Annotated in this window: 48 protein-coding genes and 3 rRNA genes (1 of these 51 running past the window's edge); 21 read left to right on the top strand and 30 right to left on the bottom strand. The window is 44.8% G+C overall.

The genetic code is table 11. The features are described from left to right. A protein-coding gene (gene hutC / locus JF50_RS00255) for a histidine utilization repressor (protein WP_039607544.1) crosses the window boundary here: on the top strand, positions 1 to 481 show its 3' portion. It extends 230 nt beyond the left edge of the window; the window shows 481 of its 711 coding nt (coding positions 231-711); its start codon lies beyond the left edge, outside the window; its stop codon occupies positions 479 to 481. An 11-nt stretch (positions 482 to 492) separates the two neighbouring features. Here the strand turns inward: hutC and JF50_RS00250 are convergent, their stop codons facing one another. Further along, positions 493 to 1,257 carry an NAD-dependent epimerase/dehydratase family protein gene (locus tag JF50_RS00250; protein WP_039607543.1) on the bottom strand — a complete coding sequence of 255 codons (765 nt, stop codon included), beginning with the start codon at positions 1,255 to 1,257 and terminating at the stop codon, positions 493 to 495. Positions 1,258 to 1,511: 254 nt separating this feature from the next. On the opposite strand from JF50_RS00250, the gene JF50_RS00245 reads away from it, so the two are divergent. The 3 genes from JF50_RS00245 (at position 1,512) to hemN (ending at position 7,291) form a co-directional block, all read left to right on the top strand. Then, the gene (locus JF50_RS00245) at positions 1,512 to 3,542 is read left to right on the top strand and encodes a methyl-accepting chemotaxis protein (protein ID WP_039607542.1); all 2,031 of its coding nucleotides are present in this window, start codon (positions 1,512 to 1,514) and stop codon (positions 3,540 to 3,542) included. A 325-nt stretch (positions 3,543 to 3,867) separates the two neighbouring features. Continuing rightward, positions 3,868 to 5,799: a HAMP domain-containing methyl-accepting chemotaxis protein gene (locus tag JF50_RS00240; RefSeq protein ID WP_039607541.1), complete on the top strand. Its 1,932-nt coding sequence runs from the start codon at positions 3,868 to 3,870 to the stop codon at positions 5,797 to 5,799. Between the two features lie 121 nt (positions 5,800 to 5,920). Next, entirely contained in the window at positions 5,921 to 7,291 is a 1,371-nt protein-coding gene (gene hemN, locus JF50_RS00235; RefSeq protein ID WP_039607723.1) for an oxygen-independent coproporphyrinogen III oxidase, read from the top strand. 402 nt (positions 7,292 to 7,693) lie between these two features. Here hemN and JF50_RS00230 read toward each other — a convergent pair whose 3' ends face one another. From JF50_RS00230 to rpsJ, 12 genes are all read right to left on the bottom strand, one after another. Then, positions 7,694 to 8,383: a hypothetical protein gene (locus tag JF50_RS00230; RefSeq protein WP_039607540.1), complete on the bottom strand. Its 690-nt coding sequence runs from the start codon at positions 8,381 to 8,383 to the stop codon at positions 7,694 to 7,696. Positions 8,384 to 8,543: 160 nt separating this feature from the next. Then, a complete protein-coding gene (rpsQ, locus tag JF50_RS00225; protein ID WP_039607539.1) occupies positions 8,544 to 8,801 on the bottom strand; it encodes a 30S ribosomal protein S17 in 258 nt (85 codons plus the stop codon). After that, complete coding sequence (gene rpmC, locus JF50_RS00220) at positions 8,801 to 8,992, bottom strand: 50S ribosomal protein L29 (protein ID WP_039607538.1); 192 nt, start codon at positions 8,990 to 8,992, stop codon at positions 8,801 to 8,803. Before rpmC ends, rpsQ begins: the two co-directional genes overlap by 1 nt. Further along, the gene (gene rplP, locus JF50_RS00215; RefSeq protein WP_023398454.1) at positions 8,992 to 9,405 is read right to left on the bottom strand and encodes a 50S ribosomal protein L16; all 414 of its coding nucleotides are present in this window, start codon (positions 9,403 to 9,405) and stop codon (positions 8,992 to 8,994) included. The genes rpmC and rplP overlap by 1 nt, the downstream gene beginning before the upstream one ends. A gap of 13 nt (positions 9,406 to 9,418) precedes the next feature. Beyond that, a complete protein-coding gene (gene rpsC, locus JF50_RS00210) occupies positions 9,419 to 10,120 on the bottom strand; it encodes a 30S ribosomal protein S3 (protein ID WP_023398455.1) in 702 nt (233 codons plus the stop codon). A 12-nt stretch (positions 10,121 to 10,132) separates the two neighbouring features. After that, positions 10,133 to 10,465 carry a 50S ribosomal protein L22 gene (rplV, locus tag JF50_RS00205; protein WP_010386167.1) on the bottom strand — a complete coding sequence of 111 codons (333 nt, stop codon included), beginning with the start codon at positions 10,463 to 10,465 and terminating at the stop codon, positions 10,133 to 10,135. A 12-nt stretch (positions 10,466 to 10,477) separates the two neighbouring features. After that, complete coding sequence (gene rpsS / locus JF50_RS00200; protein ID WP_010367084.1) at positions 10,478 to 10,756, bottom strand: 30S ribosomal protein S19; 279 nt, start codon at positions 10,754 to 10,756, stop codon at positions 10,478 to 10,480. Between the two features lie 16 nt (positions 10,757 to 10,772). Beyond that, a complete protein-coding gene (rplB, locus tag JF50_RS00195) occupies positions 10,773 to 11,597 on the bottom strand; it encodes a 50S ribosomal protein L2 (protein ID WP_023398456.1) in 825 nt (274 codons plus the stop codon). A gap of 17 nt (positions 11,598 to 11,614) precedes the next feature. Continuing rightward, on the bottom strand, positions 11,615 to 11,917 hold the full coding sequence (rplW, locus tag JF50_RS00190; protein WP_023398457.1) for a 50S ribosomal protein L23: 303 nt from the start codon (positions 11,915 to 11,917) through the stop codon (positions 11,615 to 11,617). Further along, on the bottom strand, positions 11,914 to 12,516 hold the full coding sequence (rplD, locus tag JF50_RS00185) for a 50S ribosomal protein L4 (protein WP_039607537.1): 603 nt from the start codon (positions 12,514 to 12,516) through the stop codon (positions 11,914 to 11,916). Before rplD ends, rplW begins: the two co-directional genes overlap by 4 nt. Before the next feature lie 17 nt (positions 12,517 to 12,533). Beyond that, positions 12,534 to 13,169, bottom strand: coding sequence for a 50S ribosomal protein L3 (gene rplC, locus JF50_RS00180; protein WP_010376387.1), 636 nt, complete (start codon positions 13,167 to 13,169; stop codon positions 12,534 to 12,536). Between the two features lie 27 nt (positions 13,170 to 13,196). After that, positions 13,197 to 13,508: a 30S ribosomal protein S10 gene (gene rpsJ / locus JF50_RS00175; protein ID WP_005495349.1), complete on the bottom strand. Its 312-nt coding sequence runs from the start codon at positions 13,506 to 13,508 to the stop codon at positions 13,197 to 13,199. A gap of 524 nt (positions 13,509 to 14,032) precedes the next feature. Here rpsJ and plsB point away from each other — a divergent pair. Then, positions 14,033 to 16,459 (top strand): glycerol-3-phosphate 1-O-acyltransferase PlsB, encoded by a 2,427-nt coding sequence (gene plsB, locus JF50_RS00170; protein ID WP_039607536.1) that lies wholly within the window; start codon positions 14,033 to 14,035, stop codon positions 16,457 to 16,459. 20 nt (positions 16,460 to 16,479) lie between these two features. Here plsB and tesB read toward each other — a convergent pair whose 3' ends face one another. Next, a complete protein-coding gene (gene tesB, locus JF50_RS00165; protein ID WP_039607535.1) occupies positions 16,480 to 17,337 on the bottom strand; it encodes an acyl-CoA thioesterase II in 858 nt (285 codons plus the stop codon). Between the two features lie 74 nt (positions 17,338 to 17,411). On the opposite strand from tesB, the gene JF50_RS00160 reads away from it, so the two are divergent. Then, positions 17,412 to 17,873: an EVE domain-containing protein gene (locus JF50_RS00160; RefSeq protein ID WP_039607534.1), complete on the top strand. Its 462-nt coding sequence runs from the start codon at positions 17,412 to 17,414 to the stop codon at positions 17,871 to 17,873. A 1-nt stretch (position 17,874) separates the two neighbouring features. Here the strand turns inward: JF50_RS00160 and JF50_RS00155 are convergent, their stop codons facing one another. Together JF50_RS00155 and JF50_RS00150 are read right to left on the bottom strand one after the other, a co-directional pair. Next, positions 17,875 to 18,081 (bottom strand): hypothetical protein, encoded by a 207-nt coding sequence (locus JF50_RS00155; RefSeq protein ID WP_235423377.1) that lies wholly within the window; start codon positions 18,079 to 18,081, stop codon positions 17,875 to 17,877. Further along, positions 18,078 to 19,139 (bottom strand): potassium channel family protein, encoded by a 1,062-nt coding sequence (locus JF50_RS00150; protein ID WP_039607533.1) that lies wholly within the window; start codon positions 19,137 to 19,139, stop codon positions 18,078 to 18,080. The genes JF50_RS00155 and JF50_RS00150 overlap by 4 nt, the downstream gene beginning before the upstream one ends. A 202-nt stretch (positions 19,140 to 19,341) precedes the next feature. Here JF50_RS00150 and JF50_RS00145 point away from each other — a divergent pair, with 202 nt between their 5' ends. The 5 genes from JF50_RS00145 (at position 19,342) to JF50_RS00125 (ending at position 26,613) form a co-directional block, all read left to right on the top strand. Beyond that, complete coding sequence (locus tag JF50_RS00145) at positions 19,342 to 20,283, top strand: chemotaxis protein CheV (RefSeq protein WP_039607532.1); 942 nt, start codon at positions 19,342 to 19,344, stop codon at positions 20,281 to 20,283. Between the two features lie 149 nt (positions 20,284 to 20,432). Next, positions 20,433 to 22,598 carry a DNA helicase II gene (gene uvrD, locus JF50_RS00140; protein WP_039607531.1) on the top strand — a complete coding sequence of 722 codons (2,166 nt, stop codon included), beginning with the start codon at positions 20,433 to 20,435 and terminating at the stop codon, positions 22,596 to 22,598. Continuing rightward, a complete protein-coding gene (locus JF50_RS00135) occupies positions 22,513 to 24,654 on the top strand; it encodes a GNAT family N-acetyltransferase (RefSeq protein WP_152614431.1) in 2,142 nt (713 codons plus the stop codon). Before uvrD ends, JF50_RS00135 begins: the two co-directional genes overlap by 86 nt. Further along, a complete protein-coding gene (locus JF50_RS00130) occupies positions 24,620 to 25,726 on the top strand; it encodes an ABC transporter substrate-binding protein (protein WP_039607529.1) in 1,107 nt (368 codons plus the stop codon). The genes JF50_RS00135 and JF50_RS00130 overlap by 35 nt, the downstream gene beginning before the upstream one ends. Positions 25,727 to 25,764: 38 nt before the next feature. Beyond that, positions 25,765 to 26,613: a chemotaxis protein CheW gene (locus JF50_RS00125; protein WP_039607528.1), complete on the top strand. Its 849-nt coding sequence runs from the start codon at positions 25,765 to 25,767 to the stop codon at positions 26,611 to 26,613. Between the two features lie 62 nt (positions 26,614 to 26,675). On the opposite strand, the gene typA is transcribed toward JF50_RS00125, so the two are convergent. Continuing rightward, complete coding sequence (gene typA / locus JF50_RS00120) at positions 26,676 to 28,496, bottom strand: translational GTPase TypA (protein ID WP_039607527.1); 1,821 nt, start codon at positions 28,494 to 28,496, stop codon at positions 26,676 to 26,678. A gap of 270 nt (positions 28,497 to 28,766) precedes the next feature. Here typA and JF50_RS00115 point away from each other — a divergent pair, with 270 nt between their 5' ends. The 10 genes from JF50_RS00115 to JF50_RS00065 all read left to right on the top strand — a co-directional run bounded on the left by JF50_RS00115 (position 28,767) and on the right by JF50_RS00065 (position 41,681). Beyond that, positions 28,767 to 30,125, top strand: a complete 1,359-nt coding sequence (locus JF50_RS00115) for a sigma-54-dependent transcriptional regulator (protein WP_039607526.1) — start codon at positions 28,767 to 28,769, stop codon at positions 30,123 to 30,125. A gap of 184 nt (positions 30,126 to 30,309) precedes the next feature. Then, positions 30,310 to 31,407: a sensor histidine kinase gene (locus JF50_RS00110; protein ID WP_160290440.1), complete on the top strand. Its 1,098-nt coding sequence runs from the start codon at positions 30,310 to 30,312 to the stop codon at positions 31,405 to 31,407. A gap of 153 nt (positions 31,408 to 31,560) precedes the next feature. Beyond that, entirely contained in the window at positions 31,561 to 32,808 is a 1,248-nt protein-coding gene (locus JF50_RS00105) for an HlyD family secretion protein (protein ID WP_039607525.1), read from the top strand. Between the two features lie 35 nt (positions 32,809 to 32,843). After that, positions 32,844 to 33,575 (top strand): ABC transporter ATP-binding protein, encoded by a 732-nt coding sequence (locus JF50_RS00100; protein ID WP_039607524.1) that lies wholly within the window; start codon positions 32,844 to 32,846, stop codon positions 33,573 to 33,575. A gap of 12 nt (positions 33,576 to 33,587) precedes the next feature. After that, positions 33,588 to 36,026, top strand: coding sequence for an ABC transporter permease (locus JF50_RS00095; protein WP_052262065.1), 2,439 nt, complete (start codon positions 33,588 to 33,590; stop codon positions 36,024 to 36,026). Positions 36,027 to 36,457: 431 nt separating this feature from the next. After that, on the top strand, positions 36,458 to 37,864 hold the full coding sequence (gene glnA, locus JF50_RS00085; protein ID WP_039607522.1) for a glutamate--ammonia ligase: 1,407 nt from the start codon (positions 36,458 to 36,460) through the stop codon (positions 37,862 to 37,864). A 246-nt stretch (positions 37,865 to 38,110) separates the two neighbouring features. Further along, entirely contained in the window at positions 38,111 to 38,623 is a 513-nt protein-coding gene (locus JF50_RS00080) for a DUF4124 domain-containing protein (protein WP_039607521.1), read from the top strand. Positions 38,624 to 38,726: 103 nt separating this feature from the next. Further along, positions 38,727 to 39,791: a nitrogen regulation protein NR(II) gene (gene glnL / locus JF50_RS00075; RefSeq protein ID WP_039607520.1), complete on the top strand. Its 1,065-nt coding sequence runs from the start codon at positions 38,727 to 38,729 to the stop codon at positions 39,789 to 39,791. A gap of 10 nt (positions 39,792 to 39,801) precedes the next feature. Then, the gene (gene ntrC, locus JF50_RS00070; RefSeq protein ID WP_039607519.1) at positions 39,802 to 41,208 is read left to right on the top strand and encodes a nitrogen regulation protein NR(I); all 1,407 of its coding nucleotides are present in this window, start codon (positions 39,802 to 39,804) and stop codon (positions 41,206 to 41,208) included. 14 nt (positions 41,209 to 41,222) lie between these two features. Then, complete coding sequence (locus JF50_RS00065) at positions 41,223 to 41,681, top strand: Crp/Fnr family transcriptional regulator (RefSeq protein WP_039607518.1); 459 nt, start codon at positions 41,223 to 41,225, stop codon at positions 41,679 to 41,681. A gap of 51 nt (positions 41,682 to 41,732) precedes the next feature. On the opposite strand, the gene JF50_RS27070 is transcribed toward JF50_RS00065, so the two are convergent. The 13 genes from JF50_RS27070 to JF50_RS00005 all read right to left on the bottom strand — a co-directional run. Next, on the bottom strand, positions 41,733 to 41,906 hold the full coding sequence (locus JF50_RS27070) for a hypothetical protein (RefSeq protein WP_155735595.1): 174 nt from the start codon (positions 41,904 to 41,906) through the stop codon (positions 41,733 to 41,735). 210 nt (positions 41,907 to 42,116) lie between these two features. After that, on the bottom strand, positions 42,117 to 43,352 hold the full coding sequence (locus JF50_RS00060; protein WP_039607517.1) for a cysteine desulfurase-like protein: 1,236 nt from the start codon (positions 43,350 to 43,352) through the stop codon (positions 42,117 to 42,119). Positions 43,353 to 43,362: 10 nt separating this feature from the next. Beyond that, a complete protein-coding gene (locus tag JF50_RS00055) occupies positions 43,363 to 43,995 on the bottom strand; it encodes a 2OG-Fe dioxygenase family protein (RefSeq protein ID WP_039607516.1) in 633 nt (210 codons plus the stop codon). Positions 43,996 to 44,284: 289 nt separating this feature from the next. After that, positions 44,285 to 45,262, bottom strand: coding sequence for a hypothetical protein (locus JF50_RS00050; RefSeq protein ID WP_039607515.1), 978 nt, complete (start codon positions 45,260 to 45,262; stop codon positions 44,285 to 44,287). Next, complete coding sequence (locus JF50_RS00045) at positions 45,262 to 46,209, bottom strand: hypothetical protein (protein ID WP_039607514.1); 948 nt, start codon at positions 46,207 to 46,209, stop codon at positions 45,262 to 45,264. Before JF50_RS00045 ends, JF50_RS00050 begins: the two co-directional genes overlap by 1 nt. 236 nt (positions 46,210 to 46,445) lie before the next feature. Next, positions 46,446 to 49,043: a bifunctional aconitate hydratase 2/2-methylisocitrate dehydratase gene (gene acnB, locus JF50_RS00040; RefSeq protein ID WP_039607719.1), complete on the bottom strand. Its 2,598-nt coding sequence runs from the start codon at positions 49,041 to 49,043 to the stop codon at positions 46,446 to 46,448. A 251-nt stretch (positions 49,044 to 49,294) separates the two neighbouring features. Continuing rightward, positions 49,295 to 50,353 carry an OmpA family protein gene (locus JF50_RS00035; RefSeq protein WP_039607513.1) on the bottom strand — a complete coding sequence of 353 codons (1,059 nt, stop codon included), beginning with the start codon at positions 50,351 to 50,353 and terminating at the stop codon, positions 49,295 to 49,297. Between the two features lie 117 nt (positions 50,354 to 50,470). After that, positions 50,471 to 52,273 carry an ABC transporter ATP-binding protein gene (locus tag JF50_RS00030; protein WP_039607512.1) on the bottom strand — a complete coding sequence of 601 codons (1,803 nt, stop codon included), beginning with the start codon at positions 52,271 to 52,273 and terminating at the stop codon, positions 50,471 to 50,473. Further along, on the bottom strand, positions 52,274 to 53,704 hold the full coding sequence (locus tag JF50_RS00025) for a protein adenylyltransferase SelO (RefSeq protein WP_039607511.1): 1,431 nt from the start codon (positions 53,702 to 53,704) through the stop codon (positions 52,274 to 52,276). It lies immediately after the preceding gene. A gap of 3 nt (positions 53,705 to 53,707) precedes the next feature. Then, complete coding sequence (locus JF50_RS00020; protein WP_039607510.1) at positions 53,708 to 54,397, bottom strand: DNA-3-methyladenine glycosylase I; 690 nt, start codon at positions 54,395 to 54,397, stop codon at positions 53,708 to 53,710. A gap of 375 nt (positions 54,398 to 54,772) precedes the next feature. Further along, positions 54,773 to 54,887 (bottom strand): 5S ribosomal RNA (gene rrf, locus JF50_RS00015). A gap of 43 nt (positions 54,888 to 54,930) precedes the next feature. Next, a 5S ribosomal RNA gene (rrf, locus tag JF50_RS00010) occupies positions 54,931 to 55,045 on the bottom strand. Between the two features lie 118 nt (positions 55,046 to 55,163). Then, a 23S ribosomal RNA gene (locus tag JF50_RS00005) occupies positions 55,164 to 57,671 on the bottom strand; the annotation flags it as partial.

Raw genomic sequence — 57,671 nt, 5'->3', positions numbered from 1 at the left:
TTTACTTGAGATTCGCAATATCGCCGATGAAGTCGCTGAGCGCGGTGGTGACTACACTTGCGTGGTTTTATCGCTGGAGTCTATCTCAGCTATCGCCCCCATCGCCATAGCACTCGGTGTCGAAATTGATAGCCATGTCTATCGCAGTGTAATTGTCCACCATGAAAACGATGAACCTCTGCAAGTTGAAGAACGCTTTGTTAATCCGGCTTTAGCACCCGCGTATTTACAGCAGGACTTCACTTTACTCACGCCACACGAATATTTGACGCAAGTCGCCCCACTCACTGAAGCGAGACATACGGTCGAAGCAATCATGCCCAATGAGGAAGTGTGCCAGTGGCTCAATATGTTTAATGAGGAACCGTGTCTGCAGTTAATCCGAAGAACCTGGTCTTCTCACGGTATTGTGAGCTTTGCGCGACTGATATCTCCAGGCAGCAAATACCGCCTCGGAGGTCACCTGACCTTCAAAAAGTAAGGTCAATGCACTTAAATCATCTGACGATATTCAAATCCAAGCTCAGTCATTGCTGATCCATCTATCACTCTGGAAATCACTTCATCACTGGCAAAGCTTGGCTGTTCACTGCCATATTGCTCGCAGTGCAATTGGTAGTACTGCTGCTTTGTAGGGTGAGATGGATGACATAAATTATAAACTGGTTTGGCATCGTCCCAGCAAGACAATATGCGTAGTAGTCCATCAACCACATCTTGCTGGTGTACCATATTCACTCGTGCTTGCGAAGAGCTCGATAACTGTTTACCGGCAATGAATCGGCCAGGCTCTCTATCTGGGCCGACTAAACCAGCCAAGCGTACCACTTTACCGCCTTGCTCAAAGACCATTTGCTCCGCCGTTTGTAAGATTTGCTGACGCTTCGTTTCTTTTGGCGCTAATGGCGCTTGCTCATCAAAATGACCTGACTCAGTGCCATAGACCGCGGTTGACGAGCACAATAAAAAACCACGACACTGCATCAATTTGGCCGTTTCGAGCGCAAACGTAAGCGTCTCTAAATACACACTCTCACTTTGGCGCATGCGAGGTGGGATCGCACATACCCAATAGGCATCATTAAGCGTCAATGTATGATGAAGCACAGAATCAGTCACACAAAACGCTTTAATGTCTTCACTTCGTTCCTCTGTTCTGCGCGTTGCTTGTACGTGCCAACCGTTCGTTTTTGCTTCACGAAGTAACGCACTCCCAAGCCAACCAGCACCTAAAATGACTAACTTATTATTCATCATATTTTCTTATTTTTACCCAAATCAGGTCATAATGTTAGTACAGCATAATAAAAAACACCATCAACAATTACTCAGCTTTAGGTTATAAATTTGCAACTGCAATATGATGATTCTTTACTATTTTTTTATTTTTTTAGGAACGATATGATGAAACCACTTATCTCATCTTGCACGTACCTCGCCCAAATTAGCTAGATATATCAAATGAGATATGGTTTATTACGTTAGCGCTGTCCCAATAAAAAGAATACGTCATGTTTGAAAACTTATCTCTTCGTAAAAAAATTCTCATACTGATCGGTGGCACAATTTCGGTGTTATTGATGCTGGCTTCTACTTATTTTGTTAATCATATCGCAACAATCTCACGTCAGGGTATTGAACGTGAAGCACAGAGTTATATTTACTCTGAAAAACTATCTATGGAGTCATTTTTTGCTCAATACGGCAGGGTGGTAGAAACCTTTGTCACCAACCCCCATAACGTTAACTGGTTTGACAGCTACTCAGTCAGAGAGCAGAGTTTAGCGGGGGACAAAGGGTATGACGAAGTCAACGAGGACTTTCAACGTATCAGCAAAAGCGACGAAAATATCTTATCTGCGTTTATGGCCTCTGCCAGAACAGGTGAATATTTTAAAGAAAATGAGCGTACTTCAAACTTCTCTGATGGAAGACCCTATTACGCATATAAACGTCCTTGGTGGCAAGATGCACTTAACCATGGCAAGCTTTATGTCGGTGCGCTCTCAGTTGATATTAATACAGGCGATGTATCTGCCGTTGTTCAGCAGCCCGTTTATAACAAACAGGGTGAGCTAGTTGCTGTAGGCGGCGTTGATTTACAGATCAATAAAATCAATGAAATGGTCGAAGATATTCAGTTTGATGGCGAAGGATATGGCTTTTTGCTAGATAACGAATTAAAAGTCGTTCATCTATCTAAGCGTACAGGACATAATCTCTCGACAACAGACTCAGGACCTCGCGGCAAAGAAGGATTAGCCGGGCTTGAACAGCAATTTTCAGAGACGCAGGGGTTTACTGAGCTAACACGCCTAATCGATCGCCAAGACGCCGGTAACGCCACAGTTACTCTGCAAGGCCAAGAGTACTATGTTGTCTTCAACAGCGTAAAACTCGATTCGCCAGTACTTGATTGGCATGTCGGTATTCTGATCCCAGTCAGCCTCATTGACGAACCCGTGAATGAAGCCGTGATGAGTACCGTGACAGCTGTCATCGTGATCCTGTCTATTATTGTGGCCATGATTTTACTTGCCACACAAATGATCACACGTCCAATTATTACTTTAACAGACACCATGCGTGACATTGCGTCAGGTGAAGGTGATCTAACACGTCGCATTAATATTGAAAGTAAAGATGAAGTCGGTCAATTGGCCTTACACATGAATACCTTTATCGACAAATTACGTGCCATGATGCTCGACACAGCAGCACAAGCAGAACAACTCAGTGGTGCATCAGCACAACTGCGTGACGTATCGAATAACACCAACGACGAAATACAGCAAGAGAAAGAGCAGGTCGACAGTGTGTCTGCAGCAGTCACTGAAATGGCGGCTACCGTCACTGAAATTTCTCGCAATGCCCATGAAACAAATCGTGCTTCCGACTTAGTACAAAGCATGACTAACGACGGTGCAGAGCGCTCTAGCCAAGCTCAAGAAGTCATGACAGAACTGGCTAGTCACATTGGTGAAGCTGCAAAAGTAGTCGCGGGCTTAGAGCAAGAAACCAGTAATATCGGCGCGGTCATTGATGTGATCAATGGCATTGCCGAGCAAACTAATTTGTTGGCATTAAATGCCGCGATTGAAGCTGCTCGTGCAGGTGAACAAGGCCGAGGGTTTGCCGTTGTAGCTGATGAAGTAAGAAGTCTGGCGAGCCGCACACAGGAATCGACAGATGATATTCGCAACATGATCTCCCGTTTACAACAAATCGCACAGCAAGCTTCAACGATGATGCAGCAAGGTCAAGAGCGAGCACAAAGTTCGGTAGAGCAAACTCAAGAAGTATTAGATGCATTGCGTAATATCACTGAGTCGGTTAACACCGTACAAGACCAAAGCCATCAAATTGCGACTTCTACAGAAGAGCAAACCGTGGTAGCAGAAGACATTAACAATAGCCTCAACTCGATTAATGACTTAGTCAATAGCACCGCAAACCATGCACACCTATTAGCAGACGAAGCAAGAGACCTGAACGACCTTGCCAAAGCACTCAATGCCACTGTTAATCAGTTTAAACTATAACCAAACCAGGTACGGTGCATAAACTGCACCGTACTTACTAAACTTAAATTTTTTTCATGTTCCTCCTCACCTATTACGTTTAAATAACGCACAAAATTGGGAAATTATCCCGACAAAAACAATAAAACCCACTATTTTTCAGTGGGTAATGAATCTATTGAAATTATTGATCACAATCAAACAATTTCACTTTAAGTGCTTTGCTTGGGTATTTTTTTTCGTAAAATTAATAATAAAATCCTAGAAAACCAAGTATATTAATAACAAGCACGAATAGATTTTGTGCAATTTAACTCATAGCTCACTGTAGCTTGTAGGGTGTCATATGATAAAAGACTGGCGGCTGAGCCAACAATTAAACAGCGCATTTGGCGTTATGATATTGATGATAATCGTATTATCCATCACCGCGTTCTGGAGTTTAAGTAATGGCTACAACAACTTCGTTGACTATCGAACCAAAGCCAGAGACAGTAACTTGGCAGGACGAATTCAGGCAAACTTATTAGAGGTAAGATTACAAGCGATAAAATATCTAAAACATCAAAGTGATGCCAATATAGCTCAGTTCGACCAGCGCTTAGAACTCCTTGAAACCCTGCTCGATAAAGCAAAAGCACAGTATACCAACTCCTCCCAACTAAACATCATCACCAATAGTCAAAAACAAATAGAACGATATGAAGGCAGTTTTAGGCAAGTGATTAGCTTGTACGAGCGCCGACACCAAATTGTCAATGACACACTCAATAAGTATGGGCCCGAGCTTGACGGTAAACTACGCAGTATGATGGACAACGCCCAATCTGTTGAGGAAATCAATAAGATCAGTGCACTGAGAAGCCTTTTACAGCAGGGGCGCTTATCCACAAACCAATTTTTAGTCGCCAATGCTGAGCGTGATTATCGATTGGCCAAAGATACTTTGAGCACTTTAAATAGCCAAGCGACACAGTTTTTACGGGCATCTCGAACCAGCCAACTCCAAGGGTTTATCACTCCACTTGAGGCATACCAAACAGGTTTAGAAGAAGTCTATCAAGTCATCATAAAGCGTAATACAGAAATCACCCAAGTACTTGATAAAATAGGCCCTGATGTTGCAGCCCAAGTTGAGAATATCAAACTCGATATCAAAGCGTCTCAAGATGAGCTTGGACCAATTGTGCAGGCAGCCAGTGCCAATGCCAAATTTACTGTGATCACACTTGCCATACTCATCATCGTCTGTGGTGTCTTTTTTAGTTGGTTCATTAGCAGAATCATCAAACAACCGATAGGTGGCGAACCACGTGAAATTGAGGCAATGGCGAGAAAAATTGCAGCAGGGGATCTTACCGTTCGGTTTGAGCAGCATCAAAACAATAGCGGGATTTATCAAGCGATGTCAGAAATGGTCTCAAACCTCAGAGCCTTTATCGAGCAAATTCACCAATCTACTGACACACTCACCGCCACTGCACACAACATGAGTGCCATCACCACACAGGCCATGCAAGGTGCAGAACAGCAAATGGCACAATTAGAAAATACCGATAGAGCAATGGATGAGATGGCACAAACAGTCGCCGACATTACTCAAAGCACTCAATCTGCAGCGGATACCGCCACGACCGCTGAGGAGTCCTCACAACACGGGCTAAATGCGGTTGCGCAAACCACCACGTCTATCACAACATTGAAAGCCGATATTGACAACGTCAGTCAAACGATTTCGAAACTGGCTGAAGAAACGCAGTCCGTTGGTTCTATTTTAGACGTCATCCGCGGTATTGCCGATCAAACCAACTTACTTGCACTCAATGCAGCCATTGAAGCGGCGAGAGCTGGTGAGCAGGGTCGAGGCTTTGCTGTTGTTGCTGATGAAGTACGCAGCCTAGCCAGTCGTACACAACAGAGCACCGAAGAGATCCAAGCGATGATTTCACGCTTGCAACAAGAAGCGCAGCGCTCGGTCGATCTGATGGGCAGTAATGTTGAAAATGCAGAAACCACCGCAACTCAAATTCACCAAGCAGGAGAAACGTTGCAACAGGTATCTGACTCCGTTATTGCGATCCGAGATATGAGTATCCAAATAGCCAGTGCGACAGAACAGCAAAATGCGGTGACACAGCAGGTGTCTCAAGGCGTTCGTGATGTCACTGGTACAGCCAAAGAAACCGCCCAAGGCGCGGAAAAAGCCTCAAATGACGCTGCATTATTGGCCTCTTTAGCAGACGACCTGGCCACCACAGCCAAACGCTATCAACTCTAGTAAACAAGCAGGCAGTGCCGTGTAATTGCACTGCCTAATAAACACCCCATTGCGTCAGATCAAACTCTGCTTTTTAGCTAACACCTATACTTGTGTGGTGTAATTTTATGTGAGTGCGATCGTGATTAAACTACCTCATTGGGAAGATTCCCTGATCCAGAAATACAATATTTCTGGTCCAAGATATACCTCTTACCCCACCGCTTTGTCATTAACCTCTGGGTATTCGCAAAGTGACTTGACCCGTGCCATTGCCAGTTCAGCTAATCGTGCACTGTCGCTGTATATTCATATCCCATTTTGCCATCAACTTTGTTATTACTGCGGCTGCAATAAAATCATAACGCGCCACCAGTCTAAAGCAGACGTTTACCTTGATCATCTGCTTCAAGAAATTGCCGCACAAGCCCCTTTGTTCAAAGGTTACCAAGTTGAACAATTGCACTTAGGAGGCGGCACACCAACGTTTTTAACCGCGGAGCAAATGACGCGACTCATCGACGCCCTTGAGCAACATTTTGACTTTACTCACACTGCACAACGCGGCATTGAAATTGACCCTCGCTCTTTGGCTAATGGTATGTTGGAGTCTCTCAAAGCACTTGGCTTCAATCGTGTGTCTTTTGGCGTTCAAGACTTTAATGACCAAGTACAAGCTGCGGTGAATCGCCCACAGCAAATAGATGAAGTCCTCACGGTATTACAACAGGCAAGAGCCCTCGGGTTCAAGTCCATCAATATGGACATGATATACGGCTTGCCATACCAAACTCCCGAGACTTACCAAGCAACCATTGAGCAACTTATCAAGTTGGCACCAGATCGTGTTTCGCTCTTCAATTACGCCCATTTACCAGACAGATTTGCCGCCCAGCGCAAACTAAAAGAGCATGATATGCCTACGCCAGAGCAAAAGCTGGCCATCTTCAAAGCGACGCTTGAACGTATGACACAGGCAGGATACCAGTATATTGGTATGGATCACTTTGCCAAACAGGATGATGAACTTGCAATTGCACAGCGCGAAGGTCAACTACATAGAAATTTTCAAGGCTATACCACCCATGGCAACTGCGATTTATTAGGGTTAGGCGTGTCATCCATCTCTCAGATAGGCGATGCCATATTACAAAATGAGAAGGATTTGAAACCATACTATCAAGCAGTATTGGAGCGAAAAAATGCCATCAGCAAAGGCATCGCTTTACATCAAGATGACCTCATACGTGCCGCCGTGATAAAGCAGCTCATTTGCCATTTCGACTTAGATAAAACAGCTATCAATGCGCAGTTTAATATCAATTTTGATGATTACTTTGCACAGGCACTGCATGCACTGAGCCCGTTGGAAACAGATGGCTTGGTGATCAATGACCAAAACGCCATCACGGTCACAGCCAAAGGCACCTTGTTCATTCGAATCATTTGTATGTGTTTTGACGCCTATTTACAGCAACAAATCAAAAACACGCGCTTTTCACGAGTGATATAAAAGGACTCGGCCTACAGTCACTGTGGGCCCCTACTCCACATCATAGCCTCGCGTTAAACCGAAAATGCTTGCACTCACAGTAACACTGTTTCACACTGGCAAAAAAGCAGTACAAGGAAAAAGTATGCTCAAACCCAAGCGCTATTTAGTGCTGTCTGTGGTCTTTGATTGCGCCTATTCTCTGTGTGCTCTTTGCACAACTTTTATCCAGCTCACTGACGTGCGTCGTCAATGAACGGGGCGATACACCTTGCATACTTTTTAATTATGATATCACTATGATATTGGTGAGTTTTTATGTCAGTGGCTGGGCAGCACTGCTCACACTCCCTATTGCTGGCGGGATGTCAGGTTGGTTTTACCGACGTTACCTCAAGTTAAGTTTAATTCGCTAACACTATCTCATTTAAGGTATTTATCCAGTGCTCGCTTTAACATCACTTCATTGTTAGAAAGTTCACCCGGACAAGGTTGACCCGAAGAGGAAGGCATATCTGCTTGTGCCATCTCCGACGAATCATCAAAAAAGTAACAATTACCTTTCCATTTCACCACACGTTTACCTTGACCGCGATAAATCACCTCGGTTTCACCGGATAAATACTGTGTATGCGCTTTTGGCGTGCGCATTCTTAGTGCTGGCGCACCCACCTGTTTATCAAACTGGCGAGAGCCAAAAAAAGCCGCTTGCTCTTTTTGCTGTAGCTGTTCAATGCCTTTATAGGGATTAACCTTAATCACTTTTACTTTATTAGGTGTAGCAGTATTTTGCTCATGAGCAGGCTCAAATTCGGATTGTTCTTCCACACTCACCGGCTGTGCGGGTGTTTGCTCAGCAGTGACCTCTTCAACTTGCTCAGGCTCGTTTATTTCCTCTTCAATAGGTGGTTTATCTATTACTTCAAGCACATCAGCGTCAACAACCTCTTCTTCTATAGCTGATTGGTCCGGTTCATCTATTGTCACCACATACACTTTAAGCGATTTATCATTTTTTACGACAGGTATTGTCGGGGCGACTAAAAATAACAACCCCCCAATCACACCATGCATGGTCAAAGAGCCCAACACAGCCACTCGCGTAGAGTGCATTACATAATCCTTTAATTTTCTATCGTTGTTTATGCTTGGAGGTTTATTTTCTAAAAAAGTTCAGCGCCTTAGAATGAAACTAAGTGGATATCAACGCAAGTGTTAAAACGAAAAAACCCCGACCAAGGCCGGGGTTTTTATAAGTCAACTTAATTAAAAATTAAGCTTTCTTAGGACGTTCAATCACGTCAACTAGCGTCCAAGATTTGTTCTTAGAGATTGGCGCACATTCGCGAATAGTCACGACGTCACCTGCTAGTGCTGTGTTGTTTTCATCATGTGCGTGCAACTTAGTTGTACGCTTGATGAATTTACCGTAGATCGGGTGTTTAACCTGACGCTCGATAGCAACAACGATTGACTTATCCATTTTGTCGCTAACTACACGACCTTGAAGAGTACGGATTTTATCGCTCATTATGCACCTGCCTTCTGGTTGATAACCGTTTTAACACGCGCAATATTGCGACGTACTTTTTTCAGCTCGTGAGTTTGAGCTAGCTGACCAGTGCTCGCTTGCATGCGCAGGTTGAACTGCTCACGAAGAAGCTCTAGAAGTTCAGCTTTAAGCTCTTCTACGCTTTTGTCTTTCAATTCGCTAGCTTTCATTACATTACCGTCCGAGTTACAAATGTTGTTTTGAAAGGTAATTTACGAGCAGCTAGGTCGAATGCTTCACGAGCAAGCTCTTCTGAAACACCTTCCATCTCGTAAAGTACTTTACCAGGCTGAATTTCAGCAACCCAGTATTCAACAGAACCTTTACCTTTACCCATACGAACTTCAAGCGGTTTTTCTGTAATCGGCTTATCTGGGAACACACGGATCCAGATTTTACCTTGACGCTTGATATGACGCGTCATAGCACGACGAGCTGCTTCGATTTGACGAGCAGTCATACGGCCACGGCCAGTCGCTTTCAAGCCGAAAGAACCGAAGCTAACTTTGTTACCGCTAGTAGCAAGACCACGGTTGCGGCCTTTGTGTACCTTGCGGAATTTTGTACGTTTTGGCTGTAACATTAGTCGCTACCTCTTACTTAGCACTTTTTTTAGCTTTCTTCGGTGCGCGTTTAGCTGGCTTCTCTTGCTCTTGTTTCAGTGGAAGACCACCGATAACTTCGCCTTTGAAGATCCAAACTTTAACACCGATGATGCCGTAAGTAGTCAAAGCTTCTGAAGTTGCGTAATCGATATCAGCACGTAGAGTGTGTAGAGGTACACGACCTTCACGGTACCACTCAGAACGTGCGATTTCAGCGCCGCCTAGACGACCGCTAACTTCAACTTTGATACCTTTAGCACCTAGACGCATTGCATTTTGTACTGCGCGCTTCATAGCGCGGCGGAACATAACACGACGTTCTAGCTGTGAAGAGATACCGTCAGCAACTAATTGAGCATCTAGCTCAGGCTTACGTACTTCTGCAATGTTGATTTGTGCAGGTACACCAGCAAGCTTAGTTACAGCTTGGCGAAGCTTTTCAACGTCTTCACCTTTTTTACCGATAACAACACCAGGACGAGCTGTGTGAATTGTTACACGGATAGATTTAGCTGGACGCTCGATAACGATTTTAGACACAGAAGCGTTTTTCAATTCCTTAGTAAGGTATTGACGCACTTTGTGATCGCCAAAAAGCTGCTCAGAGAAATCTTTTGTATTCGCGTACCAAGTAGATACCCAAGGTTTTGAGATACCTAGGCGAATACCAGTAGGATGAACTTTTTGTCCCATTACTTATATCTCCTAGCTATCTGAAACCACAACAGTGATGTGGCTTGAACGCTTAAGGATGCGGTCTGCGCGTCCTTTAGCACGTGGCATAATACGCTTCATTGTAGGACCTTCGTCTACAAATACTTTAGCCACTTTAAGCTCATCAATGTCAGCACCTTCGTTGTGCTCCGCGTTAGCGATAGCAGACTCAAGTACTTTTTTAACCAATACAGCCGCTTTCTTTGGGCTATACGCTAGGATTTCTAGCGCGCGATCAACCGGAAGTCCGCGGATCTGATCAGCAACTAGACGTGCTTTTTGCGCCGAACCAGAGGCGAATTTGTGTTTAGCTAATGCTTCCATCATATCCTCCGATTAACGCTTTTTAGCTTTCTTATCCGCAGCGTGACCGCGGTAAGTACGTGTAGGTGCAAATTCACCTAGTTTGTGACCGATCATTTCGTCTGTAACGAATACAGGTACGTGCTGACGACCATTATGGACAGCGATGGTCAATCCGATCATGTTAGGGATGATCATTGAACGACGGCTCCAAGTCTTGATAGGCTTCTTGTCACCGCTTTCCAACGCCTTCTCTACCTTCTTCAGCAAGTGTAGGTCAATGAATGGACCCTTCTTGAGAGAACGTGGCATGGCAATTCCTCAACTATTACTTAGTACGACGACGTACGATAAATTTATCAGTACGCTTGTTCTTACGTGTCTTAGCACCCTTAGTAGGCTTACCCCATGGAGACACAGGGTGACGACCACCAGATGTACGACCTTCACCACCACCGTGTGGGTGGTCAATCGGGTTCATGGCAACACCACGAACTGTAGGACGGATACCACGCCAACGGTTAGCACCAGCTTTACCTAGTGAACGTAGCATGTGTTCAGCGTTACCTACTTCACCGATAGTTGCGCGGCAATCCGCTTCAACTTTACGCATTTCACCTGAACGTAGACGTAGAGTCACGTACTGGCCTTCACGCGCTAGGATCTGTACATATGCACCAGCAGAACGTGCAATCTGAGCGCCTTTACCAGGCTTAAGCTCAACATTGTGTACTGTAGTACCTACTGGGATGTTACGCATTGGTAATGTGTTACCAGCTTTGATTGGTGCATCAACACCAGACTGGATAGCATCACCTGCTTTAACACCTTTAGGTGCGATGATGTAACGACGCTCACCGTCTGCATATAATACAAGAGCGATGTTTGCGCTACGGTTTGGATCATACTCTAGACGCTCAACAACAGCTGGAATGCCGTCTTTAGTGCGTTTAAAGTCGATTACACGATAGTGATGCTTGTGACCACCACCGATGTGACGAACCGTGATACGACCGTTGTTGTTACGACCACCTGATTTAGAGTTTTTCTCTAGTAGCGGAGCGTATGGCTTACCCTTGTGTAGATCAGGGTTAACCACTTTAACGACGTGACGACGACCCGCAGAAGTTGGTTTACACTTTTGAAGTGCCATAATTCTAACTCCCCTTATTACTCGGCGCCGCCGACAAAGTCTAGCTCGCTGCCTTCTTTAAGAGTAACGTAGGCTTTCTTCCAGTCTGAACGACGGCCGAAACGCATGCCTGTACGCTTTGTTTTACCCTTAACGTTTAGAGTGCGAACACCAGTTACTTCTACTTCAAAAAGCTTTTCAACAGCTGCTTTAACTTCAGCTTTGTTTGCATCTTTTGCTACTTTGAACACAATAGTGTTGTTCGCTTCAGCAGAGATAGTGCTTTTCTCAGAGATGTGTGGAGCAAGAATTACTTTTAAAAGACGTTCTTCACTGATCATGCTAATGACTCCTCAAGTTGCTTCACAGCACCAGCAGTAATTAGAACCTTATCGAAAGCGATTAGGCTTACTGGGTCGATGCCAGCTACGTCACGAGTATCAACCTTGTACAGGTTACGAGATGAAAGGAATAGATTCTCATCTACTTCTTCAGTCACGATTAATACGTCTTTTAGCTCAAGCTCTTTAAGCTTAGCTACTAGTTCTTTAGTCTTAGGTGCTTCTAAACCGAAGTTTTCAACAACAATAAGACGCTCTTGACGAACTAGTTCAGATAAGATGCTCTTGATCGCACCGCGATACATCTTACGGTTAACTTTTTGGCTGTGATCTTGCGGCTTAGCTGCAAAGCTCACACCACCGCTGCGCCAGATTGGGCTGCGGATTGTACCAGCACGTGCACGGCCAGTACCTTTTTGGCGGAATGGTTTCTTACCACCACCACGTACTTCAGAACGCGTCTTCTGAGCTTTAGTACCTTGACGAGCACCTGCTGCGTAAGCAACAACTACTTGGTGTACTAATGCTTCGTTAAACTCACGTCCAAAAGTAGCTTCGGAAACTTCAAGCGCACCAGCGCCTTTAATTGCTAATTCCATCACTAAATCTCCAGGACTTATGCTTTAACAGCAGGTTTAACGATAACGTCGCCGCCGATAGCGCCAGGTACTGCACCTTTAACTAAAAGCAGGTTACGCTCAGCGTCAACACGAACTAGTTCAAGGTTCTGTGTCGTAGAACGAACATTACCCATTTGACCGGCCATTTTCTTACCTTTGAAAACTTTACCAGGAGACTGGTTTTGACCGATTGAACCAGGAGCACGGTGAGATAGAGAGTTACCGTGTGTAGCGTCTTGCATGCTGAAGTTCCAGCGCTTAACACCACCTTGGAAACCTTTACCTTTTGAAGTACCAGTAACGTCTACTTTTTTCACTTCAGTGAAAAGTTCAACAGTTAGTTCTGAACCTACTTCAAACTCACCTTCTCCGCCGTTAAGACGGAATTCCCACAGGCCACGACCCGCTTCAACGCCAGCTTTTGCGAAGTGACCCGCTGCTGGTTTGTTTACACGGCTTGCTTTTTTCTCGCCTGCAGTAACTTGAAGCGCGTTATAACCGTCTGTAGCGTCAGATTTGATCTGAGTTACACGGTTAGGCGTCGCTTCGATAACTGTCACAGGGATAGATACACCATCTTCAGTGAAGATACGTGTCATACCCACTTTACGACCGACTAGACCTAATGCCATTTTCCTAAAACCTCTCTAATCTTTCGATTAACCCAGGCTGATTTGAACATCAACACCAGCAGCAAGGTCTAGGCGCATTAGAGCGTCTACAGTCTTGTCAGTTGGTTCTACGATGTCGATCAGACGTTTATGGGTGCGGATTTCATACTGATCACGCGCGTCTTTGTTTACGTGCGGAGAGATCAATACAGTGAAACGCTCAAAACGTGTAGGTAGTGGGATTGGACCACGTACCTGAGCACCAGTGCGCTTCGCAGTTTCCACGATTTCCGCCGTTGATTGGTCAATCAAACGGTGGTCAAAAGCTTTTAGGCGAATACGAATGCGTTGATTTGACATTCTTAAACCTCAATTAAAAGAGCATTTAAAAAGAGCATAAAAAAACCGCCGAAACTATCTTAAAATACCTAAGAAGTCGGTTGTTCTTTTATTTCTACCATCGAACTCCAAATCGGAGTTCCTGTTTAATAGTCTGAAATCCAGACTTTCATTTATACTTTCAACGGCCAGAAGCCGAGAAAGTTCGCACATTATAATGATACTGGTGATAAATGCAACAATTAAATGCAATAAATTTGTCGCACTGCGATATCCTGTTTTTTCACCAAACTCAGCGCCCTAGCCACTCTTTAATCACGTGCCAAATTAAAGTTCATTGGCAGGCTAACGTCCTAATAAATAACTGTGTTTAAACCTGCCTTGGCTATACTAATACAACCTGTAGCGTGCTTTGGTTTCATATTGGTGGCACCTCAAACATCATAACTTGGCTGTAGGTGACACCACGCAAGGACTCACTGGACCATGGTCAGTCCAGTGAATCCTTGATATTCTATTACAAAAATTATTATTTGGTACTGTATATGCGCTTTATATCCCAAAGTCTCAACGTGCTCGCGCGCTGGACTAATTGGCTTTTAGTTAAAAGTAAACTGTTGCCAGAAAACCCAATCGAGCAATTTAGCCTCGACCCAAACCTGCCAACTTTTTATGTGACGAGATTAAACTCCCATTCCGATCTCGCAGCCATTGATCGCATGTGCCAGCAGCTTGGTTTACCAAGCCCAATGCAATCACAAAAGATTGGCAGTACTGAGGTACCGCGTTTTATTGCGATGCAAAATCCAACGCCGCTATTCTCCAAATCGGCTAAGCCCAGTAATGCATTAGCGCTCAGCAAAGACATATTCTACGCGCTCAAAGCCAACCCAGAGGTCAAAGCACAAATTTTACCTGTCTCGGTTTTTTGGGGCAGAGATCCTGGTAAAGAGAAGCCAGGTTTAGGCACTTTACTGAGCCACTCCCTGACACCAAGTTGGCTTCGAAAAAGCTTAGTCGTCTTGTTTTCAGGTCGTGATAATCTAGTGCGCTTTTCAGCCCCCATTGCCGTAGAGCAATTAATGAATGATAAAGCCGATGTCGAAGAGCTTCCACAAAAGCTACTTCGGGTCGCCCGTGTTCACTTCCGCCGTCAACAACTTGCTGCAACAGGGCCTAAGCTCCCATCCAGAGAAGCCTTATTTAACTCTATTCTCGCCGCACCCAATATCAAAAAGGCCATTGCCGAAGAAGCCAAAGCAAAAGGCTTGAGTCATCATGAAGCAAGACTCAACGCCCAAGAGTTACTAGACGAGATCGCTGCAAACTATTCTGATGCCATGGTCCGTGTCGCCGACCGCGTATTGACTTGGCTCTGGAACAAATTATACAACGGCATTGAGGTTAAAAATGCCGATGAGGTCAGATCGCTGGCGGACAAAGGACACGAAATTATTTACGTGCCATGTCATCGCTCCCATATGGATTATTTATTACTGACTTATGTCATTTATCATCAAGGCTTAGTACCGCCGCACATTGCCGCAGGTGTGAATCTCAACTTTTTCCCAGCAGGTGGTATTTTCCGCCGCTCAGGTGCGTTTTTTATTCGCCGCTCATTTGCCGGCAATAAACTCTACTCTGCGGTTTTCAAAGAGTATTTAAGTCAGTTATTTATTAAAGGTTACTCAGTTAAATTTTACACTGAGGGCGGGCGTAGTCGCACAGGTCGCTTACTGCCACCCAAAACCGGTATGTTAGCCATGACCATGCAATCTATGCTCAAGGGCATAGACAGGCCGATTTCGATCGTACCTGTTTATATTGGCTACGAGCATGTTATGGAGATCAACACCTATCTCAAAGAGCTCGCTGGCAACAATAAGAAAAATGAATCTGTACTGGGTGTCTTCAAAGCCATTAAAAACTTACGCAACTACGGGCGCGGCTACTTAAACTTTGGCCAACCTATCAACCTAAACCAGTACTTAAATGAGCACCAACCTGATTGGCGCCAAGCCATCAGTGCAGAAGACGCACCAAAACCACAGTGGCTTAACAACCAAGTTGCTAATGTCGCCGACCAAATCATGACGAACATCAACGCCAGTGCGGCTTTGAACGTGATCAATGTGCTTGCGACCATCTTGCTCAGTAATGAGCAATTTGCTTTGAGTAAGCAAAAACTGCTGGAGCAATTGCGCTTTTATTTGGCTCTACAAAAACACGCCAAATACAATGCACATGTTACCCAACCAGATGAAGATGCTGAGGCGCTGCTGGCCCACGCACTTAAACTCGATAAATTTGAAGTACTGCAAGATGGATTAGGTGACATCATTACCATCAAAGAAAAAGAACGTACGCTATTCAACTATTATCGCAACAATATTTTGCATCTGTTTGCCGTGCCCAGCGTACTTGCGCAGATGCTATTCAATCGCTATCGCATGAGTGTAAAAGAGTGTGAGCAAAAACTCGCAACGCTGTACCCGCTGTTTGCCAAAGAGTGGTTTTTATCCCCGATGCCAAGCGGCTACGTTAACAATATTCTAGAGAGCTTTGCACAGCATGACTTGATCACTTTTGATGGTGAGCAGGCTGTTGCGAGTAAGGACAATCGCGCCCTTGCTAAGCTAGAAATGCTGGGTAAAGTGTGCCACTTAACGCTTGAGCGTTATGCGATCACCAGCAGTCTCGTGATCAATAATCAAGGGATTAAACGTCCTGATTTAGAAAGAGAAAGCGACATTTTAGCAAACCGTTTAGGCACCCTGCATGGGATTAAGAGCCCAGAGTTTTTTGACAAAAAAGTCTTGAGTAATTTTATCAATGCACTGAGAGAACAAGGCTTTATCAGTATTTCGGAGCAACAGACTATCAATGCTGAAACTCAGCTTGTAGAGCTGCAAGGGTTTCTCACCGAATTACTCCCAGCACGTATCTGGCAGTCTATCAACGATACGGTTTAACGCGATACCGATGCGCCACATTAGCGTTGGCGCATTACCCCTTCTTGTATCGTGGATGCCACAAGTTCACCCTGACGATTAAAGAATTGCCCACGTACCAGACCGCGACCATTGCTCGCGCTTGGACTATCGACACTGTACAGCATCCAATCGTCTAATCTAAATGGACGGTGAAACCACATCGCATGGTCAATCGTCGCAACCTGCATATTCGGCTGCATAAATGATAGACCGTGAGGTTGCAAAGCGGTTGGTAAAAACTCAAAGTCAGACGCATAAGCCAATAAATAATTATGAATACGCCTTTCATCTGGCATGGTGCCATTAGCTTTAAACCAAACGTGACGCTTAGCTGCCGCCTTTTGTGGCTGAAACGGATTTTGAAAATTGACCGGGCGCATATCCAACGGCATTTCTTGGGTAAACTTAGGTCTCAGCGCCTTTGGGATCAACTCAGCATTATCTTGATAAAACTGCAGCGCAGATTTCAAAGTTTCAGGCTCTGGCACAACCGGCATGTCAGATTGATGGGATAAACCTGGTTCATCTCCTTGAAACGACGCCGTCATATAAAAAATCGGTTTCCCATATTGGATTGCACTCACTCGTCTTGTGCTGAAGCTGCGTCCATCTCGAATATTTTCTACATCATATACAATGGGTTTACTGGCATCGCCTGGGCGCAAGAAATAAGAATGTAGAGAGTTGACATAACGGCCCTCAGGTAGGGTGTATTTCGCTGCAGACAGTGCTTGTCCCATTACCTGTCCACCAAAGACCTGTGGAAATCCTAAATCTTGACTTTGCCCGCGATAGATCCCCTGCTCAATTTCTTCCAAACTCAATAAATCAAGTAAATCCTGTAAAACCTGACTCATTAGCTACCTCACCATTGTAGTTACTGCGATTAGTGATAATAATACACTAATCTACCTTTAATTGAGCACTTATAATGGCTTATTGGTTATTCAAAACTGAACCTGATGCATACTCTCTCGATGATTTAAAAAACGCCCCTGAGCAAAGTACATTTTGGGAAGGGATCCGCAACTACCAAGCACGTAACTTCATGCGCGACCAGATGCAGGTGGGTGATGAAGTCTTTATTTATCATTCCAGCTGTAAAGTACCAGCCGTTGTTGGCATCGCCAAAGTCACACAAGGGGCGCAAACAGATCCGTATCAATTTGATGCCAGTAGTGATTACTACGACCCTAAATCGACACCAGACAATCCAAGGTGGGTAGGTGTTACCGTGCAATATGTCGAACAATTGCCCGAACAGGTAACCCTAAAAGCGATTAAAGCGGAGGATGCCATCACTGAACTGGCCTTAAAAAAAGCTGGAAGACTGTCTATTATGCCGGTCACAGAGGTTGAATGGCGACACATTATTACGATGTCAAAAAGGTAGGCTACCCCGTTTTTTTACGGCGAGTTTTCACTCGCCCAGTTTTGGGGATCATCGTCACATATAACAACAGTGCTACCCATGAAAAGAGCAAGGTACCAATCAGCCAACCGTTTTTTTCATGTCCTTTGGAACGCTTACTACCTGCCACCATCGCAATCGGCGCTAGGTAGAGGCAAACCACCCCAACCATTAACATCAACTCGTTCATAACTGCTCCCAAGCTACCTCTCTTTCCAATACCCGTTGTGGTGCAATATAGTGAATAAAATCACCGCCTTTGAGGGCATAACTCAGCGGTGGATTTAAATCCATATCCTGGCCACTTCGGTCATGGGCAACCCCAAGTAAGGTGGCATTGTGATGTTTTTTAAAAAACATAAACAACTGACCAAACTCGCACGCTGGGACAGACGCCGGGATTTGCAAACTAAACTGGGTATCTCCTCGTAACGTCGACAACAGCTCTTCCTGTATACGACTAGAACCAGGATCTTGCATAGAACGCACCAATATTTCGGCAGACATGGCGGTTGAACATTCAACATTCGCACAGTGCACACGCAATAACTGTGCTTTAGTTTCATCAATAAAGTGAGCACTGATGTGGGCGGCGTTTTTCACCATAGGACTGAGCTTTAATGCCGTCGTGAAGGTATGGTCATCATCTTTACCATCCACAATAATTTTATCAGCTTCTCGAATGGCGGTACGTGATAATTCTGTATCATCTGTAAAGCTTGCCAAACGCACAAAATCTACTTGAGGGTAACGTAATAATGGGTGTTCCATTTCTTCTTGTACGGCCAGAATGATCCGTCGCTCAATGCGCTTATTGTCAGCTAGGATAAATTCAATCATTTTTTCTGTTCTGGTTGCGTGCCAGCCAAAAATAATGATGTGATCATGTAAATGTGAGAAATCTTTATCGCCTTTCATTGCTTTTTTCACCCATATTGTAATTTCTTGTCCAACTTTCCCTAATAAAACCCCAAAGAGCGCTAAACCAAACGGGATTTGCACCAAAGCAACAACCCATCGACCAAACTCCGATGCAGCACTTAAATCACCGTACCCCACCGTCGAAGTGGTGACCACATAGTAATAAACAAATGTATTAAACGGTAATAGCGCCTGTTCTTGCGCCAGCCATAATAGTCCCCAAGTCAATAACATATGACTGACTGTCGCCAAGACTAAAACTTGCCAACTGGCTCGGTTGATGTGGCTTTGAATTTGTAACAGCATGCGCTTCATGACGATAGGCATTGATTTTCCTGATCCTCTATTTTTCCCTGTATGACATCATCTATGAGTACATAAACAAGTCAATGCTTTACACGGAAAAATTTGATTTATCCTATATTTTTCAGTAAATACTGCTTTTATACTCCGACTGATGTAAAGAACTCGTAATTTTTACTGTTATATGTGTATACTTTGAAAAGCAGCAAGATGATGAGGTGAAAGTATGGCGGGTGTGTTAGCTTCAGTTGATCAACGCACACAGTTGGTAGGTGAAAACCGACTTGAATTATTGCTATTTCATTTACACAGTCGACACCTGTTTGCACTGAATGTATTTAAAGTAAAAGAAGTCGTTAAACTACCTCATTTAAACAAAATGCCCAACGCCCACCCTAAGGTCGCTGGCGTCACCAATATACGTGGAGAATCTATCCCCGTTATCGACTTGCGACAAGCGATTTGCATGCCCCCTACTGAATACGATGATGACAGCAACCTGGTCATCACCGAATATAACCGAACTGTCCAAGCATTTTTAGTCGGCAAAGTAGACCATATCGTCAATACCACTTGGTCAGATATTATGCCTACACCTAAAACGGTCGGCCGCAATCATTATTTAACCGCATTAACCAAGGTCCAGCGTGAAGGGGTTGAACACATTGTGGAAATTATCGATGTGGAAAAGGTGCTTGCTGAAATCATTGACTATGACATTGAGATCCCAGAGGGTGTGCTCGACCAGAGTATCTTAAATCAATTTAAAGGACGCAAAATTCTTCACGCTGATGACTCGGCCACTGCTCGCCGTCAAGTCTCTGATACCTTGGCGCAAATTGGCATAGAGATCATTCCAGCGACAGATGGCCAAGAAGCACTTAATCTGCTTAAGCATTGGGCAGATGAAGGTATTGACGTTAACAAAGAACTGATGGCGGTGATCACGGATGCTGAAATGCCGGTCATGGACGGCTATCGACTAACCTATGAAATACGCAATGACGAAAGGCTCAAAGATCTCTATGTCATACTCAATACATCATTGAGCGGCAGTTTCAACCAAGCCATGGTGGAGAAAGTCGGATGTAATGCATTTTTATCGAAGTTTCAGCCCGACTTGTTAGTCCAAGAAATGCAAAAACGTTTAAAACAAATCCTAGGCTAAAAACTGTATAAAAAGACAGTGGAGTGAAAATTAAATATAGCTAATTTTCAATTAGTTATATTTTAGGCTATTGAAATATACGCTGAAAACTGGGCTTTAAATGCGACGCTAGGTATACTTTGCCCTCACTTTTCGAAATAGGCGCAAAGATGGACGTATCTGAATTACTTGACGGCTTGAATGACAAACAGCGTGAAGCGGTTGCTGCACCGCTCAGCAATATGCTTATTCTGGCTGGCGCAGGCTCTGGTAAAACACGAGTGCTGGTGCACCGTATCGCTTGGTTAATGCAGGTAGAGCACGCCTCTCCTTATAGCATTTTTGCTGTAACCTTTACTAATAAAGCCGCCAAAGAAATGCGTACCCGTGTTGAAGAAACATTGCAAAGTCCAGTTGGCGGAATGTGGATCGGCACCTTCCACGGCTTATCACATCGTATTCTGCGCGCCCATCACAGAGAAGCGAACTTACCTGAGTCATTCCAAATTCTAGACTCAGACGATCAGCAGCGTATGATCAGACGTCTGCTTAAGGCGATGAATATCGACGAGAAAAAGTGGCCAGCCAAACAGCTTAGCTGGTATATCAGTGCCCGAAAAGATGAAGGTTTACGCCCCAAAGACATTCAAGCCTATGACGCCAGTGAGCAACTTATGCTGAACGTTTATACAGCCTATCAAGATGCCTGTGATAGAGCCGGTTTAGTCGATTTTGCGGAAATCCTGCTACGTTGCTACGAGCTACTTCAGCAACAGCCCACCTTACTACGCCACTATCAACAACGCTTTAAACATATGTTGGTAGACGAGTTCCAAGATACCAACAGTATTCAATACCAATGGCTGCGCCTGCTCGCCGGTGGCGACAACAACATCATGATCGTCGGTGATGATGACCAAAGTATCTACGGCTGGCGTGGTGCGAAAATTGAAAACATCAAACGTTTCTTAAAAGACTTTGGTGCCGATACCATTCGTCTTGAGCAAAATTACCGCTCAACAGGCACCATATTGAAAGCCTCCAATGCCCTCATTCAAAATAACTCAGAACGGATGGGGAAAAGCCTTTGGACCGATGGGACACAAGGGGAACCCATCTCCATTTATGCCGCTTTCAATGAATTAGATGAAGCGCGCTTTACCGTCGGCAAAGTTAAATCTTGGCTACAAGATGGCAATGCACTGACAGACTGCGCCATCTTGTACAGAAACAATGCGCAATCTCGTGTACTGGAAGAAGCCCTTTTACAAGAAGGTTTAAAATATCGCATTTACGGCGGTATGCGCTTCTTCGAGCGTCAAGAGATCAAAGATGCGCTCTCTTACTTGCGCCTGATCAGCAACCGTAACGATGATGCCGCATTCGAGCGTGTGATCAATACACCGACTCGCGGTATTGGCGACAAAACGCTGAGTCATATTCGCGACTGTGCACGCAATGAGTCTCTACCACTATGGTATGCAGCCAAAGCTGTGATAGAGCAAAAACATTTGGCCGGTCGCGCAGCCACAGCGGTCACACGTTTTATTGAATTAATTGAGCAGTTAGATGAAAAGCTGGTTGAACTCGAACTTGCAGAACAAGCCAAAACCACGATAGAGCACTCAGGCTTATTGGCCATGTACCAAGCTGAAAAAGGTGAAAAAGGCCGTGCGCGAGTGGAAAACTTAGAAGAATTAATCAATGCCTGTGGCCAATTTGAGCTGCCAGTAGAGGAAGAGTTTAGCTCGCCACTGCAAGGCTTCTTAGCCTATACCTCACTCGAGTCTGGTGAAGGTCAAGCGGATGAACACGAAGATGCCGTGCAAATGATGACGCTGCACTCGGCCAAAGGTCTGGAGTTTCCATTGGTCTTTATGGTGGGTGTAGAAGAAGGCATGTTCCCATCACAACAAAGCCATGAAGAGTCTGGGCGCTTAGAAGAAGAGCGCCGACTATGTTATGTCGGTATGACTCGCGCAATGCAAAAGCTGTATATCAGTCATGCTGAAAGTCGTCGTTTGTATGGCCAAGAGAAATACCATAGCCCATCTCGATTTTTGCGTGAACTACCTGAAGACTGTACTGAAGAGATCCGCATTAAAACTCAAGTATCTAGACCCGCTACCACAAATCGCTTCAGCGCATCGGTCAGCCATGCTGCATTTGAAGACAGCGACTTCAACCTTGGGCAACGTGTGCTACACGCAAAATTTGGTGCCGGTACCGTACTCAATTACGAGGGGGTCGGTGCGCAATCTCGTATTCAGGTCAATTTTGACGACGTCGGTACTAAGTGGCTGGTCACAGCGTATGCAAGACTGCAAGCCATTTAATCTCGACTCATTACTCCTTGCGTTGCAAAACGCAAGGCATCGCCAACTGCTGCTACTTTGTGGCAGCAGAAGCTGGGGACAAGCGTACTTTCAACGCCTTGCCCACGCTACTGAGCAGCTTATTCTGAGTGATGATAGCACCTTGGACAAGGCTGTTTGGCCACAGCATCTGCACCAAATCTTAGGTCAGGAGTTCGATTTTGTCCTGTACGATGGCTACAGCGGCATAGTCCCCAATAAGCTCGCAGCATGCACTGGCACAGTCCGATCTGGTGGGCTGCTAGTACTGTTGCTGCCAGAATTATCAAATCTGGTATCTTGGTGTGATCCAGCGCTGACACGCTGGCTCTCTGAGGGCGAACAGGCGACACAAAGCCCCTTTTTAAAACGCTTTGCACACCAAGTCCAACAACAAAACTGCTGGATAATTAATGAATCAGGCGAGACAAATTTTCCCGCTCAATACTGCGCAGAAAAATCCACTTTAGACCTAAAATCTCAAGCACACCTAGTCGCACTGATCACAGCACATCTTCAACGCGACTCCAATACGCCAATATTACTCAGTGCGGACAGAGGACGTGGTAAGTCAGCAACACTCGGGTTAATTGCTGCCGCCTTCGCTGACAAACAGGTTATCTTATGCGCACAGCAGCGCCGAGCAGTACAAAATGGCTTTAAACACTATGCGCAGGCCCTTGAGCTCGCTGCGCCTGCGGTGAATCAAAACCACTGTCAGACATTATCATACATGCCCCCTGATATTGTGATTTCAACCAAGCCACAGTGCGACATCTTGCTCATCGATGAGGCTGCTGCGATACCGGTACCAATTTTAAAACAATTACTCGCTTCATATCCCAATATTGTATTTGCCAGCACCTTAGTAGGCTATGAAGGCAATGGCCGCGGCTATACACTACGTTTTAAAACGCATCTCAAAGCCGAGCATCCACACTTTTTAGACTTACATCTCCAAGCGCCTATTCGCTATGGCGCAGGTGATCCATTAGAGCAGCATATGCGCCAACTGCTGGCGCTGGACAGTCAATATTCAGCGATAGAGCCTGCATTGAACACACTTGAATACAGCGAAGTGAGTCGCGACACGCTTATCCACAATGAAGCCTTGTTGCAGCAAATCTTTGTATTGCTGGTTTTGGCGCATTATCAAACGTCTGTCAATGACTTGAGACAGCTATTGGATAGCCCCAGCAACCGACTGTTTGTCGTCAGCCAACATCAGCAGCCCGTCGCAGTGTGTTTAATCGGTTTAGAGGGTAACTTAGCACCGGAGCTTGCCAGTAAAATTGCACTCGGTGAGCGCCGACCAGCCGGACATTTAATGGCGCAACAATTAACACAACTCCTAGGCAACACCCAATTTTGCACCGAACAAGGCGCACGCATCGTACGTATTGCGGTGGCACCATCCCACCAAAAGCTGGGCATCGGTAGCAAGCTAATTCGCTTTGTCATGACACAGTTAAACAGCCAAGTGAGTTATTTTGGTAGCAGCTTTGGCGCGCAGTCTCAGCTTCTCAATTACTGGCAACAGCTAGGCTTTAAACCGATGAAGTTAGGTTTTAAGCAAGATAAAGCCAGCGGCGAGTTTGCAGTTCTGGTTGTGCATAATAGTAGCAACATTGCGCTCAGCGCAGAGCAAGACGCTTTTACGGAACAGCTTTTCTTTGCACTGAGCAGTCTCTACACTAAGTTACCGTGGACGCTTGTTCGCAGCTTACTAAGCACACTTCCCGACAGAGGGCTGCCTGAACAGCTATTTAAGCAAGTGGCTTACTTGGCCAGTAAAACGGCAACAGAGCAACAAATTGCACCAGTAATACAGCAAGTTATAAAAACACAGCCCAGCATCATAAATTCGCTTTCAAGGATTGCTCAACAGCAGGTAATTCAACTATTATTACAACGACATCAGCCAAAAGAATTAGCCAAAGCACTTAAATTAGAGTCTAAAAAACAATTACAGCTGGCCTATCAGTCACTGTTATCGGAAGTTTATGCTGAAATTACTCGTAAAAACGGCCCTTATTAGCACGTTATTCATTGGATCCGCACAGATTGCGGCACAGCCCAAAACACACATTAAATTAGGCATGAGCGTCGCATTGAGCGGACCTGCCAGTCATATTGGCCAGCAACTTAAGCAAGGTCATGAGCTCTACTTTAATTACGCCAATCAACAATCCGATATTGAACAACCCCATATTCAACTCATTGCACTCGACGATGGCTATGAGCCGAGCCGCGCGGTTGATAATACGCAGTACCTTATCAGGCATCAGCACATCGATGCTCTGATCGGCAACATGGGGACGCCCACCACACATGCCATCAAAGAGATTTTAAAACGCCACCAGCTACCATTATTAATGCCCTACACTGGCGCCGAATTCTTATATCAAAACCCGGGGTTCCCTATTTTTAAACTCCGAGCAAGCTATTTAGATGAAGCCCAAGAGCAAGTTCACTATCTTGTCGATGAACTTGGGCACACAAACATTGCGCTGTTTATTCAGGCAGATGAATTTGGCCTCACATTAGAAAAAAGTCACCGCCAAGCGCTTAAAGACAAAGGCATTGAACCCGTTGTCATTGCGCGATTTCGTCGCAATACCAATGATGTCGCAAAAGCGCTAACACAGATATTGACCACACAAACCACGGCCATTGCCATGATTGGTACCTACGAGCCGCTGGCTGCGTTTATCAATCAGGCGCATAGAGGTGGTTTTAGAGGTACCTACACCAGCGTTTCGTTTGTATCATCCGCCTCTCTGTTTGCTGACATCACGGTGCCCGCTCATGTGATGGTGACCGAAGTCTTGCCAGACCCCAATACGTGTCATGGAGACATCTGCAACTTATTTCGCAACTTATCAAAAGCACATCAGCAAACCATGACTTATCAGTCCTTCGAAGGGTTTGTAAATGCCTACTTATTTTCGAAATCCCTTCAGCACTGTGACTACACCAAACTATCAGCGTGTATCGCCACTGCGATGCCACATACGTTAAGCACAGATAAAGCGCTACAATCGCTGTTAAACCAGCAACAAAAAAGTACCTCACAGCGCCCGGTATTTAGGTCTTATTTAAAATATTGATCTATGCTTAGCTCAAGCAATTAATGTTTGAGGCAAACATGGACCTGATCAATTTTCGAGTAGGAAAAAAAACAATATCGCTCAAAATTTTAGATATCTTATTGACCGAACGCTATGAAGGAAACCTCACTTCATTGCCCAATGACAACCCGAGCTTTTTGGGGGTGAAAGATTACATGGGCACACCCACGCCCATCTTTGATTTGGGGCTTATACTGAACAACCAATCTTCGTACGACACCAATCAATCTTTGGTTGAGCTGTTACAGCAAAGAGAGCAAGATCAAAAAGCATGGCTCTCGGAGCTTGAGATCAGCGTGCACAATGATGTGCCTTTCACGAAAGCCAGAGACCCCAAGCAATCAGAATTTGGCAAATGGTTTTATAACTTCAAAACCGATAATGAAGACCTAAAAGCAATTTTAACACGCTTTGAAGAGCCACATAGCCGCTTACATGCTATCGCCGATGAGATACTCGGCTTGTCCAGCAAGGGCCAAAAAGAGCAAGCAATCGCATTGCTAGAGAAAGAAAAGCTCACAACCTTTACTAAATTGATACGACTGTTTGAGTCTGCCAGAGATCAAATTATTCTCGATCACAAACCGATTATCGTCTTTACCACGGAAAATGGTCAGCAGCCACACATAGGACTATTAGTGGATAAAGTGGAAGATAATATTCATTGTGATGAATCAGACATTAAACCACTGCATGAGATGACCAATGTCGGTTTTGATATTGACCCACAAACCAAAAAAATGATGAAAGGGCTGATCAAGCAAGGTGATAATCACAGCTTGGTATTAGATCCAAGTGCGATTTTTAGGCCAGAGCACTTAAAAGATTATGCGCCAATAGAAACGGAAGAATACGGTTTATTTTAGTTAGGTAACATAAACAAAAACGCCGCTTTGTACGCGGCGTTTTTTATATTCGAAATTACGCTTTATTTAGCTTGACGGCTTGCGCGCTTACGCTCACTTTCAGTCAATAGCTTCTTACGAATACGGATGCTTTCTGGTGTTACTTCTACCAGCTCGTCATCATCGATGAACTCAAGTGCTTGCTCAAGTGTCATGACGATTGGCGGCACAAGGTTTTGCGCTTCATCAGTACCTGATGCACGAACGTTCGTTAGCTGCTTACCTTTAAGCGCGTTAACCGTTAAGTCGTTGTCACGTGCGTGAATACCAATGATCATACCTTCGTATACTTCAACACCGTGACCGATGAATAGCTTACCACGGTCTTGAAGGTTGAATAGTGCGTTAGTCAGTGCTTTACCTGCCGCGTTTGCGATAAGTACACCGTTCTTACGTTGACCAATGTTGCCGCCTTTGTGTGGGCCGTAGTGATCAAACGTGTGGTACATTAGACCAGAACCCGACGTTAGTGTCATAAAGTCAGTTTGGAAACCGATAAGACCACGTGAAGGCATCATGAAGTCCATACGGATACGACCTTTACCATCTGGTGCCATGTCAGTCATTTCTGCTTTACGAAGACCAAGTTGCTCCATGATAGAACCTTGGTGCTCTTCTTCAACGTCAACCGTTACTGTTTCATACGGTTCTTCTAACTGGCCATCTACTTCACGAAGAATTACTTCTGGACGAGATACAGCTAGCTCGTAACCTTCACGACGCATGTTTTCGATTAGGATACCTAGGTGAAGTTCACCACGACCTGATACGCGGAAGCTATCTGGGTTATCTGTTTCTTCAACGCGAAGTGCTACGTTGTGTACAAGCTCAGCTTGAAGACGCTCAAGGATGTTACGTGAAGTCACGAACTTACCTTCTTGGCCTGAGAACGGTGATGTGTTTACAGAGAACGTCATTGTTACTGTAGGCTCATCAACAGACAGTGCAGGTAGTGCTTCAACTGCGTTTACATCACATACTGTGTCAGAGATCTTAAGCTCACCAAGACCTGTGATCGCAATGATATCGCCCGCTTGCGCTTCTTGCGCTTCGTGACGGTCAAGACCTAAATAAGTCAGTACTTGGCCAACTTTACCGTTACGTGTTTTACCATCAGCACCAACAATTGTTACTTGCTGGTTTACTTTAACAGTACCGCGCTTGATACGACCAACACCGATTACACCAATGTAAGAGTTGTAGTCTAGCTGAGAGATCTGCATTTGGAAGTCGCCAGCTGGATCGGCGTCTGGCTGCTCTACCTGCTCAACAATCGCTTCAAACATAGGCTGCATGTTGTCAGACGGCTCGTCTAAATCAAGTGTCGCCCAACCGTTGATAGCAGATGCGTAGATAACTTGGAAGTCAAGCTGTTCATCTGTCGCACCTAGGTTGTCGAATAGGTCAAATACTTGATCCATAACCCAGTCAGGACGTGCGCCTGGCTTGTCAATTTTGTTGATAACAACGATAGGCTTAAGGCCAAGAGCAAATGCTTTTTGCGTTACGAAACGCGTCTGAGGCATTGGACCTTCTTGTGCATCTACTAGTAGAAGTACAGAATCAACCATTGATAGTACACGTTCTACTTCACCACCAAAGTCGGCGTGTCCCGGGGTGTCTACGATATTGATGTGATAGTCGTTCCACTCAATGGCGGTGTTTTTCGCCAAGATTGTGATACCACGCTCTTTTTCAATATCATTTGAATCCATTACACGCTCTTCGTTGCCACCGCGTGTCTCTAATGTGCCAGACTGTTCTAGCAGCTTATCGACTAGGGTAGTTTTACCATGGTCAACGTGTGCGATAATCGCAATATTTCTTAACTTTTCAATGCTCATTACTGTTACTCAGAGAAGTTGGCCTTCAGTGATCCTAGTCGATCCACGCAAAATTGCGCACCTAAGATACCGTTCCACAATTAAAGGTCGCGTATTATCCCCTAATAATGTGACAGATGAAAGTTTATCCAGAGGATTTTTTTCTTCTTTACTGCAATTTACTGCTTAAATCCGCTGATTTTGTGCCTGTTGTTTGTTCCTGTACAAAGTACTAAACTGCGTCACAAGCCCTTAGCAAAATGGGCAAAAATAAAAACAAAGGAACGATATATGAAGTCACAGTCTCTGATTTTGATTGTGGAAGATAACCGTGAAGTAAGACTCGCGGCACGATTTGTACTGGAAGATTTCGGCTATGCAGTTGAAGAAGTCGAAAACCCCGTACAAGCACATGAATTTCTCTCTCATACTCACCCTGCTTTGATCATGCTCGACATGAACTTTGATCTCGACTCAACATCAGGCGAAGAAGGACTGCGGTTTTTACGCGGACTCAAACGTGACGCCATCGACATTCCAGTAATTGCCATGACCGCGTGGTCAAACACGGATTTAGTGGTGCAAGCCATGCAGCTGGGCGCTGTCGACTTTATTGAAAAACCTTGGCAAAACCAACGTCTTGAGCAAGTGATTCAGCAGCAACTTAAGATATCAGGGCTGCAAAAAAGCAACTCTGCACTCAGCCAAGCCCTCACACCAAGCGAGGATGAACCCATTTGGCAAAGTGCGGCCATGCAGCAATTAATGGCCCAGCTCAGCGCCGTGGCCCAAACCGATGCTAATATCCTCATCACTGGTGAAAACGGCGTGGGGAAAAGCCACATTGCCACGTGGATTCATAAGCAGTCTTTACGAAATGCACAGCCGTTTATTTCACTCAATATGGCTGCCATTCCTGAACAGTTATTCGAAAGCGAGCTATTTGGCCATGTTAAAGGCGCATTTACGGATGCCAAAGCTGAGCGTGTAGGCCGCTTTGCATTGGCTGACAAAGGTACCTTATTTTTAGATGAAATAGGCACACTGCCACTTGCGCAACAAGCCAAGCTGCTACGAGTACTCGAAACGGGCGAATTTGAAATGGTGGGCTCGAGCAAAACCCTAACCAGTGATGTACGGCTTATCAGCGCAACCAACGCTGAATTTGAGCAGCTCATTACCAAAGGTGAATTTCGACAAGACTTGTATTATCGCCTTAATACATTCGCGTTTACCATTCCTACACTGCGGGAACGTGTTGATGATATTGTACCTCTTGCCGAGCACTTTTTGGCAAAACATGGCAGTAAGTATAACAAGCAAGGTGTTACGATTGGTCCTTGCGCGCAACAAGCTTTGATGCAATACCGCTGGCCCGGTAATTCGCGCGAGCTAAGTCACTTAATGGAGCGAGCAGTATTACTATGCCAAAGCGGTGTTATTCTCGCCACTGACCTACATTTGCCGAATGCACAAATCAGCAATACCATCGGCTCACTCCCTGAAATGACACTAGAGCAAGCCGAAAAACAGTTAATTGAGCAAGCGCTGAATAAATTTAACGGCAATAAAAACAAAGCAGCCCAGCAGCTTGGGATCACCAAACAGGCGTTGTATCGACGGTTAGAAAAATATGCATTGGCAGAATAATAGCTTAGAAGGTTTTTGGAAAAGACAGTGCCTGCAGCTCATCTTGATACAGATATGCGTGATCACAGTTTGCTGGCAGTTCGGGCTTTCTCAACCACGCCCGCTTTTCAATGTAGTGACAATCAGCTGCTTAATCACTTGGCTAGGGTCAACTATCTGGGTATTCCACCGGGTGATCGCTCAGATGAAATCCTCTTATGTTCGCAGTACAACTCAACTTGAAGCTTGCCGAAATCGAGACTTTAGCCAACGAGCAAAAGCCCGTTTTACCGCAGGGATCATTGGGGATTTTCATCATCAACTCAATCAACTAAGTGATGACTTACTTACTTCAAAAAATAATGAAGACAAAGACTCAATCTTACTTCTGCGTCTTGTTAAGCAGTTGAACACACCCATACTCGTTTTTGATGAGCGCTTGCAATTGAGCTTTGGTAACCAAGCCTGTACAACATTATTTAATCAGCCTTGGCAAACGCTACGCTTTACCAGCGCTGCACGCCTCGGCCTAGTACACCAGCCTAGTTGGCACTTCAGTGATGAAAAGCACCAACAACGCTGGCAAGTGCGCCACAGTAACTTTAATCACAATGGCCATACTTATCACTTATTGGTGATGACGGATATCCAAATCGCCTTGAGAGAACAAGAGCTTAAGGCATGGCAACGTTTGATACGGGTCATTAGCCATGAAATCCGCAATTCCTTAACTCCAGTCAGCACCATGTTAGAAAGACTTCGGCACAGAGCAAATAATGAACGAGATAGCGCTGCTTTTGATGTCATTGTGGAACGCTGTGAGCACCTAGCTGAATTCGTTAAACGCTATGCACAGTTACAACAAAGCGTCACGGTTAAAGCCACTCAACAGCCTTTTTCTCAGCTATGTATGGAACTGAGTGCTTTATTCCCACAGGCAAATTGGCAACTAGAAGGTCAACACCTTACACTCAATTGCGATGTGACGTTACTCAAACAAGTGCTTATCAACTTAACTAAAAATGCATTGGAAGCCTGCTCGGGCACACCACAACTCACATTATCACTGAAATTGAAAAATCACACTGCGACGATTTGCCTGACAGACAACGGTCATGGCCTCATTAACTCCGACAACCTCTTCGTGCCTTTTTATTCAACCAAAGAGCGCGGTGAAGGGATCGGCTTGATGCTGTGCCAACACCTGACAGAGCAAATGAATGGCCAATTGCAATTAATTAATCGCACGGATGATCAGCAGGGTGCCAGTGCCGTTATCACCTTAACTCAACCAACTCACTAAGTGTCCGAATTTAATAAAGCCAAGTCCGGTTTCGGACTTTGCTTTATTAACCTAGCCACATAAAAACAATAAAATCATTTAAAAACAAAAGCTTATTTTTTGGCACATGGCTTGCTCAATCTTTTACATCATCAATAAATAATAAAGATAAATATGGACGTCGCAAAATCAAAAACAGTCACGCCAAAACACTCGCTCAAGAGAAAAATCACGGCTATGGTCGTCTGTGCCTCTGTGCTAGGTGCTGTGTTTCATTTCACTTCATCATCAAGTTCCACCAGCTTGAAACAGAACAGCTTGATTGTCGCAACCGTTCAACGCGGTGATCTCGCTATTCAAGTAGATGGGTATGGCGTCCTTCGCTCCAATCAACAAAAGCTGTTAACGGCACAAAGTAGCGCCACAGTCAGTGAAATACTGTTGCGCCCAGGTGCGGTTGTGACACCGGACTCTGTGATTTTAAGAATGCAAGATCCCGACCTCAAACAGTCGATTGAAACAGCACGCATGGCACTTGAAGAACAAGCAGCTAATTTGCGTCGTCAAAAGCTTGCCAACCAGCGAGAGCGCTTGTCAGAAAAAGCCACACAAGCCCAATTGGAAAGTGAGTATCAATCGCTGGTACTGCGTCGCCAAGCACAGCAAGTACTTCGTGATCAGGGTGTTATTCCAGCCATTGATGTACAAACCGCTGAACTCGAGGAACAGCAGCTTGGTGCACGCGCCGAATTACAACGCCAACGGATCACGCAACTGGCACAATTACACCAAGAGGACATCGAAATATCTCAACAACAGGTAAACCAAGCGCGCTCAAACTTGGCGAGATTGGAGCAGCGCGCTCAACAGCTCGAAGTCACTGCGGGGATCAGCGGTACCATCCAACGCCTCGCTGTAGAGCTTGGTCAGAGCGTTTCAGCTGGTCAAGAGCTGGCGCAAGTCGGGAGTAATGATGACTTACAAGCGCTGATCCGCGTACCGCAATCAAAAGCAGAGCAAATCAAAGTCGGACAATCCGCAACGATAGATACTCGCCGTGAACGCGCTCCCGCAACCGTCACTCGGATCACGCCACAAGTGCAAGATGGCACCATCGAAGTAGAACTGTCTTTTACCGAGGGAGTACCTGAGTCTGCCAGACCAGAACTCAGCGTAGAAGCTGAAATACTCACAAGCCAACTAAGCAACACATTATATGTCGAGCGACCAGCGAATAAGCAAGCCCATAGTGCAACCGAGCTGTTCATCATCGACGGGGATCAAGCGGTTGCAACTCCAGTACGATTCGGCGAAGACGCGGGTCGTCACTTGCAAATTCTGCAAGGTGCGCAAGAAAACCAGCGTGTCATTCTCTCTGATATGACACAGCACAGTGAGCATAAAGCCATCACGTTACTGTGAACCCAATAACAAGAATTAAAAGAAAGGATTTAGACATGAAAGAAAGCGTATTAACAATGTCGGGCGTGACCAAGGTATTCAGCACCGAAGAAATGGAAACCCATGCATTAAGAGGTATCGATCTCACCATTTATCGCGGCGATTTTGTCTCCATTTGCGGCCCGTCCGGCTGTGGTAAATCAACGCTGCTCTCTATCTTAGGGCTGTTAGACATGCCCAGCTCTGGGCAATATCAAATTGAAGGGGAAGAGGTCAGCCAATTAACGTTGGCGCAGTCGGCATATATTCGCAATGAAAAAGTTGGCTTCATATTCCAGTCGTTTAACCTGATTGATGAACTGACGGTCTATGACAATGTAGCGCTCCCACTTAGATATCGAAAAGAGCCAATGCCAGAAGCGCAGATCAAACACGCCGTGGAAGCGTGCCTTGCCAAAGTAGATATGAGCCACCGTGCGAGCCACAAGCCCAACCAACTTTCCGGTGGTCAACAACAACGCATTGCCATTGCCCGAGCGCTGGTTGGACAGCCAAGCATGCTGCTGGTCGATGAGCCAACAGGTAACCTAGATTCAATCAACGGCGATGCCGTCATGGCCATGTTGCAGCAGCTCAATGCCGAAGGCACCACCTTATGTATGGTGACGCACGATCCGCGCTACGCCGATATGGCGACTCGTCAGCTCCATTTACTCGATGGCAAAATCATTGACAGTGAAGAGCACTGCGACCCCAAACATGCATTTGAAATTCCAGTTGCACAGTAAGTAGGTGCCATTATGTTGAAACACAACTTATTAACTGCTATCAAGAGCCTAGCAAGAGTGAAAAGCTATGCACTGACCATCATCATGACCTTGGGAGTCACGTTAGGAGTGATGGTGGCAATGTACAATCTAAACTATCAAATCATCGCAGCCCCACTGCCTTACCCTGATCAGGACAGATTATTCTTAGTACAAGGCCAACTGCTGGCCGACGGTGAAGTAAAGCGTGAAAACTTCCTGCCCTTTTTAGGCGCAGTTGAAGCTTACAAAGATAAGCACCCAGGTATCGAGACGTTTGCACTACACAATATCAGTATTGATGTTGAGCAAAGTTTACCAAACAGCCCAACCTTTAATATGGGTGCTATTACACCCGAATATATGCAGATCATCGATGCACCTTTGGCTTTAGGGCGTCACTTTACGAAAGAAGAAGGACTCAACAGTAATCAACCTGTTGCAATTATCTCATACGATGTCTGGCAAACACACTTTGGTGGGAGCAGTGAAGTGCTTTACCGCTCTGTGACTTTCAAAGGTGTCAGCTTTATCATCGTTGGCGTCACTGCTGAACACTTCGCTGAACCGGTATTAGCAACCCCCACTTGGCGCACCGATGTATGGCTCCCTTACGACTATCGCGATACCCCAGATCCAGTTTGGACATTTTCTTCTATTCAGGTTCACTTGGTCGGGAAATTAACCAAAGACGCTGATATCAACCGTACTCAGCTCGCACTCAATAACTGGGTGATGGCACGCTACCCAGCAGCGGTTGCAGATGATCCCACTTTAGCAAATACCGATGTTAAATGGCGTTTTACAACGTACAAAACGCGTATTATTGGCGATGCAGGCAATACCAGCATCATGATGTTTGCAGGCAGTGTAGTTCTGCTACTTATTGCCCTCAGTAATATCGGTAACCTGGTTTTATCTCGTGCTGTTGAGCAACAACGTGCCTTTGCCATTCAAGCTGCATTAGGTGCACAGCCTCATCACTTATTCAAGCAAGTACTGGTTGAATTATCTTTGCTATTTGCCGTCGCACTTATCGTTGCCACCGGTATCGTGAGCCTGATTTTAGGCTTATTAAAAGCTGGATATGCAGGCCCACTTGCGCGCTTAGATGAACTCAGCCTCAATACCAACACAGTGATATTTGCGATTGTCTTAACACTTATTCTTGATTTGGCACTCGCTTGGGTGGTGAGTAAGCAGCTGAATTACAATGCCATTATTGGTGCATTACAAAGCAGTGGTAAGGGCTCTGGTGTACAGGTCTCCAAGCATACGCGCCAAGTGTTGGTGTCGGTACAGGTATTTTTTTGCCTCTCCTTGCTGGTGCTATGTATGGGTATTTTCAAGCAAAGTTGGTCTCAGCTCACAGCCCCCACGCATATCAATACTAACAATACTTCACAGATCGCTTTAAATGTTGGCACCTTACTCACTGAAATGACCCCTGAACAACGCGCCACACTGATACTAGAAGCAACAGAACAACTAAACCAACACAGTGACATCGTACGTGCCGGTGTGGGGAGTTATCCCCCTATCTCCTATTGGTTAGAGCAGTTCTCTACATATCACTCGCAGTTACAGCCAGGTATGGATAAGCCTATTGTGTCACACAAACGGGTCTGGGGAACACGCGCTTATTTTGAAACATTCGGCTTGAGATTAACGCAAGGACGTCACTTTACCGATGCTGAAGCCAGGGATAGAGCGCCTGTGGTGATCATCAATGAATTTATGGCTGACATGATAAAAGCCTCTGGCCAAGACCCGATCGGTGCAAAGCTGTATGGACGTAACTCCAGTGACCCGATCACGGTAGTGGGTATCGTCGGTAATTTGAATTTACCAAACCAGCCACCAATTTCCAGAACCTATCGCCCCCGAGTGAACACCGGATACCCTATTGTTGTCGTCGAAAGTAAACCTAACGTGCAACTGTCTAGACAAAGTATCAATGATGCATTGACACAAGTACACTCACAAATACGTGTTTATGATTTACAAACCACGGAGCAAATTTTGTCCTCACACCTTAAATCACAGCGCGTTGCCAGTATCTTTACTATCGTACTTTCAGTGGTCGCGGTGATATTAGCAAGTATTGGTATTTATGGCGTATTTAGCTATGCCATTGCCTTAAGACGCTATGAACTAGGTATTAGAATGTCCATTGGCGCAACGCCTATGGCAATTTTTAAATTGGTACTGACAGAAAATATGCAGCCATTTTTAATCGCAGCCGCTGCGGCTACCTGCACATTACTAATCGGCTACTTTAGTGCCGCATCTTCGCCCATCATGCAAATGATGAATATATGGAGTTGGTTGATCCCTGTGGTCCTGATAGCAAGTCTGGTCGTGGGTATCACCTTGCTGTCAGCGTGGAGCATTATTCGCCAGCCTGCACAATACGCACTAAAAGGCGCTTAACCATGTCTCAAACCAGCCGTCAATCAGCATGTAATATCATGATAATTTCCTTCCTGAGATGTTGTATCTGGTTTGTCATGGCGGCTGGTTTATTTATCTTGCCCCTCGGTAAAATAAATGGACTATGCTTAACCTGTGAGCTCGTGTTGCTGTCCCAATCCAGCGATGCGAGTCCTGCATTTTTACACTCGCTTAGCATGCTAGAGTGGTTGGAATAAACCACTCAGTCAGGCCTTTAACGCATTGCACCAAATTAGTGCAATACGACCTCAAATGGTGCACTCATTTAGGTCAATCACACCATACCAAACCATCAAAAACAAAATAAACCATACTTTACAATAAGTTGCATTATTGGCACAGATCACGCTTATAAGAGCGCAGTTAAGCAAATTATTGCAGCAAAAAATAACCCACGAGTCGGAGGACACATGTCACAATCGGTTTTAGATTTTATTAAAGAGAATGAAGTAAAGTTTGTAGATTTACGTTTCACGGACACTAAAGGTAAAGAACAACACGTTTCAATCCCTCATCATCAAGCCGATGAAGACTTCTTTGAAGACGGTAAAATGTTCGACGGTTCGTCAATTGCTGGCTGGAAAGGTATTAACGAATCTGACATGGTGTTAATGCCAGACGCAAGCACAGTTAAGCTTGACCCGTTCGCTGAAGAAACAACGATGATTGTACGTTGTGACGTATTAGAGCCTGCAACCATGCAAGGCTATGAGCGTGACCCACGTTCAGTTGCTAAGCGCGCTGAAGACTACATGCGTTCAACGGGTATCGCTGATACTGTACTATTTGGTCCAGAGCCAGAATTCTTCTTATTCGACGATGTTAAATACAAAACTGACATGTCAGGTTCTATGTACTCTATCGACGCTGAAGAAGCATCTTGGAACTCAGACAAGAGCTATGACGAAGGCAACACAGGTCACCGTCCTGGCGTAAAAGGTGGTTATTTCCCAGTAGCACCTGTTGATTCTTCACAAGACTGGAGAAGTGCAACATGTCTGGTACTTGAAGAGTTCGGTCAAGTGGTAGAAGCGCACCACCATGAAGTAGCAACAGCAGGTCAAAATGAGATCGCAACACGCTTCAATACCATGGTTATCAAAGCGGACGAAATCCAAGAGATGAAGTACGTTATCCACAACATGGCCCACCACTATGGCAAAACAGCAACCTTCATGCCTAAACCAGTTGTTGGTGACAACGGTTCTGGTATGCACTGCCACCAATCTCTAGGTAAAGATGGTCAAAACATCTTCGCAGGTGACAAGTACGGCGGCCTATCTGAAGATGCCCTTTACTACATCGGTGGTATCATCAAGCATGCTAAAGCAATCAATGCATTTGCAAACGCGTCTACTAACTCATACAAGCGTCTAGTACCTGGCTTCGAAGCACCTGTTATGCTTGCATACTCTGCGCGTAACCGTTCAGCGTCAATCCGTATTCCAGTTGTACCTTCAGAGAAAGCACGTCGTATCGAAGTACGTTTCCCTGACCCAACAGCAAACCCTTACCTTGCTTTCTCTGCAATGTTAATGGCAGGCCTTGACGGTATTAAGAACAAAATCCACCCTGGTGATGCAATGGATAAAGATCTGTACGATCTACCAGCTGAAGAAGCAGCAGAAATTCCAACAGTTGCAGCATCTCTAGAAGAAGCACTGGCTTCACTTGACGCAGACCGCGAGTTCTTAACACAAGGTGGCGTATTCACTGACGACCTAATCGATGCATACATTGCACTTAAGTCTCAAGAAGTTGAAAAGCTTAACATGACAACTCACCCAGTTGAGTTTGAAATGTACTACAGCGTTTAATTCGCAAATTACTTGCAGTGAATAGAGGTAGTTAGCTACCAAAGCGCATTATTCACTGCACTTTATAGTGTAAATGCGCGCTTAAATCATATGTGTTCTCAAGCCCGCTTTAGCGGGCTTTTTTAATGGCAAAACCGTGCTAAAAGCTCTACAGTTAAACTGTGAGTGTTAACACTTGCACAATGGTGAAAATGCCACAATGGCAGTACACTTTTGGACGGTGCTATTTTGTAAAGTGAGGTTGCTGTGAGTCGACTCTGGTTAGTGATTATATTATGTGTAGTAAGCCATGCTGCCTATGCAGATAAAAAAGTGTATCGCTGGAAAGACGAGAATGGCAACTGGGTATATTCCGACACACCTAAAAAAGGCGCAGCAGAGGTTAAAATTAATACACAATTTTTAACCATGCCTGCCGCAGACACATCCGTTTTAAGCAGTGATACACAAAACCCCACAACCCCCAAGTACAAAGCAGCCATCATTGCCCCCAATCACAAACAAACATTGCGCGACAACACCGGCAGTGTGTATGTCAGTGGCCAAATAACCCCAAGATTTGCCAAAGACTTTACTGTACAGCTATTTTTAGATGGCAAGCCAACCGGGCCAAAGCAGCATACGATTACTTTTGCGCTTCGAAATGTAGAGCGCGGTGAGCATTCACTACAGCTCATGGTATATGATTCAAAAGGAAAAGTAGTGACTAAAAGTGATGAGACCATTTTTTATCTGCATAAAGCGACCAGAGCTAACTGATCATTACAACCACATGCACTTATGACAATAACAAGCAAAACTACAGCAACTTAATTTTTTGTGTTAGATTAATATGCACCAAATTGGTGCAAGGCGACCCACGATGGAACACCTCAATTCTGCAATATTGCCTGAACTGTGGCAAAACCTGTCAACCTCGATTATTTTACTCGACGAAGACTTTAAAATTCACTATGCCAATAACAGTGCCAGTGAGCTGTTAGGGCTAGGACAAAAGCGGTTGATTGAGCAACCATTTGAGAGTATTTTTCATCACCATTTAATCGACTTAAAAAGGCTCAAACGCTATGTGCTAGAAGATGGTATTGATTGTCAGCAACACAAGGTAGACGTTGTATTCATTGACAATCGCGCCAGTACTATCAATTTATTTGCACGTAAACTCAACCATAATCAACGCCAGTATATTCAACTAGAATGTCGTCGAATTGATGAAGAACTCCGTTTTGACAAAGCATTCAACCAAGCGCATCAATATCAAGCTGCACGTAACCTCATTCGCGGTTTAGCCCATGAAATAAAAAACCCACTGGGTGGAATACGGGGAGCGGCGCAATTATTGCAGTATGAAGTGGACCAACAGGAGCGTAATGAATGTGCGCAGCTGATCATAGAGCAAGCTGATCGCTTAAGAGAGCTCGTCGATAGGCTACTGGGTCCAAATGAGTTACCCAAACGCACATTGTGCAATATCCATAAAGTACTTGAGTCGATATTGAAACTCAGCACATTGGAAACGGAACATAGGATCACGCTGCGTAAAGACTATGATCCAAGTATTCCGGATATTTGTGTTGATGAGTCGAAAATACAGCAAGTGGTGCTCAACATCGTCAGAAATGCCCAACAGGCACTCAAAGGCCACGGGGAGATCCGTGTCACGACCCGCATATGCCATCGAGTTCGACGCGGGAAGTTAATGTTGAGAAAAGCACTACTGATCAAGGTTGCTGACAATGGACCAGGCATAGACGAAGCAATAAAAGCCACGATCTTCTATCCGATGGTCACAAATAAAGAGGGCGGCTCGGGGCTAGGCCTATCAATCGCTCAAACTTTGGTTGAACAGCACAATGGATTTATTGAATGTGATAGTTGGCCCGGACATACAGAGTTTTGTATCTACTTACCCTTTGAAGAAAGCTAGGGAGCAAATAATGAAAAGTGTGTGGTTAGTCGACGATGACGCCTCTATCCGATTTGTGTTGGAGAAAGCTTTATCTAGAGCGGGATTCGCCACGGAAAGCTTTGCCAACGGACAGGATGTATTAACAGCACTTGAATACGGCCAGCCAGCGGTTTTAATGTCTGATGTACGTATGCCTGGTTTGGACGGTATGGCATTACTCGAAGAAGTGAACCGTCTATACCCCTCGCTGCCAGTTATCATCATGACGGCTCACTCAGATCTGGACTCAGCGGTAAATGCATTTCAAAAAGGCGCATTTGAATACCTCGCCAAGCCGTTCGATTTAGAGGAAGCGACATCACTTGCTGACAGAGCCTATCGAGCTGCCCAGCAAAACGCCAAAAGTAAACCTCAAGACGCGACGGTTGACCAACCAGATATCATTGGTGAAGCCCCGGCAATGCAAGAAGTATTTAGAGCGATTGGCAAGTTGTCAGCATCGAGTATGAGCGTGTTGATCAATGGTGAATCCGGCACGGGTAAAGAGCTCGTTGCGGGTGCCTTGCACAATCACAGTCCTCGTAAAGACAATACCTTTATCGCGCTAAATATGGCAGCCATCCCCAAAGATCTCGTCGAGTCAGAACTTTTCGGCCATGAGAAAGGGGCATTCACAGGCGCAGACAGTGTGCGTCGGGGGCGATTTGAGCAAGCCAATGGGGGCACACTCTTTTTAGATGAAATCGGTGATATGCCTCTGGATGTGCAGACTCGACTGCTGCGTGTGCTGGCCGATGGTGAATTTTATCGTGTCGGCGGTCACCAAAGTGTCAAAGTCGATGTTAGGATCCTTGCTGCAACTCACCAGGATTTAGAAAAGCTGGTCAGTGAAGGGAAGTTTAGAGAAGATTTATTTCATCGCCTTAATGTCGTGAGGTTGCGGATCCCACCACTTCGAGAAAGAAGTGTCGATATCGCAAAGTTGGCTGAATATTTTCTGGCTAAAAGTGCCAAGGAACTTAAAGTGCCCAGCAAAATCCTTACCGATAAAGCACTCGATCAAATGTGTGCTTTCCATTGGCCTGGCAACGTCAGACAGCTTGAAAATACTTGCCGCTGGTTGACTGTCATGGCACCTGGCGACATGGTTGGCCCGCAAGATTTACCCCCTGAACTTGCACAGCCCAGTAATACAACTACGCTTGAAGAAAGTCACGACTGGCTTGATGCATTTCAGCTTTGGCTTGATCAACAGCTGAGACTTGGTGAAGATCATATTTGGCCGCAAGTACAAGCACAGTTAGAGACGAGGTTAATTAAATCTGCGCTGGCAGCATGTCATGGCCATAAACAGGACGCCGCACTTAAAATAGGCTGGGGTCGCAATACGTTGACCAGAAAGCTGAAAGAGCGCAATATGCTAGAAAATGACTAAATGATTGGCCGAGCATGAAACTGCTAGAAAACATCACGACGATAAAACAACTTGAGATCATCAACCGCTTAGATTTTTTTTCTGAGTTCACACTGGCTGAGCGGCAAGTTTTATTAGAATCATTTAGCCATCTATATTTAATCAGTAAAGATCGCTATGCATTCAAACGTTTTGAGCAAGATAGTCGCTTATATATCATTTTAACGGGCGAGCTGCGTATTTTCGCGGAAAAAAATCATATCGATATTGGCCATGTAGGACCCGGTGAGTTTGTTGGCGAAGGGGCTTTTATATCTAACCGAGAGCGCAGCACCAGTGCCCAAGCCATATCTGATACCATAGTGCTGGCCATTACTTCTGAAGCTTTGACAAAATTACCAGCGGTGATTAGAGAAAAAATCAAAGATAAGATCATCGCTGGCATGAGTGAGCGAATTCATAAGCTCAACCATTTTATCGAAGAAAAGCTCTAATCCACTGTATTTGACGACAGCACGTACTATCGCCCTGTCGTCAATCACGCTTTAACAGTTATACATGGAATTACATGTTCTGCCTTTATAAGAAATACAGCCAGGCACATGTGGTGAACTTGCGTACATTCCACCAGCGACATTAGGCGTTTGCTCAATTTTCAATACTTTACCATTGGTAGATAATTGCTTAACCGAACGTTTGTTAAGTGTGATTTTCATCATTATTTCCTTCTTATGTTGTACTTATTTTTATCAGGTGAACATTGCCACCTGATCAATAAACGACCACCAACACAGTTTAAAATCAATGATTTCAATCCGTACTTTATTTCATTACGCACGTGCAGCTAGATATGACATAGTGAGATGTTATGCCGTGAAAAATTGAAGTGCTTTACACGCAAAAGAGAAAGGATGCTGACGCATCCTTTTTTATTTTAAAAGTTCACCGAACAACTCAAAAAGTCTATCTAACTCTTCAATGGTGTTGTAATGCATACAACCAATACGCACCACACCCCCTTTGTCCATCACACCTAATTGCTCACATAGGCCCTGCGCATAAAAGTTGCCATCCCATACACACACATGATGTTGCCCTAAGAACTCTGATACCTTACGCGGCTCAAGACCTTCGAATGTTAATGCAAAAGTCGGTGTGCGCTCAGAAAGACGTGTTATATCGTCGATACCGAATAGTTTGATCTGCGGAAATTCCGCAAGTCTAGTCAAGAAATGCTGGCTCAAAGTCATCTCATGCGCTTTTGAATTCGCAAAGGCTTGTTCTAGTCTCACTCTTAATGACTCAGACTCTGGCAATGCACTCAAAGAGGCAATGTATTCAATCGCGGCGATTACGCCCGCTAACCCCTCAAAGCTTTGTGTGCCCGTCTCCCAGCGACCCGGGATCACATCTTTTGCAGGCTCCACTTTATAGGGTGTAAAGCCTTCAAGGTGTTCACGCTTACCATAAACAATACCAACATGTGGACCAAAGAATTTATAAGCTGAACACGCTAAGAAGTCGCAATCTAATGCTTGTACATCAATCAGTTCATGCGGTGCAAAATGCACGGCATCCACATATACCAGAGCACCCACTTCGTGTGCCATAGAAATGATCTTCTTAATGTCATTAATAGACCCTGTGGTATTCGATGCATACGTCACCGCAACAAGTTTAGTATTACTGTTAAGTAACGACGCATAGTGATCCAGATCCAGTGTGCAATCTGACTCATTGATGCGCAAAGCATGCACTTTGGCACCTTTATCTTCTGCCGCTTGACGCCAAGAAGACACATTTGAATAGTGATCTGCGTTGGTCACGATTACTTCATCTTCAGCTTGCCATTGCCTTGATATTGCACGACTAAAACTGAATGTTAAGCTCGTCATATTCGCACCAAAAACAATTTGCTCACTACTTGGCGCATTAAGCAGCTGTGCAACTGACTGCCTTGCACGGTTCATTAGCTCAACCGTTTTATCACTCGAGAAAAAAGCACCTCCTAGGTTTGAATTAAAATAACCTAGATATGCAGACATTGCACTTAAGACCGACTGCGGTACTTGTGAGCCACCCGGGCCATCTAAAAATATTGGTGAAACACCAGAAACTTCCTGCATTAAAGCGGGAAACTGACGGCGGATTGGCATTAAGTTCATGTGGACCTCTTTATGCTGTAAATACAAAACAATCTAAGTAGCCAACTTGGTCGGCATTGAGTTTATTCATCGGTGTGGCGTTATGCCAAACTTCACGATCATTCACAAGTGCAAATAGGCCATCTTTTATTTCCATCTTAAAACATGGCTCCGCTTCTTTATTTTCATAAACAAGGAGCTCACCACCAGCAATGTTTTCATGAGACACGCCACATACACATACATGGTCAAAACCATCTTGGTGAATGCCTTCTGGTGCAGGTGGTGTATCGCTCTCTATTGCCAACATTCTAAACTGATGTACTTCAATATCTGCATCGTCTGCAACACCGGTCATTGCTTTAAATTCAGACAGCAGATGCTTAAAACCATCGCTCTGCAATAACTCCGCCTCTAAGTTTTCATACACGCGTTCCACATTACCTTGAAAGTGGTTAATCGAATCATCTTGTACGAATGCTTTTGTCGGTTGGATAGACACATTGCCTTCGGCAAACTTCAATACAGAATAACGGCGCTTACGAAATGCACCATCGGCATAAGGGTTATCTGGCAAACGCGAAAAAAACGGTTTAACTGAATCAATATGTGATTGTTGAATAAAACGAAGTTGAAGCAAATTCTGGTTGTTTACTGCTGTCATGCTTACTCTTGCCTGTAGATGTAAAATTGGCAGAGATCTTAATCTATTTAGATGGAAATTTTGATTTTGAATAACTTGTTTTTATCAAAAAACAAGAATAAATATACCCTATAAAAATATATGTTAGATTAAAAATACCATTTGTTTTAAATTTGGTAACTGAGGTATCCAGACCTCAGCCACTCGAGATTGCGTAATCAAGCATAAGCTGTGCATGATTATTTATTGCAAAAACTGTATTTAGTATGAATAAATAGCCTAAGCCCCGCACAATCGTACGCCTAGTACACTAAAGTTTATCCTTCACTGCTGCCAATTGCTCAGCGAAACTAAGATGACGTAAATCACCCAACCCTGCTTTTTCGGTCAACGCTAATAATTGACTTTCAAATGTCAAAAGCTGCGCCTCCACTTGATTATTTTTTAGTGCATTTTTACGCTTCACATGTTCTTGGTACAGGCTTTCCACTCTCAAAACCTGTAATTTAGCTAAGCGGGCTTTATCTTCTATTTGCTCATAGTCACGTACATTATTTTGGATATACACTTTGGCATATTCACTGGTATTAGCTGCATCCTGTACAACACTTGGTAAAACTTTTGCTTTCAGTGATGTTTCTATCACACGTAATTGCGACTTAATTTCACCTAAGTAATGGCGCTCAACTGCGCTCACCTCTAATGCGGTCATTTGCGCATTGAATTGTTCTAAGCGTGATTCCACGTCTGGTTGCTGGCCATTAACCAACATGGCTCTAAATTTTTTATGGATATCACTGAGCTTACGATATTGCTTAGGAAAGTGCTCTTTGGCAGCAAACTTGTCTAACACGGCAAAGTGAGAACGCACAGGTTCCAGTACTGATAATATTAATTGCTTTGCCGCTTGTGCACCCGCAACCAGCGCCACGACTTCTTGGCTAAGCGCAATGATCTCACCACTCACTGTTTGAGAAGAGAAAAAAGAGGCGCTATCGAGCGCTTCAAATGGCTTTGCTTTCAAGCCAGCGAAGTTTTTTTCAAGTTCCCGCCACTCCTTTTGCGCTTTATCAATTCGTATGCGATCGTATTCAACCAACGATTCCATATTGGCTAAATACATCGCCTGTTGCGCTTCCTGATATGCCGCATCGGCACGGTCATATGCTACTTGCACTTGCTCATTAGAGGGCGAGGACCCACCAAGTGTTTGCACTGAGTCTAACGTTTTACACCCTGTCATGTTTAACAGCAAAGCCCCAAAGACTATGCCAAGCTTCATGCGCATCAATAGCTCCATTGTAATCCTGCGGTCAAAGAAACATTAGTATACTCTATTTCAGGAACACGCAAACGTCGACCATTCACTTCTTCGGTCACTGTATCCCTTTCTTTATAGTAAGCATCGACCCCAAACATAACAGCAATATGCTCAACCAATTGATATCTCAAACCAGTTCTCGCCATCACGCCCCAACCATTAAAGCTGTCTGTTAATGTTGTTGTCTCAAACTGGGTATTCTGAATACGACTATATACGGGGGTGCTAAGTTCGCCTTCAATATACCAACTTAATTTGTCTGACGGACGACTCAACTTACTGTCATATCGCGCACCTAATGTTGCCAACACACCCATTTGATCTTCTGTGACCGAAATGACTGGCACCAGAGTTGCAGGGTTGTCTTGCAATACATCATCACCGTCTTTTGTTTGCCCGGGTAAATCAAAGCGAGGGACAGGATCGCCTTCTTCTCGAGGCAATGCTTTTAACGCATCGTCAAACTTCGTCGCACCTGGATTTACAAACTTAAAGTTGGATCGTGTAAAACTCGAAGTAAAAATTTTCATCCCGAAAGTGAGCTGCACTGCACGCTGATAATTATACGCTGCGGTAAAAGCCAGTTCGTTCGCTTTAACCTTAAAATCATTTTGCTGGATGGCACCAAAGTCTTTTAACGACCAGGTTTCTTGATCTATTTCTGTTGAAATAGTCGCGGCGCTACCAATGTAGAAGCCCCAATCTTCATCTATCCCAGTATAAGACAACTGACGTACTGCGGGATTGGATACGGAGATAGACTGAGATAGCTGACCGAACCCTGCCACATCAGCCAACGATTCACTGTAATCGATACTTTCAAACCCCAAACGAACTTCACTGTAAGAAGGAAGAGGTGCAGCTGCAAGCGAGTAGCTGCTAAACAAACCCAGCAAGGCAAGTGTGTATTTCATGGCTTTCCCCGATAATGTTATTGTCTTGTATCACAAGGCACAACATTACAACCCCTTGCTTACAGGCCGATAGAGACGTGTTTAAACTGATGGCTCACATCAATGAATGATATAAACATTAGTACAGACGTCTTTATAGTCAAGGACATAGACAGGGTTTTACCGTAAAAACAAGATGTGCTGAAACATCTAAAACAAGCTAAGAAAGCTCGTAAATCACGAGCCTTTTTAAGGAATTAGATTGCTTGCTGAATGATCACACTGTCCGCTTTTTTGGTGTAATGCGACATTTTATGGAAATTCAAATAGCGATAGGTATCCGCAGCCGTGGCATTCACTTTTGCCGCATAAGTTTGGTACTCATCAGGCGTAGGAAGTCTGCCGATAATAGCCGCAACCGCAGCCAACTCAGCAGACGCTAAAAAAACATTGGCCCCCGTGCCTAGACGATTTGGAAAATTACGTGTAGAAGTAGATACCACTGTGGCTTTGTCTGCCACTCTCGCCTGATTACCCATACACAAAGAGCAGCCCGGCGTTTCTATGCGCGCACCTACTCGACCATAAATCCCATAATACCCCTCATCGGTTAGCTGATCTCTGTCCATCTTGGTTGGCGGGGCTATCCACATCCGAGTAGGGATCTGTCCACTGAAGCTGTCTAACAACTTACCTGCTGCACGGAAATGACCTATATTGGTCATGCAAGAGCCTATAAACACTTCGTTGATCTTTTCATTTTGCACCGTCGATAATAGCCGTGCATCATCAGGATCATTCGGCGCGCATAAAATGGGCTCTTTAATATCATTTAGATTGATTTCGAGCACGTGTGCATACTCAGCATCCTGGTCAGCCTCCATTAAATGTGGGCTTTCTAACCATCCCTGCATTTTTAAGATCCGGCGCTCTATGGTTCGAACATCACCATAGCCCTCAGAAATCATCCACTTCAACATCACAATATTTGAGCGCAAGTATTCTTCAACTGATCTCTGTGACAGCTTCACAGTGCACCCAGCTGCAGAGCGCTCAGCAGACGCATCCGACAGCTCAAACGCCTGTTCAACCGTTAAGTGTTCCACACCTTCGATTTCAAGAATGCGACCAGAAAACGCATTGACTTTGCCTTTTTTTTCAACCGTCAATAACCCTTGTTTAATTGCATAATAAGGTATCGCATGCACCAGATCGCGTAATGTGATCCCTTCTTGCATCTCCCCTTTAAAACGCACTAGAACAGACTCAGGCATATCCAGTGGCATGACACCTGTCGCAGCAGCAAAGGCGACCGCCCCGGAGCCTGCAGGAAAAGAAATCCCCAATGGGAAGCGAGTATGTGAATCGCCACCAGTACCCACAGTGTCAGGCAAAAGCATACGGTTGATCCAAGAATGGATGACACCATCTCCTGGGCGTAATGACACCCCGCCACGATTCATCATAAAATCCGGTAAAGTATGGTGCGTATTAACGTCTATGGGCTTTGGATAAGCAGAGGTATGGCAAAAAGACTGCATAGTTAAATCCGCTGAAAAGCCCAAACAAGCAAGATCTTTCAATTCATCCCGTGTCATCGGTCCTGTGGTATCCTGCGAGCCAACTGTGGTCATCATCGGTTCACAGTATTGTCCCGGCCTAACCCCGACAACTCCACACGCTTTACCCACCACTTTCTGTGCCAGCGTATACCCTTTGCTTGTGTCGTTCGCTTGCGCTGGCTTTTTGAAAATGGTTTCTGCTTCTAAACCAAGCGACGCACGGGCTTTGTCTGTTAAGCCCCTGCCAATGATCAGGGGAATACGACCTCCCGCGCGAACTTCATCTAAGATTACTGCTGATTTCAAGGTAAACTGTGACAGTACCTCATCCGTGCCAAAGCGTTTAACCACCCCCTGATAGGGATAAATATCAATTTGATCGCCCATGTTGAGCTTTTCAACTGGCAACTCAATAGGAAGCGCACCAGAGTCTTCCATGGTATTAAAGAAAATAGGCGCAATTTTCCCCCCTAAGCAAACACCGCCGACCCGTTTATTCGGCACATAAGGAATGTCCTCACCCATAAACCACAACACTGAGTTGGTGGCAGATTTTCTTGACGACCCTGTACCTACCACATCCCCAACATATGCCAGAGGCAGCCCTTCATTTTTCAGTGACTCTAATTGAGATACAGGGCCTATTTCACCGCTTTTATCCGGTGATATCCCGTCTCGATCCAACTTTAACATCGCAAGCGCATGCAGTGGAATATCCGGGCGAGACCAAGCGTCTGGCGCCGGCGACAAATCATCGGTATTGGTCTCCCCACTGACTTTAAAAACAGTAACAGAAATTTTTTTGGGCACTGCCGGTTTTCGTGTAAACCAGTCAGCATTGGCCCATGATTCGAGCACCTGTTGCGCAAATTCATTGCCGCCTTTGGCCTTTTCTTCTACATCATAAAACGCATCAAACATGAGTAATGTGTTGGATAACCCTTTAACCGCGATGGGGGCAAGTTCTGGCTTATCTAACAGCTCCACCATAGGCGCAATATTGTACCCCCCTAACATGGTGCCTAATAACTCAACCGCATAGGCTTTTGAAATGAGCGGTGATGACACTTCTTCTTTCGCTACCGCAGCTAAAAAACCAGCTTTAATATAGGCAGCATCATCTACGCCCGGCGGGACACGATTCACCAATAAGTCTAAAATAAATGCCTCTTCTCCTGCGGGGGGAGATTTTATTAAATCAATTAAATCGGCTGTTTGCTGTGCATCTAACGGCTTAGGAACGATCCCTTTTGCCGCGCGCTCTTCGATATGGTTTCGATATTCATGAAGCACGGTAATATCCTCTTGGTGACGTGTTTTAATAAGCATTTTAGTTGGTTTGTTTATAACTGCTTATCTTTTAATCTAACCATTTGATTATAAAAACTTGCCACTAAGATGAAAGTATTACAAGTTGTGGACACAAAAGATATCGATTATTTATTTTGTGAATATTAAAAAGAGGCTGGTGCGGGTAGATGAGTGACGATTGTTAAGTTTAAATTATGGCTGGACAACAAGGGGTTATCCAGCCCAAAAAGACGCTATCTTTTCACTTTTACCCTCTCTACAGATATCACTTTCGCTTCTACACGGCGATTCGCAGTGTGTGCTTCTTGTGTATCTCGGCTATCCATTAAACGTTCTTCACCGTACCCAATGGTTGAAATACGTGATTGAGCGATCCCTTTTTCAACTAATTGTGCAGCAACCGCATCTGCGCGCTTTTTAGATAACCACATATTGTAATCTGCCTTACCCAAACTTGAAGTATGACCTTCAAGCACTACCGTGGTTTCTGGATGCGCACGCAAGAACTCAACAACCGCGTTTATGTCATCTAAATACTGCTGAGATACTTGTGAGTTGTTATTCGGGAAACGCACCAGTAGACTAACAGTGACTTCTTTATTTTCATATAAGCTACACCCAGCAGCATCTACCGCATCACTCATTGGTGTATTTGCACAGCGGTCCTTTTTATCTAACACGCCATCGCCATCACTGTCTTTTGGTTGTTCAGTGACCGCAGGTTGAGGCGCAGGCTGAGGTGCAGGTTCTACTTTTGCAGGGCGGCTCTGTGAAGCACCAAACATATAGTTAATACCCAGCTTTGCACCGACATCGGTATAACCGCGCTCTAAGCCTTGATAAATCGCAGTCTCAAAGTTAGCAGCAAAATTATCAGTAAAGTGATGGCGATAACCAACACCCGCATTGGCAAACAAATTGCTATCAAATATGTCTATCGACTTAAGACCTGCCAAGGCATAAAACGGACCGCCATTGAAATGATACAGACCATCAATACCTAAACGGTCACCATCTTGAGAGCCAGTGCCTGCCCCTTCCAAATCGAAATCCATATCCGCATACTCGATACGCGCACTCCAATATTTGTTAAAGCGATAGCCTAGTTCAGCGCCCCATCCTGTGGAGTCATCAATACCTACACCGCCATTACCAACACCTCTGATGTTTTCCCAATCAGCATTGTAGTAATCACCAAAGACACCAAGGTAAACACCTTCTTCTACTTCTTTCGCATGTAAAGAAGTAGCCGCAGTCATTGCTACAATTACGCTTAGCATTTTAAGTTTCATCGTTTTTTCCCTCTAAAATCCAGACTTATTTATTTTGATAGCAAGATAATAGTAGTCGATGTCTTAATAATTACTTAACACAAAATAAGTATTTTTAGTTAAGAATTAAAGCTGAACCTAGCCTTGATGTCCGAATAAAACTTGATATAAGCCATCTTCTTCTAACAAGGTACGATGATCGCCTGATTGAGTAACACATCCATCGTCTAATACGTAAATAATATCCGCTTGGCGAATCGCGCTCAGCCTGTGTGCAATGATCAAAGTAGTACGTCCACTTAAAAATTGATTTAAATTTTTATGAATACGTGCCTCTGTTTCAACATCCAGCGCCGAGGTAGCCTCATCTAATATCACCACCTTCGGATCTGCCGCAACCATACGAGCAATCGCCAGTCGTTGCTTTTGGCCACCAGACAGTTTTACGCCATTACGACCAACAATTGCATCAAGCTGCCCATCCATATTTCTTACATTGTCTGCCAATTCCGCAATTTCTAGCGCGTGCCATAACTGCTCATCGGTACATGGCTTGCCTAAACTTAAATTTTCCCGAATGGAAGAGTTAAATAAGATAGGCTGCTGTAAAACAGTAACAGCGTGCTCTCTTATTAGGTCATAACCAATCTTTTCGGCAGCTATGCCGTTAATGAGTATCTCTCCCGCAGACTTTTCATAAAGGCCAAGTAACAGTTGAACTAACGTTGACTTTCCTCCCCCCGACACAGCAACCAACGCGACTTTTTTCCCCGCTGGAATATGCATACTGACATCATGCAAAATAGGTTGGCCTTCATTGTATTCAAAGCTCACATGATTGAACTCGATACCAATCTTGTCTGCATTGAATGCCTCTGCAGCACTTTTTGTCGTACCAACATGGGATGTTTCCGTTTCAAAGTCCAACACTTGGTTAAGTCTTTGTAATGCTGCTGAAGCGCTATAATATGAGTATTGAATACTGAGGATTTCTTGAACCGGTCCCATCATGAACCAGAGGTAGCCAAATACAGCAAAGATTTGTCCAACAGATAAACCAGAAAACACCACCATTAACATCGCAATGGCTCTAAAAACCTCAAAACCAAGCAAAAAGACTGTAAAGCTTAAGCGATTAACCGCATCTGTTTTCCACTGGGACTGCACAGAGTGATACCTCAAGTCTTTTGCCGCGTTCAGCACATTGTCAAAATAGCCATGTTCACGGCGCATGGCTTTAAGTTGTGCAATGGCATCCAATGTCTCAACCAGTGCCGTTTGAAATGCCTCAAAGGCATTGTTTTTTTCTTTAGTCAGATGCTTAACTTGCTTGCCAAATTGCCTAGAGAAATAAATGACAGCAGGGTTCAAGGTTAAAATGATTAGCCCTAGTGTAAAGTCGATCCACAACAACACGATCGCGGTGCCAATGATCGTCAGTAAGCCGATCAGAAAGCGAGACATCGTTTGACTAATAAAACTGTCTAACGTCTCGATATCAGTTACACATCGAGAACTGATCGCTGCCCCCCCTTGTGTTTCAAACTCTTTTAGCCGCACTTGAGATAAGTGCCCAAGTAAGCGTTGACGAATATTTAAAGAAACATCTTTACCTATAATCGTGAATTGTCGAGACTGTGCCACACCAAGTAATAAAGCGCCAATACGCATCAGCATAACGGCAACGAGAATCGCTAATATATACCCTGTTGGACCATTCCAATTATCAGGTAACAGCCCATTCATAAACTCTACTGCAACACCCGGTTTTGCCAGCAATACTTCATCTACAAGAAGTGGCATCATCAAAGGTATTGGCACGCTAACCAGCGCAGCTAGGAGTGCAATAATATGTGCGTAGACAAGTGGCTTTTTATGCTTTAGCACTTGTCTCTGAATTTCTTTCCACGTCAATGGCCCTGTCATCTCGGTGTTTTGCATTTAAGTACCACAAAAAGTTTGATAGCGATTAGGATCAGACTGTGACTTCAACCATTTTTCAGGATAATCCACATACTGATATGGGGTGCTTAGTGCTTCTATCCAGGTGTCGAGAAGCGTACTTTTACCTTGTTGATAATAGTCGTTAATAACTTCTTCAACTAAGTCATTGCGAGGAATAATTGCAGGATTAAAACGTGTCATCATCGCTGCAACCTGATCATCATCGTATTGCTCTGTCATTGCTTGCCACTTAACAAGCCATGGCTTTAGTACAGCCGCTACTGGAAACTGTTCCTGTAGCTTATGCAATTTCAGCGCAGTTAAAGAGGCAAACGTATTTGTATAATCCAGCTCATGCTGAGTCATTAGTTCGAGCAACTCAGTGACTAATGCTTGATCGTCACTGTGTGTTTGAAGTAGACCGAGTTTATTACGCCATAGCTGTTGATAACCCTCATTAAAACGTTCAGAGAAATTCACCAGAATTCCCGAAAATCGTTCAATGGCAGGCTGCTCTTCCGTAAATAAAAGCAATAACGATTCAGCCAAACGGCCACAGTTCCAACTGGCCATATTGGGCTGTTGACCAAATGCATAACGCCCTTGCCTATCTATAGAACTAAATACTCGATTAAATGAAAAAGCCTCCATCATAGCACACGGGCCATAGTCTATCGTTTCACCATTAATTAAAGTATTATCCGTGTTCATCACACCATGTATGAAACCAACCTGTAGCCACTTCAGCATCAAATCACATTGCGCATCACAAACAGATTGAAAGAATGAAAAAATATTTTCTTCACGGCTCTCTCTTAGCTGCAAGCCCATATCTTTCATTGCCATTTCTAATAGCTGAGTCATCGCTTTTTCGTCTTGCTGTAAAGCAAGGTATTGAAAAGAACCAACTCGAATGTGACTACGCGCCGTTCGAGCAACGACGGCACCGGGTAGACTCCCTTGACGATATACCGCTTGACCCGTTGATAATACAGCAAGGCAGTCTGTTGAAGGCACGCCCAAGCTTGATAAAGCACGGCTCATTACAAACTCTCTCACAGCAGGACCCAGTGCACATAAACCGTCACCACCTCGGGAAAACACAGTCGCCCCAGAGCCTTTTAACTGAAGATCAATAGCTTCTCCATTAGGCGTCAAAAATGACCCAATTAAATGTGCTCTGCCATCCCCCAAAGTTGGATTAAATTGACCAAATTGATGCCCTGAATAGGCCAAACATACACTGTGTGTATTTGGCAAAGGCTGTTGACCTGATAAATATAAACACGCTGTCGCAGCATCCCAATTTAGGCCAAGCTGAGTGTTTAACGATAAATTAAACAGCACTAATTCTGCATCTTTAAAAGCAGTTGGTGCAGCAGGAACCGCAAACTGCTCGCCAATCGGTGTATACCTAGAATAAAACATAAATTAAGTACTCTGAATTGCGTTATCACCAACACTGAAGGCAATTAACTGACTAAGCGCCGTCATTGAAAAACCACTGTGATTTTGAAGCTCGTTAAAGTGTTGCTGTGCCGCTTTTAACGACTTTAATGATTGTAGCCCACCATCAATAATGTCGTTTGCTCTTAGGTAGGCTTCTACATCTTTTGTTAATAGGAAAGTATCTTTACCAAGCGCTCGCAAGGCAAATGGTCCCGTATTACCGCCTAATCGGTTACCTTGCTTTTTAAGTAGTAACCATAGGTTGATAATGTCATCACTTGGCCAGTTTGCGACAAGCTCGCTGAATGAACCATGCGCTTGTTGAAGCTCATAAATCATATGGCAATTAATAGCGATGCTCTGTACCTTTTTGTAGTTACGAATAATGCGTTCATCTTGAGCACGCTGCTCATACATTTCAGGAGACATATAAAGAAGTTTATCAACAGAAAAATCCCAAAAGACTTCTCTAAACCCATCCCACTTTGCATTAACCACAGACCAATAAAATCCAGACTGGAAAATTTTTCGAGTAAACTCTTCTAACCACAGATCGTCGCACAGTGTCCTTAATGTACTTACTTTACGTGGCTCAGCTAATAAAAGACGTAAATTAGATTCTCCGCCTTTTCTTTCACATGCTCTATCATAAATTTCATTAAATCGAGTCAAGGTTTCCCCACTATCGTATTAATTACAACATCATTATCAATAATAGTCTCACATATTGTGTCGACTAAACACACCATAGTTCTAGGGATATTTAATATATCGGTGTCGTCTGGACTACCTAGTACATAAGATTGATGGTATCGAACGCAGTGAGTACGCTCTTTTTACGCAAGTAAAGTGCGAAAGGTTTATGACACAGCGCGAAGCGCTGCCATTCTTTTCGCGCAAGGTGATTAACGTGCAAAATGTAACGACTACGAACGAAGTGAGTACGCTCTTTTTGCGCAAGGTGAAATAAACTAGTTTAGCTGTTGCTGAGGGGGCTTAAACGCAAAAAAGCCCGATTCTTTCGAATCGGGCTTTCTTTTATTTGGCGCTTGGCGATGTCCTACTTTCACATGGGAAACCCCACACTATCATCGGCGCTATTTCGTTTCACTACTGAGTTCGGCATGGGATCAGGTGGTTCCAAAATGCTATGTTCACCAAGCAAATTCTTTGCTTTAGTTATTATTTTTTATTTATAAATTGGGCCCTGGCAATGTCCTACTTTCACATGGGAAACCCCACACTATCATCGGCGCTATTTCGTTTCACTACTGAGTTCGGCATGGGTTCAGGTGGTTCCAAAATGCTATGTTCACCAGGAAATTCTGTCTGCAAGATGTTTATCAACACCTTACTAAAATCTGGAAGCGTAATTAAATTCTTATCGTCTACTTTATATTCTTAACTTCTAACAAGCTTAAAACCACTTTGGCGTTGTATGGTTAAGCCTCACGGGTAATTAGTACGAGTTAGCTCAATGCCTCACAGCACTTCCACATCTCGCCTATCAACGTTGTAGTCTTCAACGGCCCTTCAGTTAACTTAAAGTTAAAGTGAGAACTCATCTCGAGGCTCGCTTCCCGCTTAGATGCTTTCAGCGGTTATCGATTCCGAACGTAGCTACCGGGCAATGCTATTGGCATAACAACCCGAACACCAGCGGTTCGTCCACTCCGGTCCTCTCGTACTAGGAGCAGCCCCTCTCAATTCTCAAACGCCCACGGCAGATAGGGACCGAACTGTCTCACGACGTTCTAAACCCAGCTCGCGTACCACTTTAAATGGCGAACAGCCATACCCTTGGGACCGACTTCAGCCCCAGGATGTGATGAGCCGACATCGAGGTGCCAAACACCGCCGTCGATATGAACTCTTGGGCGGTATCAGCCTGTTATCCCCGGAGTACCTTTTATCCGTTGAGCGATGGCCCTTCCATTCAGAACCACCGGATCACTATGACCTACTTTCGTACCTGCTCGACGTGTCTGTCTCGCAGTTAAGCTGGCTTCTACCATTACACTAACCGTACGATGTCCGACCGTACTTAGCCAACCTTCGTGCTCCTCCGTTACTCTTTGGGAGGAGACCGCCCCAGTCAAACTACCCACCAGGCACTGTCCTCAACCCCGATTAGGGGCCTAAGTTAGAACATCAACACTACAAGGGTGGTATTTCAAGGACGGCTCCACACAATCTAGCGACTGTGCTTCAAAGCCTCCCACCTATCCTACACATGTAGGGTCAATGTTCAGTGCCAAGCTGTAGTAAAGGTTCACGGGGTCTTTCCGTCTAGCCGCGGGTACACAGCATCTTCACTGCGATTTCAATTTCACTGAGTCTCGGGTGGAGACAGCGTGGCCATGGTTACACCATTCGTGCAGGTCGGAACTTACCCGACAAGGAATTTCGCTACCTTAGGACCGTTATAGTTACGGCCGCCGTTTACCGGGGCTTCGATCAAGAGCTTCGACAAACGTCTAACCCCATCAATTAACCTTCCGGCACCGGGCAGGTGTCACACCGTATACGTCATCTTACGATTTTGCACAGTGCTGTGTTTTTAATAAACAGTCCCAGCCACCTGGTCACTGCGGCTCTCGTTTGCTTACGGAGCAAGTCCTTCACAAACAAGAGCGTACCTTCTCCCGAAGTTACGGTACAATTTTGCCTAGTTCCTTCACCCGAGTTCTCTCAAGCGCCTTAGTATTCTCTACCTGACCACCTGTGTCGGTTTAGGGTACGATTCGATATAAACTGAAGCTTAGAGGCTTTTCCTGGAAGTAGGGCATCAACAACTTCACTACCGTAGTAGCTCGTCTCGACTCTCAGCCTTAGCGACCCGGATTTTCCTAAGTCACCAGCCTACAGCCTTTCACATGGACAACCAACGCCATGCTTGCCTAGCCTGCTCCGTCCCCCCATCGCATTTATACCAAGTACGGGAATATTAACCCGTTTCCCATCGACTACGCTCTTCAGCCTCGCCTTAGGGGTCGACTCACCCTACCCTGATTAACATGGGATAGGAACCCTTGGTCTTCCGGCGTGCGGGTTTTTCACCCGCATTATCGTTACTCATGTCAGCATTCGCACTTCTGATATGTCCAGCATGCCTCCCGGCACACCTTCAGCCACTTACAGAACGCTCCCCTACCCCGCGAACATAAGTTCGCAGCCGTAGCTTCGGTGGTATGTTTAGCCCCGTTACATCTTCCGCGCAGGCCGACTCGACTAGTGAGCTATTACGCTTTCTTTAAAGGATGCTGCTTCTAAGCCAACCTCCTAGCTGTTTTAGCCTTCCCACATCGTTTCCCACTTAACATACACTTTGGGACCTTAGCTGACGGTCTGGGTTGTTTCCCTCTCCACGATGGACGTTAGCACCCACCGTGTGTCTCCCGGATAGTACTTTACGGTATTCGGAGTTTGCAAAGGGTTGGTAAGTCGGGATGACCCCCTAGCCTTAACAGTGCTCTACCCCCGTAAGTATTCGTCCGAGGCTCTACCTAAATAGATTTCGGGGAGAACCAGCTATCTCCCGGTTTGATTAGCCTTTCACTCCTAGCCACAGGTCATCCCCTAACTTTTCAACGTTAGTGGGTTCGGTCCTCCAGTCAGTGTTACCTGACCTTCAACCTGCCCATGGCTAGATCACCGGGTTTCGGGTCTATACCCTGCAACTTAAGCGCCCAGTTAAGACTCGCTTTCGCTACGGCTCCCCTAAATGGTTAACCTCGCTACAGAATATAAGTCGCTGACCCATTATACAAAAGGTACGCAGTCACCCTCGAAGGGCTCCTACTGCTTGTACGTACACGGTTTCAGGTTCTATTTCACTCCCCTCACAGGGTTCTTTTCGCCTTTCCCTCACGGTACTGGTTCACTATCGGTCAGTTGGGAGTATTTAGCCTTGGAGGATGGTCCCCCCATATTCAGTCAAAGTTTC

It is taken from the genome of Pseudoalteromonas luteoviolacea (assembly GCF_000814765.1).
GTDB lineage: Bacteria > Pseudomonadota > Gammaproteobacteria > Enterobacterales > Alteromonadaceae > Pseudoalteromonas > Pseudoalteromonas luteoviolacea_H.
The sequence above is the reverse complement of the archived record's forward strand: the minus strand, read 5'-3'. Positions and strand labels throughout refer to the sequence as shown.

What these genes read in the sequence shown, in the direction of transcription:
- JF50_RS00250 (WP_039607543.1), bottom strand. Translation starts at nt 1,257, where the DNA reads ATGATGAATAATAAGTTAGTCATTTTAGGTGCTGGTTGGCTTGGGAGT.
- JF50_RS00245 (WP_039607542.1), top strand. Translation starts at nt 1,512, where the DNA reads ATGTTTGAAAACTTATCTCTTCGTAAAAAAATTCTCATACTGATCGGT.
- JF50_RS00240 (WP_039607541.1), top strand. Translation starts at nt 3,868, where the DNA reads ATGATAAAAGACTGGCGGCTGAGCCAACAATTAAACAGCGCATTTGGC.
- JF50_RS00230 (WP_039607540.1), bottom strand. Translation starts at nt 8,383, where the DNA reads ATGCACTCTACGCGAGTGGCTGTGTTGGGCTCTTTGACCATGCATGGT.
- rpsQ (WP_039607539.1), bottom strand. Translation starts at nt 8,801, where the DNA reads ATGAGCGATAAAATCCGTACTCTTCAAGGTCGTGTAGTTAGCGACAAA.
- rpmC (WP_039607538.1), bottom strand. Translation starts at nt 8,992, where the DNA reads ATGAAAGCTAGCGAATTGAAAGACAAAAGCGTAGAAGAGCTTAAAGCT.
- rplP (WP_023398454.1), bottom strand. Translation starts at nt 9,405, where the DNA reads ATGTTACAGCCAAAACGTACAAAATTCCGCAAGGTACACAAAGGCCGC.
- rpsC (WP_023398455.1), bottom strand. Translation starts at nt 10,120, where the DNA reads ATGGGACAAAAAGTTCATCCTACTGGTATTCGCCTAGGTATCTCAAAA.
- rplV (WP_010386167.1), bottom strand. Translation starts at nt 10,465, where the DNA reads ATGGAAGCATTAGCTAAACACAAATTCGCCTCTGGTTCGGCGCAAAAA.
- rpsS (WP_010367084.1), bottom strand. Translation starts at nt 10,756, where the DNA reads ATGCCACGTTCTCTCAAGAAGGGTCCATTCATTGACCTACACTTGCTG.
- rplB (WP_023398456.1), bottom strand. Translation starts at nt 11,597, where the DNA reads ATGGCACTTCAAAAGTGTAAACCAACTTCTGCGGGTCGTCGTCACGTC.
- rplW (WP_023398457.1), bottom strand. Translation starts at nt 11,917, where the DNA reads ATGATCAGTGAAGAACGTCTTTTAAAAGTAATTCTTGCTCCACACATC.
- rplD (WP_039607537.1), bottom strand. Translation starts at nt 12,516, where the DNA reads ATGGAATTAGCAATTAAAGGCGCTGGTGCGCTTGAAGTTTCCGAAGCT.
- rplC (WP_010376387.1), bottom strand. Translation starts at nt 13,169, where the DNA reads ATGGCATTAGGTCTAGTCGGTCGTAAAGTGGGTATGACACGTATCTTC.
- rpsJ (WP_005495349.1), bottom strand. Translation starts at nt 13,508, where the DNA reads ATGTCAAATCAACGCATTCGTATTCGCCTAAAAGCTTTTGACCACCGT.
- plsB (WP_039607536.1), top strand. Translation starts at nt 14,033, where the DNA reads ATGCGCTTTATATCCCAAAGTCTCAACGTGCTCGCGCGCTGGACTAAT.
- tesB (WP_039607535.1), bottom strand. Translation starts at nt 17,337, where the DNA reads ATGAGTCAGGTTTTACAGGATTTACTTGATTTATTGAGTTTGGAAGAA.
- JF50_RS00160 (WP_039607534.1), top strand. Translation starts at nt 17,412, where the DNA reads ATGGCTTATTGGTTATTCAAAACTGAACCTGATGCATACTCTCTCGAT.
- JF50_RS00155 (WP_235423377.1), bottom strand. Translation starts at nt 18,081, where the DNA reads ATGAACGAGTTGATGTTAATGGTTGGGGTGGTTTGCCTCTACCTAGCG.
- JF50_RS00150 (WP_039607533.1), bottom strand. Translation starts at nt 19,139, where the DNA reads ATGCCTATCGTCATGAAGCGCATGCTGTTACAAATTCAAAGCCACATC.
- JF50_RS00145 (WP_039607532.1), top strand. Translation starts at nt 19,342, where the DNA reads ATGGCGGGTGTGTTAGCTTCAGTTGATCAACGCACACAGTTGGTAGGT.
- uvrD (WP_039607531.1), top strand. Translation starts at nt 20,433, where the DNA reads ATGGACGTATCTGAATTACTTGACGGCTTGAATGACAAACAGCGTGAA.
- JF50_RS00130 (WP_039607529.1), top strand. Translation starts at nt 24,620, where the DNA reads ATGCTGAAATTACTCGTAAAAACGGCCCTTATTAGCACGTTATTCATT.
- JF50_RS00125 (WP_039607528.1), top strand. Translation starts at nt 25,765, where the DNA reads ATGGACCTGATCAATTTTCGAGTAGGAAAAAAAACAATATCGCTCAAA.
- typA (WP_039607527.1), bottom strand. Translation starts at nt 28,496, where the DNA reads ATGAGCATTGAAAAGTTAAGAAATATTGCGATTATCGCACACGTTGAC.
- JF50_RS00115 (WP_039607526.1), top strand. Translation starts at nt 28,767, where the DNA reads ATGAAGTCACAGTCTCTGATTTTGATTGTGGAAGATAACCGTGAAGTA.
- JF50_RS00110 (WP_160290440.1), top strand. Translation starts at nt 30,310, where the DNA reads ATGAAATCCTCTTATGTTCGCAGTACAACTCAACTTGAAGCTTGCCGA.
- JF50_RS00105 (WP_039607525.1), top strand. Translation starts at nt 31,561, where the DNA reads ATGGACGTCGCAAAATCAAAAACAGTCACGCCAAAACACTCGCTCAAG.
- JF50_RS00100 (WP_039607524.1), top strand. Translation starts at nt 32,844, where the DNA reads ATGAAAGAAAGCGTATTAACAATGTCGGGCGTGACCAAGGTATTCAGC.
- JF50_RS00095 (WP_052262065.1), top strand. Translation starts at nt 33,588, where the DNA reads ATGTTGAAACACAACTTATTAACTGCTATCAAGAGCCTAGCAAGAGTG.
- glnA (WP_039607522.1), top strand. Translation starts at nt 36,458, where the DNA reads ATGTCACAATCGGTTTTAGATTTTATTAAAGAGAATGAAGTAAAGTTT.
- glnL (WP_039607520.1), top strand. Translation starts at nt 38,727, where the DNA reads ATGGAACACCTCAATTCTGCAATATTGCCTGAACTGTGGCAAAACCTG.
- ntrC (WP_039607519.1), top strand. Translation starts at nt 39,802, where the DNA reads ATGAAAAGTGTGTGGTTAGTCGACGATGACGCCTCTATCCGATTTGTG.
- JF50_RS00065 (WP_039607518.1), top strand. Translation starts at nt 41,223, where the DNA reads ATGAAACTGCTAGAAAACATCACGACGATAAAACAACTTGAGATCATC.
- JF50_RS27070 (WP_155735595.1), bottom strand. Translation starts at nt 41,906, where the DNA reads ATGATGAAAATCACACTTAACAAACGTTCGGTTAAGCAATTATCTACC.
- JF50_RS00060 (WP_039607517.1), bottom strand. Translation starts at nt 43,352, where the DNA reads ATGAACTTAATGCCAATCCGCCGTCAGTTTCCCGCTTTAATGCAGGAA.
- JF50_RS00055 (WP_039607516.1), bottom strand. Translation starts at nt 43,995, where the DNA reads ATGACAGCAGTAAACAACCAGAATTTGCTTCAACTTCGTTTTATTCAA.
- JF50_RS00050 (WP_039607515.1), bottom strand. Translation starts at nt 45,262, where the DNA reads ATGCGCATGAAGCTTGGCATAGTCTTTGGGGCTTTGCTGTTAAACATG.
- JF50_RS00045 (WP_039607514.1), bottom strand. Translation starts at nt 46,209, where the DNA reads ATGAAATACACACTTGCCTTGCTGGGTTTGTTTAGCAGCTACTCGCTT.
- JF50_RS00035 (WP_039607513.1), bottom strand. Translation starts at nt 50,353, where the DNA reads ATGAAACTTAAAATGCTAAGCGTAATTGTAGCAATGACTGCGGCTACT.
- JF50_RS00030 (WP_039607512.1), bottom strand. Translation starts at nt 52,273, where the DNA reads ATGCAAAACACCGAGATGACAGGGCCATTGACGTGGAAAGAAATTCAG.
- JF50_RS00025 (WP_039607511.1), bottom strand. Translation starts at nt 53,704, where the DNA reads ATGTTTTATTCTAGGTATACACCGATTGGCGAGCAGTTTGCGGTTCCT.